Genomic DNA, 56,979 nt, shown 5'->3' with positions numbered 1-56,979 from the left:
CGTGCCCTTGTCGGCCTGCTGGAACCGTCCGATCCGGTCGGTCACGGCGCCGGTGAAGGCACCTTTGCGGTGGCCGAACATTTCGCTTTCCAGCAAGCCTTCGGGGATGGCCGCACAGTTCACCGCAACGAAGGGTTTGTCGGCGCGATTGCCGTGCTTGTGGATCGCCCGGGCGACCATTTCCTTGCCGGTGCCGCTTTCGCCGGTCAGCAGGATCGTCGCGTTGCTTTCGCGCACTGAATCGATCGCCTGCAGCACCCGGCGAAAGCTCGGGCTGTCGCCAATCAGGCTGTCGATCTGCTGGTGTTCATCGAGTTCGGCGCGCATGCGCTGGTTGTCTTTGAGAATGTCGCGAAACTGCAGGGCCTTGCTGACGGTGATGTCCAGTTCATCGATGTCGAAGGGTTTGGCGATGTAGTCGAAGGCCCCGTTGCGCATCGACTGCACGGCGTTTTTCACCGTGCTGTAGGCGGTCATGACGATCACCGGCAGCTGCGGGAAACGGCTTTTGATTTCCGCCAGCAATTGCGGGCCGTCCATGCCGGGCATGCGCCAGTCGCTGATTACCAGGTCGATGTCTTCGACCTCCAGCACCTTGAGCGCGTGCAGGCCGTTGCCGGCGGTGAAGACGCTGATGCCGTTCTGGCTCAACGCCGAGGCGAGCAGGTCGCAGAGCTTGGGCTCGTCATCGACCACCAGTACGTTATGTGTCATCGCTGCCCTCGTCGAAGTCGGCACCGTTGGCCGGGATGTACAGGCTGAAGGTGGCCCCGGCCTGTTTTTCGCTGACGCATTCGATGCGTCCGTCATGACTTTCCATGATCGAGAAGACCTTCGCCAAACCCAGCCCGGTGCCAGAGGCCTTGGTGGTGACGAACGGTGTGAAGATGCGTTCGAGCATGTCCGGTTCGATGCCCTCGCCAGTGTCGCTGATGCTGATCACGGTGTAGGGGCCGTCGCGGCTGATGCCCAGGGTCAGGTGTCCGTCGTCGGGCATGGCGTCGATGGCGTTGACGATCAGGTTCAGGCCGGCCTGTTTCAGTTGCCGTGCGTCGGCGTAAACCGTGGCGCCGGGGGCCTGATCGTCGATGCGCACGTCGATGTGGTGGCTGGCCAGTTCCGGCGCGCAGAACCCGGCCAGTTCATCCACCAGCGGGCGCGCCGATTGGGTCGAACGCATCGGTGCGCTGGGCTTGGCAAAATCGAGGAAGTCGGTGATCAGGTCATTGATCCGGCTGACTTCGCTGACCACGTATTCCAGATGCCGCTTGTCGCTTTCGGGCAGGTCGGCGCGTCGATGCAGCAGTTGCGTGGCGGTTTTGATGATGCCCAGTGGATTGCGGATTTCATGGGCCAGGCCCATCGCGACTTCGCCCAGGGCATGCAGGCGATCGCGGCGACGCAGCTGCGATTCCAGATGCTGCAACTCGCCGAGGCGCTCACTCATGTGGTTGAAGGTACTGCTCAGTTCCGCCAGTTCGTCACCGCCTGTCACCGGCAAGCGTTGGCGGTAGTCCCCGGCGATCACGGCTTGAACGCCGTTGGAGAGCCCGCGCAAGGGTTTGGTCAGGCGCTGCGAGACCAGCCAGCCGACCGTCAGGGACGCCGCCGAGCTGAGCAGGAAAATCAGGATGAACAGGTTGCTTTGATTGACCAGTCCCAACAGGCTGCTGTGGCGTAGCAGACCGCTGAAAATCACGCCTTGCAGCTCACCTTCTTCATTGAAGATCGGGCGGTAGATGCCGCTGTAGCGATTGGTGAACTGCTCGGTCGGTTCCCGGGTGGCGCGCAGGATCTGTTCGATTTTTTCCGGTACGGCCGACGGGTGATCTTCGAAGCGCTGGGAGGAGAACACTTCCGCGAAGTCATTGGCCTTGGCCAGGTACAACCGCAGGTCCAGGGAGTGCACCTCGGCCACGCTGGTGAGGAAATTTCTGTCCAGGTAAGTGGCCACCAGCAGTTTGTACTCGACACCGGCCTGCTCTGTCTCGAAGGTCGAGACCACCGTGCCGGTGGCGATACCGCCGACTTGCAGGGTTTGCAAAACGGCTTTGGGGGCGAGGCTGATCTGCCGGACGATGTCGTCGGAGGCCGTGCTGAACAGCACTTTCTGATCGCTGTTGCGCACCAGCGCCACCACGTCGATGCCGATGGCGTCGGCGATGTCGGCGGTCAGTTGGTCGTTCTGGGCCGACAGTTGATCGATGGGTGGGCGCCTGTAACGCAGGAACAGCTGTGCGGCCCGGGCATTGTCGCGCAGTATTTCGCCGATTTCGTCTTCGACGATCTTGGTCGATTCCTGCAGCCAGATTCGTACGTTGCTGTCGAAAATCTGCGACAGGGTAGTGGCCGCGAGTTCGGCGGCGATCATGGTCGGGATCACGCTGACCAGCCAGAAGGCCAGTACCAGTTTGCGTTGCAGGCTCCAGCCGGAGAGGGCAAAGGGTCGGGCGTTGGAGGGGCGGTGTCTGGTCATCGGGTTTCGCTTGTCGAAAGCCATTTCGGGATAAATCGTGAAGCCTGATGCAATACAGTAGCCGACATTGCCTCGGCAGTGGCAGCCCGGCTGCAGCCGGGCTCGCCCTCTGGGGGTCAGGCCAGTTGCCGATGGTCCTGGCGCAGGGGCTGTGGCAGGGAGATTTGCTGGATGAAGCGCTGCTGGATGAAGTCGACGCTCAGCTCGATCACCCGGTGGTATTGCAGGTCGACGGTGATCATGTGATAGCAGTCGTCCAGCATGACCTTGACCACTGGCCCGCCGAGCTTGCGTTCGACATAGTCGGCGTTCCAGCGGCTGGTGATGTCGTCCTCCAGGGAGTGCAGAACCAACGTGGGTGTGGTGATCGACGGCATGCGCTTTTTCACCACGGCGTTGAGTCGGTGCAGTTCGCGCACGGTCACGCCTTCCATGGTCAGCAAACCGGCCTGGCTGCTTTCGCCTTCTTTCATCTGGCGCTCGACGATCGCTCGCAGGCGTTCATTCTTGATGCCATAGGGCGGTTTTTCTTCGAAGCTGCACAGGTGCACGCCGAACGGGATTCTCATCAGCAAGGGCGTGAGGAACGCCAGTTTGTTGATGCTCCAGCCGTCGTAGCGCAGGGTGGTGGAATACAGCATCAAGCCTTCGATTTGCCCGGGGTGTTCGGCGGCCAGGTACATCGACAGTACCGCGCCCATCGACAAGCCGCCGACGAACACGCGCTCGTGCTTGCGCCGTATACCGACGAAAGTGTTGCGGGCGCTTTCGTACCAGTCACGCCAGCCGGTGGCTTGCAGGTCGGCGTTGCCCCCGCAGTGGCCGGCCAGGGTCGGCACGTAGACCGTGTGCCCGGCTTTCGCCAGGCCCATGGCCACCCGACGCAGTTCCGTCGGGGTGCCGGTGAGGCCGTGGATCAACAACACCGCGACCTCGCCGCTGCCGAGGACAAACCCGGCGCGGCCTTCGCCCATGTCGATCGCATCCGGTGAAACCGTCGCGTTCATCGTTTCATCGCTCGGTGCAGCAGGCGATCGAGCAGGGCGATGCCGAGGTCGATTTCCGGGTAGCTGATTTCCAGCGACGGGGCCAGGGTGATCACGTTTTTGTAGTAACCGCCGACATCGAGGATCAGGCCCAGGCGTTTGCCGTCGATTTCGATGTCGCCCTTCATGCCTTCTTCGACCATGAAATCCAGGGTCGCCTTGTCCGGCGTGAAGCCGTCCGGGCCACAGATTTCGCAGCGCAGGGCCAGGCCCAGGCCATCGACGTCGCCGATGATCGGGTAGCGTTTCTGCAAGTCTTTCAGGCCTTCGAGGAAGTACTTGCCCTTGTTCATGACCATCGCGCCGTAGTCGACTTCGCTGGTCATCTTGAACATTTCCAGACCCACCGCCGTGCCCAGGGGGTTGGAGGCAAAGGTCGAGTGGGTGGAGCCCGGCGGGAAGACTTTAGGGTTGATCAACTCTTCCCTGGCCCAGATGCCGCCCAGCGGATTGAGACCGTTGGTCAAGGCCTTGCCGAAGACGATCACGTCCGGTTTGACGTCGAAGTGCTCGATCGACCACAACTTGCCGGTACGGTAGAAGCCCATCTGGATTTCGTCGACCACCATCAGAATGCCGTGCTGGTCGAGCACATGCTTGAGTTCGCTGTAGAAGTTCATCGGCGGGATCACGTAACCGCCGGTGCCCTGGATCGGCTCGACGTAGAACGCGGCGTACTCGCTCTGGCCGACTTTCGGGTCCCAGACGCCGTTGTATTCGGTCTCGAACAAGCGGGCGAATTGCTGCACGCAGTGGCTGCCGTACTCTTCCTTGGTCATGCCTTTGGGGCCACGGAAGTGGTACGGGAACGGGATGAAATTGGCGCGCTCGCCGAAGTGGCCGTAGCGGCGGCGATAGCGGTAGCTGGAGGTGATCGACGAGGCGCCGAGGGTGCGGCCGTGATAACCGCCTTCGAAGGCGAACATCAGGCTCTTGCCGTTGGTGGCGTTGCGCACGACTTTCAACGAGTCCTCGATGGACTGCGAGCCGCCGACGTTGAAGTGCACACGACCGTCGAGGCCGAACTTCTTCTTCGCGTCCACGGCGATCATTTCCGAGAGCTCGATCTTGCCTTTGTGCAGGTATTGGCTGGCGATCTGCGGCAGGGTATCGATCTGCTGTTTCAGTGTATTGTTCAGGCGCGGGTTGGCGTAACCGAAGTTGACCGCCGAGTACCACATTTGCAGGTCGAGATAAGCCTGGTCACTGGTGTCCCAGACGTAGGAGCCTTCGCAGCGACTGAAAATGCGCGGCGGCTCGATGTAGTGAACGGTGTCGCCGTAGGAGCAGTATCTGGCTTCCTTTTCCAGCAGGATTTGGTCTTCGGCGGTAGCGATTCGAATATCAGACATGGTGGAAAAGTTCCTGTGTTTCTGCATTGAAAGAGGTGGCGTTGGCGGCGTTTGCATTGGGTAGCAGGGCCAACAGGGCCGGTAGTTCCGCGAAGCTGTCGAAGCGCGCAAAGGCGATGCCGTTGCGCTCGCAGTGCTCGGCCAGGCGATCCTTGGCGAACACGAAATCGGCGGTGGAGGCCACGCACATGTCGGACTGGCCGTCACCGATCACCAGCACGCGCCTGGCCTTGGGCGTGGATTTGCATTTGCAGTTGCCGGCAGCGGCGCGGCAGGCATCGTTGGCGTACGGGAAGTCGATGCGCCAGCTGTCGTGATCGACCTGACGCAAGCGGTTGGCAAGGATCGGCAGGAGGCTGACGTAGTGGCGCGCCAGGATGCGCGCGATGCCTTGTTCGATGCCGTCGCTGACCACTTCAAGGGACGCACCGAGGCCGATGACGTGGTCGACGAAATCAGGAAAGTCCGGGTCGATGTCGATGCCGTCGAAGAACCCGAGCAGTTCGGTCGGGGTGGCCTTGACCAGTGCGAGCTGGCGACTGAGGCATTCACGGGAACCGATGTCGCCTGCCAGCCACTCCTCTTCGATCGTTTCCCAGCTTGGGTCGGCGAATCGTTGGAGGATGCTGTCGATCACGTCGGTGCGGGTGATGGTCCCGTCGAAATCACACACGATATGCCAGTCAATCATCTGTTGTACCTATTGAGCGTTTCGCGCTGTTTGCGCTTGCCAAAGGGGTAGAGCAGGGACTGTGCCAATCGCGTCCGGCCCAGCAGGGCCGGGGTTTTGGTCTGTTTAGGCGCTGGCGAAGCTACAATTTTTGTAGGTCGCTACAAACAACATGAGTGCTTGCCTGAAGGGGGCAAATCGGGGATTGATGCGCGCATGTCCCGTACAAGGAATTGCCTCATGTCGAGGATTACCGTTGCGCTCTTTACCGCGCTGACCTGTCTTTCCATCAACGCCCACGCCGACGGCATCAGCGGTGAAGCCGGGCTGGGCCTGGGCTATCAACCCCATGACCCGACCGGCAGTCGATACGAAACCCGGCCCATTCCGTACCTCGATCTGGACTGGGGCGATGTCAGCCTCGGCACTGACGACGGGCTGACCTGGAGTGCCTTCAAGGCCAACGGTTTCAGCGCCGGGCCTTTTGCGAACTACCTGCCGGGCCGCACCGCGAACGGGTCGTTGCGTGGCTTGCGCGATGTGCCGGATATGGCCGAGGTGGGCGGGTTCGTGCAGTACGCGCCGGCCGATTTCTGGCGGGTGTTTGCCTCGGTCGGCCAGGCAGTGGGCGGCGGCAGCGGGCAGGGTGGGGTGCTGGGGCGGGTCGGTGGCGAGGTGGGTTATCCGCTCGGTGGCGGGGTGATCGGCAGCACGAACCTGACGGCGCATTTCGCCGATGCCCGACAGACCCAGACCTACTTCGGCGTCAGCGCCGATGAGTCACAGGCCTCGGGGATTCGTCGCTACAACGCCGGCGGCGGGTTGCAGAACGTGGCGCTGACCCAGAGTTTCGAGTTCCCGTTGGCGCCCCATTGGTCGCTGCTGACCAGTGCCAGCTGGATTCACCTGACGGGGTCGGCGGCGGACAGCAGCATTGTCAAAGCCGTTGGCGATACCAATCAGGGTGAAGCGCAGGTGGCGATTGCCTACAAGTTCAAATGAGAGGGTGTGGCGAGGGAGTGAGCGCCCTCGCCACAAAAGTCGCGGTAGCTTCAGGTTTGCTCACCCTCGGCCAGCAACGCCACCCCGCCCATGATCACCGCCACCCCCACCCAGTGCAGCACGCTGATCTGCTCTCCCAGCCCCAGCCATGACCCCAGCAGTACCCCGACAAACACCAGCGAACTGAGGGGAAACGCCAGGGACAGGCTGCTGCGTCGCAGGATCAGCATCCAGACGAAGAACGCGCCGATGTAGCAGGCGATCGCCACCCACACCCCGGGATTGTCGGCCACGGCCAACAGCCATTGCAGGGTGAAGTCCATCTGCCCGAGTTGATCGCCGCCGACTTTGCTGGCGATCTGGCCGGCGCTTTCGAAGCTGATCAGCAAGGCCCAGAGCACGAGGGTGCCGAGGCGTTCGTGCAGCCAGCCCGTCTTGCTGTCGATCATCGATTGCCCCTCATCCATGAGCGACACACACGAGCATCACGCCCGCCGAGATCACCAGCGTACCCGCCCAGCGACGGCGACTGACGGTTTCACCGAGGATCACTTTGCTCGCCAGCACCACGCCGCAGTAAGCCAGGGCCGCCGCGGGAAACAGCAGGCTCAGCGGCGCCCGGGACAGGGCCTCGAGCCAGACCAGAAACTCGACCACAAAGGCGCCGATCCCGCACCACAGCAGCGGTGCGTTGAACACCTGGCCCCAGAACGCATTCAGGCGAAACCCGCCTTCGAGCTCCGGCAATCGGTCCAGGCCGAGTTTGAAACAGAGCTGGCCAATGACGTCCATCACAATGGAACACGCCACCAGCACGATCACGGTGAAGGTCATGGGCGTGGCGCCTTTCGGTTTGCAATCACGATGTTCACAGTCAGGATTTACCCTTTGGCGGTCGCCCCCGCAGGTTCATCCAGCCTGAAGGCCGGGCGAGAGGGCTTTAGAGGGTAAATGCAAGGGACGCGCCAAACCCGGGACAAACATTGTAGGAGCGAGCCTGCTCGCGATGGACGTTAACGACGACGCAGACTGCCTGGAAAAACCCATCGCCTGCATATTCATCGCGAGCAAGCCCGCGAAGGGGGCGGTACATTCAGCATCGATGTCGCCTGACACACCGCCTTCGCTGGCAAGCCAGCTCCCACAGAATCTGGTGCTTTCACGGACTCGGCGTACATCCACGAACACTGTGGGAGCGGGCTTGCCCGCGAAGGGGGCGGCACATTCAGCATCGATGTCGCCTGATACACCGCCTTCGCTGGCAAGCCAGCTCCCACAGGATTTGGTGCGTTCACGGACTCGGCGTACATCCACGAACACTGTGGGAGCGGGCTTGCCCGCGAAGGGGGCGGTACATTCAGCATCGATGTCGCCTGACACACCGCCTTCGCTGGCAAGCCAGCTCCCACAGGATTTGGTGCGTTCACGGACTCGGCGTACATCCACGAACACTGTAGGAGCGAGCCTGCTCGCGATGGACGTTAACGATGACGCAGGCTGCCTGGAAAAACCCATCGCCTGCATATTCATCGCGAGCAAGGCTCACTCCCACAGGAGGGCAGGTGTGAAGGCGAACCAGCACGGTCGTCGCCATCAGCTTCGTCACCGCCGCGCCAGTGTTGCCTTGAGCCTCAAATCCATCAGTGGCTCAACCCGTACTTCTTCACTTTGTCGAACAGGGTGGTCTTGGCCATGCCCAGTTCCTGGCTGGCCTGGGTCAGGTTGCCGCCGCTGCGTTGCAAGGCATCGCTGAGCAGGTTGCGTTCGAAGGCTTCCACCGCTTCGGCAAAGGCCAGGCCCTGATTGCCGGCGCTGGCGCCGGGTTTCTTGAAGGCAGGCAGACCCAGGGCAAAGCGTTCGGCGACGTTGCGCAGTTCGCGCACGTTGCCCGGCCAGTCGTGGCTCATCAGGTTCGACAGGGTCTGGTTATCCAGTTCCGGCGCGGCACGGTCAAAGCGCAGGGACGACTGCTGAAGGAAATGCTCGAACAATTGCAGGATGTCTTCGCGACGTTCGCGCAAGGGCGGCAGTTCCAGGGTGACCACGTTGAGGCGGTAATACAGGTCGCTGCGAAATTCGCCGGCCTTGCTCGACTCGTCGAGGTCGGACTTGGTCGCGGCGATCACCCGGCAATCGACCGCCACGCTCTGGTTCGAACCGAGTCGTTCGAGGGTGCGCTCCTGCAACACCCGCAGCAGTTTGATCTGCAAGGGCAGGGGCATGCTTTCCACTTCGTCGAGGAACAGCGTGCCGCCGTCGGCGTGCTCGATCTTGCCGATGCGCCGCTTGCCCGCGCCGGTGAAGGCGTTGGCTTCGTGACCGAAGATTTCACTTTCGAACAGGTTTTCCGGCAGGCCGCCGCAGTTCAAGGCGACGAACTGTTTGATGTGTCGGCGGCTGAAATCATGCAGGCAACGGGCAACCAGTTCCTTGCCGGTGCCGGTTTCGCCTTCGATCAGCACGTTGGCCGAGGTGTCGGCGACGTTGGCGATCAATTCGCGCAGATTCTGCATGGCCGGCGAGCGACCGATGATCCGGCCTTCGAGGGAATCGCGTTCGGCCAGTTGCCGACGCAACGACGTCACCTCTCGCGCCAGGCTGCGTTGTTCCAGGGCGCGGCGGGCCACGTCCACCAGGCGCTCCGGGGAAAAGGGTTTTTCCATGAAGTCGTAGGCGCCTTTCTGCATCGCGCCGACAGCCATGGAGATGTCGCCATGACCGGTGATCAGCACCACAGGCAGGCTGCGGTCGCGGGCCTTGAGCCGGTTCAACAGTTCCAGGCCATCGATGCCCGGCAGGCGAATGTCGCTGATGACGATGCCGGCAAAGTTGTCGCCGACCCGCTCCAGGGCTTCTTCGGCGCTGCCTACGCCGATACAGGGAATGTCTTCCAGGGTCAGCGCCTGCTGGCAGCCGAGCAGCACATGGGGGTCGTCTTCGACGATCAGCACACTAAGGTCGTTGTTCATATGGGCTCGGCGGGAGTGGGGCTTACCAACGGTAAACCGAGGACGAAAGCGGTACCACCGCTGGCGGGGTGTTCGACGCCCAGGTGGCCGCCGGTGGCGGCGGCCAGGCTCGCGGAAAGCGTCAGGCCCAGGCCCAGCCCCTGCTCGCCGGGTTTGGTGGTGAAGAAGGGTTCGAACAGGTGCTTGCGCGCTTCGGCGTCGATGCCATGGCCGTTGTCCCTGACGCGCAGTCGATACTTGCCCTCGAACACTTCACCCTCGAGCCACAACTCGGGTTGCGGTTGCGCCTGCATGGCATCGAGGGCGTTGCCGATCAGGTTGACCAGGATCTGCTCCAGGCGGGTCTGGTCGATCTGCAGTTGTACGTCGTCGAAATGCCGGTGCAGTTGCAAATGGGCGTTTTCCACGCGACTGCCGAGCAACTGCAAGGCGGCTTCCACGGCTTTGCCGAGGCACGCCTGGCCCTTGTCGTCACCGCGTCGGGCGAAGGCGCGCAGGCTCGCGGTGATCCGCCCCATGCGGTCGATCAGTTCATTGATGGTCTTGAGGTTGGTGCTGGCCACATCCAGCTGACCACGCTCCAGAAAGCGTACGGTGTTGCCGGACAGGGTGCGCAGCGCCGCCAGCGGCTGGTTCAATTCGTGGGCGATGCTGGTGGACATCTGGCCGATGGCGGCGAGTTTCCCGGCCTGCACCAGTTCATCCTGGGCGCGGCGCAAGGTCTCTTCGGCGTGACGCCGTTCACGGATCTGCCCCTTGAGCCGTTCGTTGCTGGCACGCAGGTCGACGGTGCGTTCGGTAATCCGACGCTCCAGTTGACTGTTGGCTTCCTGCAGGGCCTCGCGGGCGGCCAGGCGTGTGGAAATCACCTTGCGCCGTTCGTTCCAGGCGATCAGCAGGAACGCCACGAGGGCGAAGGCCACCGCCACCAGAATGCCCTGATTGATCGCTTCGCGACGCAGATCCTGCAGTGGCGTCAGCAGGGTGAAATTCCATGGGGTATCGCTTAATGGCCGGGTCTGGGCCAGATAGCTGATGTTTTCTTCGTCGGTGTCCAGTTCGCTGTTGGCGGGAAAGGTCAGTTTTTCCACGCCTTCGGACAGGGTTTCCCGGGCCAGGGGTTGCAGTTCGTTCAATGGGAACCAGTAGTACTGCAGGCTGCGGGCCAGTTTTTCCTTGGTTTCTTCGCTCAGCGGCACCACGGATTTGAGGCGCCGCGCCGGGTCGCTGGACAGAATGATGATGCCGTTCTCGTCGCTGACGAAGGCTTCCAGGCGCGCCCGCTGCCAGCGCTCTTCCATGGCTTCAAGACGAACCTTGACCACCGCGACGCCGATGATCTTGCCGTGCTCTTCCAGGCCATGGGCCAGGTAGTAGCCGGGTTCGCCGTTGGTGCTGCCGATGCCATAGAATCGCCCCGGCTGGCCGCGTACGGCGTTCTGGAAATAGGCCCGGAAGGACAGGTCCTCCCCCAGGTAACTGTCGACATCGCGCCAATTGCTGGTGGCCATGACCCGACCGGTGGTGTCCATCACATAGATGGCCCGACTGCGGCTGCGCCGGTTCAGGCCTTCAAGGTAATCATTGACCGTTTGCCGGTGCTCCGGGGTCGGGTCGGCCAGCAACTGCGAAACACTGGATTCGAGTTCCAGCAGGCTGGGCAGGTAGGTGTATTTGCTGATTTCGCTCTCGACGGCGCGGGCGTGCAACTCCAGCTGACGCTGGCCGTTCTCGCCCAGGCTGCGGATGCCGTAGTGCTCACTGATCCAGAAGCCGACGTAGCCCAATCCGATCATCAGCGCGATGATCAGTGGCGGCAGGAACAAATGACGAATCAGACGGGGTTTCACGGCGAGTGATGGCGGCGGGGCGCGATAGGGGGTGGGGTCGCATTTCATCACAGATGCCTTGGGTCAACCAGCGCTTGCCTGAACACTGTATGAGCGAGCCTGCTCGCGATGGTCGTCAACGATGACGCGTTCATTCTGAATGTACGCGGTGTCTTTGAATTCATCGCGAGCAGGCTCGCCCCTACAGATGGCGGGGCGAGCGTGGGTTTTAGTGCTGCAGAATCTTGTTCAGGAAGTGCTGCGTACGCTCGGCACGGTGGTTGATGTCGCCGAAGAACTCTTCTTTCTTGCAGTCTTCGATGATCTTGCCGGCGTCCATGAAGATCACCCGGTCGGCGACCTTGCGGGCGAAGCCCATTTCGTGGGTCACGCACATCATGGTCATGCCTTCGTGGGCCAGTTGCACCATCACGTCGAGCACTTCGTTGACCATTTCCGGGTCCAGCGCCGAGGTCGGTTCGTCGAACAGCATGACGATCGGGTCCATTGCCAGCGCCCGGGCAATCGCCACGCGCTGCTGCTGACCACCGGACAGTTGGCCAGGGTGCTTGTGGGCGTGGGCCGAGAGACCGACGCGCTCAAGCAATTGCAGGCCTTTCTTGGTGGCTTCTTCCTTGCTGCGACCCAATACCTTGATCTGCGCAATGGTCAGGTTTTCGGTGATGGTCAGGTGCGGGAACAGCTCGAAGTGCTGGAACACCATGCCCACGCGGGAACGCAGTTTCGGCAGGTTGGTCTTCGGGTCGGCGATGGACGTGCCGTCGACCACGATGTCACCTTTCTGGAACGGTTCCAGGGCGTTGACGCATTTGATCAGGGTCGATTTGCCCGAGCCGGACGGCCCGCACACCACGATCACTTCGCCTTTTTTGACCTCGGTGCTGCAGTCAGTCAGTACCTGGAAGTCGCCATACCACTTGTTGACATTCTTGATAGAGATCATACGGCAAACCTTTTTTGCAGACGCTTGACCAGCTGCGAGGCGGCAAAGCTGATGATGAAGTACACGAGACCTGCGAAGATCAGGAACTCATTGGAACGGCCAATGATGTCGCCACTGGCGCGCGAGGCATTGAGGAAGTCCACCAGGCCCACCGCATAAACCAGCGACGTGTCCTGGAACAGGATGATGCTCTGCTGCAGCAACAGCGGGGTCATCTTGCGGAACGCCTGCGGCAGGATGATCAGGCGCATCATCTGGCCATAGGTCATGCCCAGCGCCTGGGCAGCGCCCATCTGGCCCTTGGGAATCGACTGCACGCCGGCCCGGACGATTTCGCAGAAGTACGCCGCTTCGAACATCATGAAGGCCACGATGCACGAGGCGAACGCGCCGATCGGGGTGTCTTCGCCGGTGATCCAGCGCAGCACGAACGGCACCGCCAGGTAGAACCAGGTGATCACCAGCAGCAGCGGGATCGAGCGGAAGTAGTTGACGTAGGCACCGGCCAGGTTCGACAGCAGTTTGCTGTGGGACAGACGGCACAGCGCCAGGAGGGTGCCGAGGATGATCCCGCCGATGACGCCCAGCGCCATCAGTTGCAGGGTCATGATCATGCCGTTCCACAAGCCCGGCAGGGACGGGATGATGCCCGAGAAGTCGAGTTCCATTATTTACCCCCCACGGAGATCAGGCCCGGTACGGCGACTTTCTTCTCGACCAGACGCATCAGCAACATCAGGCTCATGTTCAGGGTGAAGTAAATGAGCGTTGCCAGGGTGAAGGCTTCGAACAGGTTGGCGGAGAACTCGGCGGTCTGTTTGGTCTGCGCCAGCAGCTCCATCAGGCCGATCAACGAGGCCACGGAGGTGTTCTTGAAGACGTTCAGGAATTCCGAGGTGAGCGGCGGAATGATGATCCGGTAAGCCTGCGGCAGCAGCACGTTCCAGTAGATCTGCGGCAGCTTGAAGCCCATGGCGCGAGCCGCGGATTCCTGGCCTTTGGGCAGGGCCTGGATGCCGGTGCGCACTTGTTCGCAGACGCGAGCGGTGGTGAACAGGCCCAGGCAGACGACGACGCTGAGGAAGGCCGAGGTCGTCGGGTTCAGGTCCTGCTTGTACCAGTCTTGCAGGTTCTGCGGCAGCAGGTCCGGCACCAGGAAGTACCAGATGAACAGCTGAACCAGCAGCGGCACGTTACGGAAGAGCTCGACGTAGCAGGTGGCGATGCCCGATACGATGCGGTTCGGCACGGTACGCATGACACCCAGGATCGAGCCCAGTGTCAGGGCGATGATCCAGGCCACGATGGCGATGGCGATGGTCCAGCCCAGACCGGCGATGTACCAGTCGAGATAAGTCTCGCTGCCCACGCCGGTGGACTTGAAGAACACGCTCCAGTCCCAGTTGTAATTCATTAGGGTCTCCCCTCGGATTCGATCGATGTACAAGTACCCGCCTGGGGAAAGCTCCGTTCCCGCCCGATCGGGTGACACACAGGTCAGTTCGATCAGGCACACACGATCGGCTCGACAGCCACCGGTTCGAGTGTTTCCAGAAATGCCAGCAGGGAATGACAACCTCCCGAAAGGGCCGCGGCCCTCTCAGGAGATAAGGTTAGTCAGAAATCAGGATTTCTTGTCGTCAGCCGCTTTGTCGGTCGGATGGGCGATCAGGGCCTTGAGCTCGTCGCTCATCGGGAAGTTCAGGTTCAGGCCTTTAGGCGGGATTGGCTGCATGAACCATTTGTCGTAGATCGTGTTGATCTCGCCCGAAGCGTAGGTGGCCTTGATGGCGTCATCCACGGCTTTCTTGAACGGCTCGTCGCCCTTGCGCACCATGCAGCCGTAGATTTCGTAGGACTGTGGAGTACCGGTCACGGCCCAGTCTTCCGCCTTCTTGGCCTTGGCGGCCTCACCGGCCAGCAGTGCGTCGTCCATCATGAACGCCACGGCACGGCCCGATTCCAGCATCTGGAAGGATTCGCCGTGGTCTTTGGCGGAGATGACGTTCATGCCCATTTGCTTGTCGGCGTTCATCGACTTGAGGATGCGCTCGGACGTGGTACCGGCGGTGGTCACGACGTTCTTGCCTTTGAGGTCATCGAAGTCCTTGTACGCCGAGCCTTTCTTGGTCAGCAGACGAGTACCGATTTCGAAGATGCCAACGGAGAAGTCAACTTGCTGCTGACGCTCGACGTTGTTGGTGGTGGAACCGCACTCCAGGTCCACGGTGCCGTTCTGCACCAGCGGGATACGGGTTTGCGAAGTGACCAGGTTGTATTTGACTTGCAGGTTAGGCAGGTCCAGGTCTTTTTTGATGGCTTCGACGATTTTCAGCTGAATATCGTGGGAGTAGCCGACCGGTTTGCCGGAAGCGTCTGCAATGTAGGAAAACGGAATGGAAGCGTCACGATGCCCGAGGGTGATCACACCGGACTCTTTGATCTTCTTCAGGGTGCCGGTGAGTTCGGCGGCGAAAACTGGCGTGCTGATCAGAGCGGCAGCAATGGCTGCGCCCAGGATATGGGGAACGATGCGCATCAAATTTTCCTCGACATTGTTTTTTTTATGGAGCCAGTTGATCGGCCCTTTTTGTGCTGCGGATGCCTGAGCTCCTGAAGTGTTGGCACCGCAGGCATTCGTCGAAGAAGTGTAGAGCATGACTCATGCCAGGCCAGGCTGAATGAGTTAAGTAATTGATTTATAAGGAGATTAAATTTATTTTCCGCGTTTTTCAGCGTTGAATAATCCGGTTAACCGAACCGACCGGCAGGTCGCGTTCGGAAAACCGAATGGTGAGAGGGCGCAACCCGTCATCAGGTGTATTTGCGCTTGTCCGGCGCTGGCGGGAAGTACTGGTATAACCAGGTTTCACTCAACGTGCGGTCATGGGTGCGGATGAACAGGCGCAGTTCCACGGGATCCACGCTGTCGTTGGTCGGGTACCAGTCGAACGTGATGCGGTAGCCCTTGATCTCATCGAGCACCAGCACGTTGAAGTCCTTGACCTGGCCATTCGAGCAGGTCACCACCGGCTCGATGCCCGTGCCTTCCGGCAAGCGGTCCAGGCCGCCACCGGTGAAGTCCACCGCGAAACGCCGGGCCCAAACTTCCGGGTAATGCTCACCCGGTGCCCAGCCTTCGGTGAAACCACCCATGCCCGAACGTGTTGCGTTGACCCGCGCCAGTGGTGTGCCCACCGGCGGCAGGGCGCTCCAGTAGAGCTTGTAGCCGTAGTTCAGCGAATCACCGGGCGCCACCGGTTTTTTCGGGGTCCAGAACGCGACGATGTTGTCGAGCGTCTCACCGGTCGTAGGAATTTCCAGCAGATCGATGGAGCCTTCACCCCACGCGGTGGTCGGTTCGACCCACAGGCTCGGCCGGCGGCTGTACCAGTCGACGGTGTCCTGATAACTGGCGAACTCGTGATCGGTCTGCACCAGGCCGAAACCCTTCGGATCCTTGTCGGCGAAGGCGTTGAATTGCAGGATGGCCGGGTTGTTCAGCGGGCGGCAGATCCACTCGCCGTTGCCGCGCCACATCGCCAGGCGATCGGAGTCGTGGATCTGCGGGTGAATGGTGTCGCACATGCGGCGTTCGTGGGTGCCGCAGCTGAACATGCTGGTCATCGGTGCAATGCCCAGTTGTTCGATGGCGGTCCGTGCATTGACGTTGGCATCGACCTCCATCACCACGCGCTCGGCCTGGCAGTCGATGTCAAAGCGGTAGGCACCGGTGGCGCTCGGCGAGTCGAGCAGGGCATAGACCACGAAGCGGGTGCTGTCCTTGTCCGGCGTCTCGAACCAGAACTTGGTGAAGTCGGGGAATTCTTCACGCTTTTTGGCGTAGGTATCGATCGCCAGACCGCGGGCCGACAAACCGTACTGACCAGTGGCGTCCACCGCGCGGAAGTAACTGGCGCCCAGGAACGACACCACATCGTGCTTGTCCAGCTCCGGCGCCTTGAACAGCTTGAAGCCGGAGAAACCCAGGTCGCCGGTCAGTTGCTTGGTATCGACCGTGGTGTTCTCGTAGTTGAACAGCGACGGGCGGAAATGCACTTCACGGGCCATGCGGGTTTTCGGATCGACGCTGTACATGCGCACCGGCTGCTTGAAACCCATGCCGACGTGGAAAAACTGCACATCCAGCTGACCGTTCAATTCATTCCACAGGGAATGATTGCCGTCGTAGCGGATCGCGTTGAAATTCTGCGGGGTCATGGTCGCCAGGGTCGGTGGCAACACTTGCTTGGTGTCCTGATAGCGATGGCTGGCCAGTTGCTTGGCCTGCACTTTCAACGACTCGAAATCGAAGGCCTGGGCTTCACCATCGGCAGCCCCGGTGGCGGCCCAGGCGCGGGCGGCAAGCAGGCCAGTGGCGGACAGACCGGTGTAGGCAGCGATGGCCATGGAGGCTTTGAGCAAATTCCTGCGGTGCATAAATACAACCTGTCGTGAACAATCCCGCGCCGTTCCTGGCACGTGCTGGATCAGAAATAAGGGTTCGGACATGCCTTCGGCCAAACGCAACGGACTTTAAACAGATGCCGAATAGCTTAAACCGTTCGATGGCGGAGCAAAATTGATTGATGGCACGACGCTAGCGCGGCAATGAAACAAGACATGTCGGGAAACATTTCCGACAGTGCCGTCTGATTTAGAGGGCATTTCTGCTTTTTTCGACTAATTACTCTAAAAACCGCTTTTCAGCGTCCGGATTATTTCTATTCTGTGGGCATGACCGGTTTATGCCCTTCGGGCCGGTGCGATTCAGTCGGCACGAGAAGGCTGCTGAAAAGGGTAGGGCGATGCGGTTTCTGAAGTTTTCTTTGACGTAGAGAAGGACATCGTCCATGTCGAAAGTACAAGGCATCACCGAACTACTGGGAATCTTTCCGTGCCTGGGCAGCGGGCGACGAAGGCGCCGGCTCAATTCCGAAGAGATGAAACTGGTGGAGCGCTATCGCGAATTGTCGGAGAGCGACCGGATTGCGATGAGGTATCTGGTGGATGCGATGCGTAGTGTTTCGAGGTTTTAGGTAAGAAATTCAAAGGGGCGGACTATGAAGTTCGCCCTTTTGCCAATCGAATCGATTCAGCGGGTTCCGGCTATAGGGAACGGTCGTTGTACTTGCATCAACTCAGGCATGTCCCGCCACTTGATCCAGGCGTGATGTTGGTAGTGCAGCAGAGGCACCGAAACTCCGGCCCAATTCAAGGCGCTCAGGCTTGGCAGGTTTTCCGAAGACGATGCCTGCGCATTGCGCAACAGGGGCACGACTTCGTTGCTCAACCATTGCCTGAGGTAGCGGTTTTCCGGGATGAAATGGTGAACCAGCAATGCATACATGCCCGATTCGCTGACCATCAATGCATCGACGACCTTGCCGTCCTTGAGCAAACAAACGCTGCGACGCTGATCGGGGTCCAGCTTCTGGATGAGGCGTTCGTTCAATGGTTGACCCATCAGGCGGCCAAGGTCCTGAACGCAGAACCAGGCTTGATGGTCCTGGATGAAGGCGTGGAGGAAACGGTTGTGGCGGGTGAAGACGGTAGGAATGAAGCTGGGATAAGTGTCAGACGGATTTGACGCGTGTTTGTGCATTGTTCGACTCCATGTTGAAAAGGAGCCGCCACGAATCCTTCGACAGATTGGGGTGGCGGACCGTGCGGCGTTCGAAGTCGGAACATTCTCGATCAACATGGAAGCCGAGAGGCCCGCGCCACACGGCCCGCCATAACGCGAAACTGAAAGGCAAAAAAATGCCCCAGCTCGTATGGGGGCGCGGATGCGCCATGTTGATATGTTCCGGCTTCGACTCCGGGTCGCTGATTGTGCAGCGACGGGACAAAGCCTATCGGTCAGGCGCTCGCGGCGCCAAGTCTACTCTGGCGACGCGTGATGTAGGAATCGCGGGTTTTTCATGAAGGTCGCATCTGTAAGAGCAGAACCGCCTTCAGGGCTCATGCCGTTCAGTTAAGGACGAACACTTGACCTGTGGCGAGGGAGCAAGCTCCTTCGCCACAGGTTGGTTTTCGATCGAGGGGCAAATACGGTTACCGACCCACCTTCCAGGCATCCCCGGCAGGCGCGGTACCGTGGTCGTACGGCTTGGCGATCCACATGTACAGCAGGCCCAGGCCAATGACGATGGCGGTGCTCAGGACCATGGCGTAGTTGATGTACCACGCCGCATCCGGGGTACGTGGCCAGGCCATGTTGACGATGGCGCCAATGCCATAGGTCAGTGCGCCGATGTTCACCAGCCAGCCCCAGGCACCGAGGGTGAATTTGCCGCTCGGTTTCCAGCCTTTGAGGCGAGCAAACAGTGCCGCGAGCACGATCATCTGGAACGCCAGGTAGATGCCGATGGCGGCGAAGCTGACGATGGTGGCGACGGCGTCCTGCAGGAAGAAGCCGAGGATGATGATCAGGGCCGGCAGGACACCGGACACGAACAGTGCGGCAACCGGAACCTGGGTCGTAGGAGAAATCTTCTTCAGCAGTCGGCTGCCGATCACCATCTCGTCACGGGCATAGGAATACAGCAGACGGCTCGCCGCCGCTTGCAGGCTGATGACGCAGGAGATGAAGGAAATCATGACCACACCCATCACCACTTTCGAACCCACGGGGCCGAAGGCGTTGTTGAGGATGGTGGTGACCGGGTCCTTGTCGGTGCCGTTGATCACTGCTTGCATGTCTGGCACGGCGAGGATCAGCGCCAGGCAGGCGAACATCGCGGCGATGCCACCGATGTAGATGGTCATGCGCATGGCCACCGGGATTTTCTTGCTCGGGTTCGGCGTTTCTTCGGCGACGTCGCCACAGGCCTCGAAGCCGTAGTACAGGAACATCCCCGCCAGCGACGCGGTGAGGAAGGCGGGCAGGTACGAGCCATCGACGCTGATGTCGAAGGTGTTGAACAACACGCTGAGCGGCTGATGGCGTTCGAACACCAACAGGTAGACACCGACGATCACCGCGCCGATCAGTTCGCAGAGGAAGCCGAACATGGCAATGCGCGCCAGCGTTTTGGTGCCGCTGAGGTTGATCAGCGTGGCGAACAGCGTCAGGAACAGGGCAATGACGATGTTGGTGTTGTTGTTCGGTTCAAAGCCCATCATGGCGGCCAGGTAGGGACCTGCACCCACGGCAACGGCAGCGATGGTCACGCACAGGGCGATGGAGTAGATCCAGCCGACCATCCACGCCCAGCGCTTGCCCACCAAACGACGGGCCCAGGGGTACACGCCACCGGAAATCGGGAACTGCGACACCACTTCACCGAAGATCAGACACACCAGCAACTGGCCGCAACCGACCAGCAGGTAGGCCCAGAACATCGGTGGGCCGCCGGCGGCGAGGCACAGGCCGAAGAGGGTATAAACCCCGACGACCGGGGAAAGATAAGTGAAGCCCAGGGCGAAGTTTTCCCACAGGCTCATGCTGCGGTTGAAGTTGGACGTATAACCCAGTTTACGTAGCTGCTCGGCGTCGCTATCGATAACGCCGGCAGAGAGTTCGGGTGATGCACTCATAGTGTTTGCTCCGGAAAATCGGCAGATTTCGGATGTCCGAAGCCGTGGCGGGGCCATGGCGGCTCAGCCCGGATCGGTGGTTATTGTTTTGACTTCTTTGGTGTGGAGCCTGGTGGTGCTTAGTGCCGGTTTCTACCTTGAAGCCGGAGTGACACAATCGCCAGCAGGCTGGCTCCCACAGGGAAACGCATTCCAAACTGTGGGAGCCAGCCTGCTGGCGATGCTTTTAGTGCTTGAACATCACATGGCGCACGACGGTGTAATCCTCAAGGCCATACATGGACATGTCCTTGCCGTAGCCGGACAGTTTCTGGCCGCCGTGAGGCATTTCGCTGACCAGCATGAAGTGGGTGTTGACCCAGGTGCAGCCGTACTGCAGGCGCGCCGACAGGCGATGGGCGCGACCGACGTCGGCGGTCCACACCGACGATGCCAGGCCGTAGTCCGAATCGTTGGCCCAGCCCAATACCTGCGCTTCATCGGTGAACTTGGTCACCGACACCACCGGCCCGAACACTTCGCGACGGACGATTTCGTCGTCCTGCCGGGCATCGGCCAGCACCGTCGGTTCGAAGAAGAAACCATTGCCGTCCACGGCTTTGCCGCCTGTGATCAAGCGGATGTGCGGCTGCGCCACGGCGCGCTCGACGAACCCGGCCACGCGGTCGCGGTGCTGCGCGGTGATCAATGGACCGAGCTCGGTCGATGGATCATCCTGCAAACCGTACTTAATGCTGCTGACGGCCGCGCCGAGCTTCTCGACAAACTTGTCGTAGATGCCTTCCTGCGCATAGATGCGGCAGGCCGCGGTGCAGTCTTGCCCGGCGTTGTAGAAGCCGAAGGTGCGAATGCCTTCCACCGCGGCGTCGATATCGGCGTCGTCGAAAATGATCACCGGGGCCTTGCCGCCCAGTTCCATGTGCATGCGTTTGACGCTGTCGGCGGTGCTGGAAATGATGTTCGAGCCGGTGGCGATCGAGCCGGTCAGCGACACCATGCGCACTTTCGGGTGGGTGACCAGTGGGCTACCGACCGTAGGACCGCGACCGAACACCAGGTTGAGTACGCCGGCCGGGAAAATGTCCGACGCCAGTTGTGCCAGGCGCAATGCGGTCAGCGGCGTTTGTTCCGATGGCTTGAGCACCACGGTGTTGCCGGCGGCGAGGGCCGGGGCGATTTTCCAGGCGACCATCATCAGCGGGTAGTTCCACGGCGCGATGGAGGCGATCACGCCCACCGGGTCGCGGCGGATCATCGAGGTGTGGCCCGGCAGGTATTCGCCCCCGGCCGAACCGCTCATGCAGCGGCTGGCGCCGGCGAAGAAACGGAACACGTCGGCAATCGCCGGAATCTCGTCGTTCAGCGCAGCGCTGTAAGGCTTGCCGCAGTTGTCCGATTCCAGTTTGGCCAGCTCTTCGCCATGGGCTTCGATGGCGTCAGCCAGTTTGAGCAGCAGCAGCGAGCGCTCTTTCGGCGGGGTTTGCGACCAGCTGTCAAACGCGGCATCGGCGGCGCGCACGGCGGCATCGACCTGGGCTTCGCTGGCTTCGTTGATTTCCACCAGCACGCGGCCCAGCGACGGGTTGAACACGGGTTGGGCAGGGCCTTCGCCATTGACGAGCTGGCCGTTGATCAAGAGTTGGGTTTGCATGGTTTGTCCTCTTCAAAGCAGTTCTTGTTTTGAAACCGGCCCCTGTGGGAGCGAGCCTGCTCGCGAAAGCGGTGCGTCAGCCAGCATCAATGCTCAACGTGATGGCGTCTTCGCGAGCAGGCTCGCTCCCACAGGGGGTAGTCGTTGTCGATGAGATATTTACTTACCGCCGCTACCTGCCACGCTTTCACCGCCACGGGTCAGGTAATAGGCACCGAGGATCGGCAGCATGGTCACTATCATCACCAGCATCGCGACGACGTTGGTCACCGGTACGTCCCGAGGGCGGCTGAGCTGGTTGAGCAGCCACAGCGGCAGGGTGCGTTCATGGCCGGCGGTGAAGGTGGTGACGATGATTTCGTCGAACGACAGGGCGAAGGCGAGCATGCCGCCGGCCAGCAACGCCGAGCCGAGGTTCGGCAGGACGATGTAGCGGAAGGTCTGCCAGCCGTCGGCACCGAGGTCCATCGAGGCCTCGATCAAGCTGTGCGAGGTGCGACGCAAGCGGGCGATGACGTTGTTGTAGACGATCACCACACAGAAGGTCGCGTGACCGACGATGATGGTGAACATCCCCGGCTCGATGCCCAGCGTCTTGAAGGTCGCCAGCAGCGCGATACCGGTGATGATCCCGGGCAGGGCGATCGGCAGGATCAGCATCAGCGAGATGCCTTGCTTGCCGAAGAAATCCCGGCGGTACAGTGCCGCCGAGGCCAGCGTGCCGAGGACCATGGCGATCAGCGTGGCAATCGAGGCGATCTGCAGCGACAGCTTGATGGCCTCCAGTACGTCAGGGCGTGAGAACGCCACGCCTATCCACTTCAGGGTGAAACCCTTGGGCGGAAAGCTGAACGCCGCGTCTTCGGTGTTGAAGGCGTACAGGAAGATGATCAGGATCGGGAAGTGCAAGAACACCAACCCGCCCCAGGCCGCGATTTTCAGCCCTATTGAAGCCTTTTCAGAGTGCATCGAAGGCCCCCAGACGTTTGACGATGGACAGGTAAATGGCGATCAGCACGATCGGCACCAGGGTGAAGGCCGCCGCCATCGGCATGTTGCCGATCGCGCCTTGTTGCGCGTACACCATGCTGCCGACGAAGTAACCCGGCGGGCCGACCAGTTGCGGCACGATGAAGTCACCGAGGGTCAGCGAGAAGGTGAAGATGGAGCCGGCGGCGATGCCCGGAATCGACAGCGGCAGAATCACTTGCATGAACGTCTGGCGCGGCTTGGCGCCGAGGTCGGCGGACGCTTGCAGCAGCGACGGCGGCAGGCGTTCCAGCGACGCCTGGATCGGCAGGATCATGAACGGCAGCCAGATATAGACGAACACCATGAAGCGCCCCAGGTGCGAGGTCGACAAGGTGCTGCCGCCCACGCCGGGAATGCCCAGCACGAACTGCAGAACCGGTTCCAGGCCCAGGTGCTGCACGAACCACTGCGCCACGCCGCCCTTGGCCAGCAGCAACGTCCAGGCATAGGCCTTGACGATGTAGCTGGCCCACATCGGCATCATCACCGCGATGTAGAAAAACGCCTTGGTCTTGCCGGTGGTGTAGCGCGCCATGTAGTAGGCGATCGGAAACGCAACGATGGCGCTGGCGATCGACACCACGATGGCCATGCTCAGGGTGCGCAGGATGATGTCGAAGTTCGATGGCTGGAACAGCGCGGCGAAGTTCGCCAGGGTCAGTTCCGGCGTGACCGCCATGGTGAAGTCATCGAAGGTGTAGAAACCCTGCCACAGCAAGGTCAGCAACGAGCCCAGGTAGATCGCGCCGAACCACAGCAGCGGCGGCACCAGCAGCAGCGACAGGTACAGGTTCGGCCGGCGATACAGCAGGTTGGAAAACCTGCGCAACGGCGAGCCGCCCGACGGGTTTTGAGAGAGGGCCAAGGTGTTCATGTCACACCCCGCCTGCAACGGTGTCGAACAGCGGGACCATGGCTTCGCGTGCCCAGCGTGCGCTGATGCGTTGCCCGGTCTGGTGCTGGGCGCTGACGTCCAGCCACTGATTGTTGGCCTGGCTGATGTTCAGGGTCTGGCCGTTTTCCAGCTTCAGTTCATAGCGGGTGGCGCTGCCCTGGTACTGGATGTCGTGCAGCAAGCCGCTGACTTCGATCTCGTGTGCGGCCAGCGGCCCTTCGGCGAAACGCACGTGTTCCGGGCGAATCGAAAACGGCTGGGGATTGCCGCTCAACTGTTTCGCCAGGTCGCCGCGAATCACGTTGGAGGTGCCGACGAATTCGGCGACGAAAGTGGTCGCCGGTTTCATGTAGAGATTGCGCGGGCTGTCGACTTGTTCGATGCGACCCTTGTTGAACACAGCGACGCGATCGGACATGGACAGCGCTTCGGTCTGGTCGTGGGTGACGAAGATGAAGGTGATGCCGAGCTGGCGTTGCAGTTTCTTCAGTTCGCCTTGCATTTGCTCGCGCAGCTTGAGGTCCAGCGCGCCGAGGGGTTCGTCCAGCAGCAGCACGCGCGGACGGTTGACCAGGGCGCGGGCCAGGGCTACGCGCTGGCGCTGGCCACCGGAGAGCTGCACCGGTTTGCGCTCGCCATAGCCGCCGAGGGCGACCATGTCGAGGGCTTCTTCGGCGCGTTTGAGGCGTTCGGCCTTGCCGACGCCTTTGACCTTCAAGCCGTAGGCGACGTTGTCGCGAACGTTCATGTGCGGGAACAGCGCGTAATCCTGGAACACGGTGTTCACGTCACGCTGGTACGGCGGGAGCCCGGCGGCTTCCTCGCCATGAATCCGGATAGAGCCCGCGCTCGGTTGTTCGAAACCGGCGATCAGGCGCAGACAGGTGGTTTTGCCCGAGCCGGAAGGCCCCAGCATGGAGAAAAACTCGCCGTCCTGGATGTCGATGGAAACCCGGTCAACGGCTTTCACTTCGCCGAACTGACGGGAAACGTTGGTGAACTGGACTGCAAGCGTCATGGTGCGGTGCTCCAAAAAGGCGCGGGCCGTCGCAGCGGCCCTGCCTGGACTTCTGAAAAATCTGAATCTTTTATCTGCAAGCCGAATGCGGTAGTGGCAACGGCGATGATCAAGTGTGGGAGCGAGCCTGCTCGCGATGGCGGTGTTTCAGGCAACAGCGATGTTGACTGTACCGGCCTCATCGCGAGCAGGCTCGCTCCCACAGGGTGGTGTGTGTCAGCGGCCGCCCATGATCGCGATGTAGTCCTGGGTCCAGCGGCTGTACGGCACGAATTTGCCGCCTTCAGCCTGCGGGGTTTTCCAGAAGGCGATCTTGTCGAACTGGTCGAAACCGTTGGTTTTGCAGCCTTCGGCGCCGAGCAGTTCGCTCTCCTTGCACGCCGCAGGCACTGCTGGCAGCGAACCGAACCATGCCGCCACGTCACCCTGTACTTTCGGTTGCAGCGACCAGTCCATCCACTTGTAGGCGCAGTTCGGGTGTTTGGCCTCGGTATGCATCATGGTGGTGTCGGCCCAACCGGTGGCGCCTTCTTTAGGGATAGTCGAAGCGATCGGTTGTTTCTCGTTCACCAGACCGTTGACCTGATACGGCCAGGCACCGGACGCGACCACGCCTTCGTTTTTGAAGTCGCTCATTTGTACGGTGGTGTCGTGCCAGTAGCGGTGGATCAGCGGCTGCTGGGCGCGCAACAGATCGAGCACCGCCTTGTATTGCGCTTCGGTCAGTTCGTAGGGGTTCTGGATGCCCAGTTCCGGTTGGGCGCTTTTCAGGTACAGCGCCGCGTCGGCGATGTAGATCGGGCCGTCATAGGCCTGCACGCGGCCCTTGTTCGGTTTGCCGTCCGGCAGATTTTGCGCATTGAACAACACGCCCCAGCTGTCAGGCGCGGTCTTGAACACGTTGGTGTTGTACATCAGTACGTTCGGACCCCACTGATACGGGGTGCCGTAGGTCTGCTTGTTGACCACGTACCACGGCGCATCTTTCAGGCGCGGGTCGATGTTCTTCCAGTTCGGGATCAACGAGGTGTTGATCGGCTGAACACGCTTGCCGACGATCAGACGCAGCGAGGCGTCGCCGGACGCGGTGACCAGGTCGTAACCACCCTTGGCCATCAGGCTGACCATCTCGTCGGAGGTCGCGGCGGTCTTCACGTTGACCTTGCAGCCGGTTTCCTTCTCGAAACCCGTCACCCAGTCGTAGGCTTTGTCGCTTTCGCCACGTTCGATGTAGCCAGGCCAGGCCACGATATCCAATTGGCCTTCGCCGGCCCCGACAGCTTTCAGCGGCTCTGCGGCCTGGACACTGGCACTGGCCAGCAGCGCGGTGGTGATTGCACTGAGCAGTGCGGTCTTGTGCACGAACATGGGAAATCCCTCTTTTTCAAATTATGGTCGGGGCAGTGGGTTCGGTAATGCGTACTGCTAATTGTTGTTGTTAGCGTAGCTGCAAGTTTCAAGCGTCAAGCCGCAAGAAAACGCAGGCCTGCACCTGAGGTGCAGCGTGTGGCTCAAAACTCCCGGCCATGCCGGGCCATGATGTGCCGCACCACGCTGTAGTCCTGGAGCGAATCGCTGGACAGGTCCTTGCCGTAGCCGGAGCGCTTCAGGCCACCATGGGGCATCTCGCTGACCAGCATGAAATGGCTGTTGATCCAGGTGCAGCCGTACTGCAATCGCGCGGCGACCTGCATCGCCTTGTCGAGGTTCTGGGTCCAGACCGACGACGCCAGGCCGTATTCCGAATCGTTGGCCCAATCCACCGCTTGCTCCAGCTCATCGAAGCGGGTCACGGTGACCACCGGCCCGAACACTTCGCGCTGAACGATTTCGTCGCCCTGTTTGCAACCGGACAGCAGGGTCGGCTGGTAATAGAAACCGGCGCCGGAATGCACGGCGGCACCGGTCACCCGTTCGATGTGCGGTTGACTGAGGGCGCGTTCGACGAAACTGGCCACGCGGTCGCGTTGGCGAGTGCTGATCAGCGGGCCGAGTTCGTTGTCGGCATCGCGTTTGCCGGCAAAGCGCAGGCTGCTGACCGCTGCGCCGAGTTCGGCCACCAAGCGATCGTGAATGCCCTTCTGCGCGTAAATCCGGCAGGCGGCGGTGCAGTCCTGGCCAGCGTTGTAGTAGCCGTAGGCGCGCACACCGTCGACCACCGCCTGAATGTCGGCATCGTTGCAGACGATCACCGGCGCCTTGCCACCGAGTTCGAGGTGGGTGCGCTTGAGGGTTTTTGCTGCGGCCTGGAGGATTTTTTGCCCGGTGACGATATCGCCGGTCAGCGACACCATGCGCACTTTCGGGTGGCTGACCAAATGGCTGCCAACGCCTTCACCGCCACCGCAGATGATGTTGATCACGCCGCGCGGCAGAATCTCGGCCAGCGCAGGCGCCAGGGCCAGGATCGACAGCGGCGTGTGTTCGGACGGTTTGAACACCAGCGTGTTGCCGGCGGCCAGGGCCGGGGCGATTTTCCAGGCGGCCATCATGATCGGGTAGTTCCACGGCGCAATGGACGCCACGACCCCGATGGGATCGCGCCGTACCATGCTGGTGTAGCCCGGCAGGTATTCGCCGCTGAGTTGTCCGGTCTGGCAGCGCACGGCACCGGCGAAGAAACGGAACACGTCCACCGTCGCGCTCAAGTCATCCTGGCGGGCCAGGTGCAACGGCTTGCCGCAGTTCAGGGATTCGAGGCGGGCGAGCAGGTCGGCGTTTTTTTCAATGGCGTTGGCGATGTCCAGCAACAGGTTCGAGCGCTGCTGCGGAGTGGTCCGCGACCAACTGGCGAAGGCGCGGTGGGCGGCGAGGATGGCGGCTTCGACTTGTTCGGTGCTGGCTTCGGCGATCTGCGTCAGGACTTCGCCTGTGGCCGGGTTGAGAATCGGCTCGACAACGCCCTGGCCCGCGACCAATTCGCCATCGATCAACAAGGCGGTAAACAACGGGGTCTGCGCGCCAGCCATTTTTCGGATTCTCTTTTCTTGTGTGGCCATGCTGCTCCCTGTGACTGGGGCCGGCCGTCTTATAGATGAAGCAAGACTAGTGCGCGGACCCGAGGTCGACAAATACTAAATACTGAAGGTGGCGTTCGATTAAATAGATGGCTTGCGTCCACCGTGGGGTTGCTCGCGGGCGACGGTCAGGAACGGGTCCACCAGCGCCGGGCGCGCCGTACCCCGTCGCCACGCCAGGCCGACGTCGAGGGTCTGGCTGAGGTCGGCAATCGGCCGCGCTTCGATGATGTCGCCTTCCAGCGACCACGGGCGGTAGGTCATGTCAGGCTGAATGGATACGCCCAGGCCCGCGGCCACCAGGCTTCGCACGGCTTCGGTCGAGGCGCTGCGCAAGGTGATGCGCGGTTGCAGCGAGGCGGCCGACCACATGCGTTGGGCGTTGCGGTCCATTTCATCGACGTTCAGCTGAATCAACGGCTCGCGGGCGACATCGGCCAGGTTAATGCTGTCGTGTTCCAGCAGCGGGTGCTGGGCCGGTAGCCAGAGCCGATGGGGCGAATGGGTCAGCACCTCGGTTTGCAGGGCGTGGCGGTCTTCGAGGTTGGACAGAATCAGTACGCCGACATCGATCTCGCCGCTGACCAGCAAATGTTCGATGTACGGGCGCTCGTCTTCCATCACGCGGATTTCGACGTTGGGGTAGGCGCGCTGGAAGCGGGTGAGCAAGTCCGCCAGGTAATAACCGGCCACCAGGCTGGTCACCCCGATGATCAACTGGCCGGCGACCTGGTCGGTGCTTTGTTGCAGGCTGCGTTTGGCGTTGTCCACAGTGGCCAGGATCAGGTGTGCCTGGCGCAGGAATTGATGGCCCTGGTGGGTCAGGGTCATGCCTTTGGCGTGACGGCTGAACAGGCTGACGCCGATTTCCTCCTCCAACTGCTGGATGGCCAGGGTCAGGGTGGACTGGGAAATGAAGGCGGCTTGTGCGGCGGCGGAGATCGAGCCGGTCTCGGCCACGGCGATGAAATGGCGGATCTGACGCAAGGTCATCATGGGAAACGTACCCGGTGAGCGGTTTTTATCGATTTGTCCGAGTGTATATCTAAAAAACCGAAACTGGCTGCATGCTTCAAGCGGTCAGTGAAAGCAGCAGAGCAACATCTGGAAGCACTCTGCCTGGCAGTCGTCGGGCACTTTCGAACTAGGCTGGGGCCTCAAATCCGGTTACACCTTTTATGGAGGCGGAAAATGAATACCCGTGGATTGCTCGATCAGCTACTCAAATCTGGCCAGGACTTGTTGCAGAACAAGGGGGGCGGCGCGCAGAACAAGGCTTCCGGTGGCTTGGGCGGGCTGCTTTCGGGCGCTGGCGGCGGTGCGCTGGCCGCAGGCGCCATGGGGTTGCTGCTGGGTAGCAAGAAAGCCCGCAAAGTCGGAGGCAAGGTGGCGGTGTACGGTGGTCTCGCGGCGCTGGGGGTACTGGCTTACAAGGCATATGGCAACTGGCAGGCGGGGCAGGGCACGGCACCGAAGCGTGAGCCGCAAACCCTCGACCGTTTACCGACGGCGCAAGTCGAGCAACACAGCCAGGCGATTCTCACGGCCCTGGTGGCGGCGGCCAAGGCCGACGGTCATATCGACGAGCGCGAACGCGAGTTGATCGAAGGTGAGTTCACCCGGCTGGATAACGATCAGGCGCTTGCGCACTGGTTGCACGCCGAACTCAACAAACCCCTGGACCCGGCCGATGTCGCCCGCGCCGCCAGCACCCCGGAAATGGCCGCCGAGATGTACATCGCCAGTGTGATGCTGGTGGATGAGGAGAGCTTCATGGAGAAGTCCTATCTCGATGAACTGGCGCGACAGCTCAAGCTTGAGCCGGGGTTGAAGGTGGAATTGGAGAAACAGGTTCGTCAGGCTTCGATCTAGACCTTCCACAAGTATTCGCTGGCAAGCCAGCGCCTGCAGAATTGACGCGGTTGGGGGCAGTTGAGGTTTTCCCCGGACCTGTAGGCGCGGGCATGCTGGCGAAGCCCATTCGGCAACGACGACTTCACTCATGGCCGAATCACGGCCTCTTTCTTCCGAAACGCCACTGGTCAGTTTCCTGAGCAATGGCGGAAAGTCCCGGTCCAGAGCGAGTCCTGCCTTTTATGGCGAGATGTGAGGTGGTGCACAAGCGTCTTATAAATGAAACACCGCCCTCGGCTATACTCCCCCAGCATTTGAAAATGGCCCCTGAGGACTGATTGTGAAGAACTGGACGTTGCGCCAACGCATTTTGGCGAGTTTTGCGGTAATTATCGCCATCATGCTGTTGATGGTCGTCACCTCTTATTCACGATTGCTGAAAATCGAGGAAAGCGAAGCCAGCGTGCGTGATGACGCTTTGCCCGGGGTCTATTTCAGCTCGATGATTCGCAGCGCCTGGGTCGACACCTACCTTCAGACACAGGAAATGCTCGGACTGAAAGAAGGGCAGGGCGTCAGCGCCGAAGATGCCGCCGATTTCAAGGTTTTCGAGACGCGCCTGCAGGAGCAGCTAGCCAACTATCGCGGCACCGTCACCACGGAGGAAGACAAAATTGAATTTGCGGCCTTTGAGCAAAGGCACGAAGAGTTCAACCGAATCCATGCCGCCGTCCTCGATTTGCACAAGCGCAACCAGGAAGCTGAAGCCATCAAGTTGTTCAACGAGCAACTGACCCCGGCCTGGACGGCAGGCCGCATGAAGCTCAATGACATCATCAGCGAAAACAAGGCGGTGGCGGACAAGGACATGGCGGCCATCGATGACGCGGTGGTCACGGCAAAAATCAGCATGGGCCTCTCTCTGCTGGTCGCCATACTGGCGGCCGGCCTCTGCGGTCTGCTGTTGATGCGCGCGATCATGGCGCCGATGAACCGCATCGTCAGTATCCTTGAAGTGATGCGCACCGGTGACCTCAGCAATCGCCTGAACCTGGAGCGCAAGGACGAATTCGGCGCGGTGGAAACCGGCTTCAACGACATGATGAGCGAACTGACCTCGCTGGTGTCCCAGGCCCAGCGCTCGTCGGTGCAGGTCACCACGTCAGTCACCGAGATCGCCGCCACGTCCAAGCAACAACAGGCCACCGCCACCGAAACCGCTGCCACCACCACCGAAATCGGCGCGACCTCCCGTGAAATCGCCGCCACGTCCCGTGACCTGGTGCGCACCATGACCGAGGTCTCCAGCGCTGCCGATCAGGCCTCGGTGGCCGCCGGTTCCGGGCAGCAGGGGCTGGCGCGCATGGAGGAAACCATGCATTCGGTGATGGGCGCGGCCGATCTGGTCAACGCCAAACTGGCGATCCTCAACGAGAAGGCCGGCAACATCAATCAGGTGGTGGTCACTATCGTCAAGGTCGCCGACCAGACCAACCTGCTGTCGCTCAACGCGGCGATCGAAGCCGAGAAGGCCGGGGAATACGGTCGCGGTTTCGCCGTGGTGGCCACCGAGGTACGGCGTCTGGCGGACCAGACCGCTGTCGCCACCTATGACATCGAGCAGATGGTGCGCGAGATTCAGTCGGCGGTATCGGCCGGAGTGATGGGCATGGACAAATTCTCCGAGGAAGTGCGCCGCGGCATGTCCGAAGTGCAGCAGGTCGGCGAGCAGCTGTCGCAAATCATCCATCAGGTTCAGGCACTGGCGCCGCGCGTGTTGATGGTCAATGAGGGCATGCAGGCCCAGGCCACCGGCGCCGAGCAGATCAACCACGCCCTGGTGCAATTGGGCGATGCCAGCAGTCAGACCGTTGAATCCCTGCGCCAGGCCAGTTTCGCCATCGACGAGCTGAGTCAGGTGGCCGTAGGGCTGCGTAGCGGCGTCTCGCGATTCAAAGTCTGATGAGCGAACTCACGGCCAAACGCACTGCCGTGAAGCAGGCGTTGCATGCGTTGTTTCTGGTATTCCGCATCGGCAGCGAGCGCTATGCCTTGCAAGCCACTGAAGTCGCGGAGGTGCTGGCGCGCCAGCCCTTGAAGCCGATTGCCCATGCGCCGCACTGGGTCGCCGGGGTTTTCGCCTATCGTGGCGCGGTGGTGCCGGTGATCGACCTGTGCGCCCTGACGTTTGGCACGTCTGCCCAGGCTCGAACCAGCACCCGGCTGGTGCTGGTTCATTACCGCGCGGATGAAGGCGCAGAGACGAAATTGCTCGGCTTGATTCTGGAACAGGCCACCGACACCTTGCGATGCAACCCGACGGATTTTCAGCCCTACGGCCTCGACAATCGCCAGGCCCCTTACCTGGGGCCTGTGCGGGAAGATGCGCAAGGTTTGCTGCAATGGGTGCGGGTCGCCGACTTGCTGGACGATCAGGTGCGCGCGCTGCTGTTTCCGTCGCCGCCGCTGGACCTGGCGTTGCCAGAGGAGCGGCCATGAGCGGCGATCAGCGTTTTTTCGATTTCCTCAAGGAACACATCGGCCTTGACGTGACCTCCGTGGGGCCGGCCATCATCGAGCGTGCCGTGCGCCAGCGCAGCACCGCGTCCAATGCGTTGACCGCCGACGAATACTGGCGAATCCTGCAGGGTTCCCGAGATGAACAGCAGGCGCTGATCGAAGCGGTGATCGTTCCTGAAACCTGGTTTTTCCGTTACCCGGAATCCTTTGCCACCCTGGCGAAACTGGCGAGCAAACGTCTGGCCGAGATCAACAATCTGCGGGCCCTGCGGATTCTCAGCCTGCCATGCTCAACCGGCGAAGAGCCGTACTCGATTGCCATGGCGCTGCTGGACGCCGGGTTCCAGCCGCACCAGTTCAAGGTCGAAGGCATGGACGTCAGCCCGCTGTCGGTGGAAAAGGCCCGGTGTGCGCTGTATGGCAAGAATTCGTTTCGCGGTCAGGATATCGCCTTCCGCGACCGGCATTTCACGGCGCAGAACGACGTTTTTCGCCTCAGTGACCGGGTGCTGGACCAGGTGCGCCTGCAGGTCGGCAACGTGCTTGATCCGGCGTTGCTCGCCAACGAGCCTCCTTACGACTTCGTGTTCTGCCGCAACCTGCTGATCTATTTCGATCAGGCAACGCAACAGCAGGTGTTCGAAGTCCTCAAACGTCTGACCCACGTCGACGGTGTGCTGTTTATCGGCCCGGCCGAAGGTAGCCTGCTGGGGCGTTTCGGCATGCGCTCCATCGGCATTCCACAGTCCTTTGCCTTCAGTCGTCACAAGGCTTTGGAACCTGAACCGGCACCGGCCTTTGTTCCGGTATCATTGCCTGCGCCATTGCCCGTGCCGCGACCGGTGCGCAACGTGGTGCCCGCCCCCATGCACAGGCGCCCGTTCGCGCCTGTCGCGCCAGCCACCCCTGTGGCAAAAAAAGCCGGCGTCGATGTGGCCACGCTGTTGGCGAACATCGCCTCGCTGGCCAACGAAGGCAAGAGTGCCGAAGCCCGTGCCGCGTGCGAAAGTTACCTGCGCAACCATGAGCCGGTGGCCCAGGTGTTTTACTGGCTCGGGTTGCTCAGCGATGTGGCGGGCAATGTCCTGGAAGCCCAGGGCTTTTATCGCAAGGCGTTGTACCTCGAACCGCAACATCCCGCCGCGTTGTTGCAGCTGGCAGCCTTGCTGCAATCCCAGGGCGACACCGTGGGGGCCAGACGATTGCAGGAGCGCGCCGCCCGCAGCGAGCGCACCGCTGACCGTGAGCGTAAACGATGATCGCCTCCGACACCTTTAGCGTCACCCATGAAGATGCCCAGGCCATCGATGATTGCTGGAACCGCATCGGTATCCATGGCGACAAGTCCTGCCCGCTGCTGAGCGAACACATTCATTGCCGCAATTGCGCCGTGTATTCGACCGCCGCCACGCGCCTGCTGGATCGTTATGCGCTGCAGCAGGATGACCGCGAACAGGTGTCCAACACCGTGGAGAGTGAGGTGAAAACCCGCTCGCTATTGATGTTCCGCCTCGGCGAAGAGTGGTTGGGCCTGGCCACCCGCAGTTTGGTGGAAGTCGCGCCGTTGCAAGCGATTCACTCGTTGCCGCACCAGCGCTCCGGCGCCTTGCTCGGCGTGGCGAACGTGCGCGGTGCGCTGGTGGCGTGCCTCTCGCTGGTCGAGTTGTTGGGGCTCGATGGCATCAGCAACGTCGCCTCCGGCACACGGGTCATGCCGCGCATGTTGATCATCGCCGCCCATGGCGGGCCGGTGGTGGTGCCGGTGGATGAAGTGGACGGCATTCATGCCATCGACGAGCAGATCCTCGATGCCGCCTCGCGCTCCGGCACTCAGGCCAGTGCCAAATACACTCGAGGCGTGTTGCAATTCAAAGGTCGCAGCTTGCGTTGGCTGGATGAAGAGCAGCTATTGTCCGCCGTGACCCGGAGCCTCACATGACCCCCGAGCAGATGCGCGACACCTCTTTGCTGGAACTGTTCAGCCTGGAAGCCGAGGCCCAGACCCAAGTGCTGAGTGCGGGGCTGCTGGCCCTGGAGCGCAATCCCACCCAGGCCGATCAACTCGAATCGTGCATGCGTGCGGCACACTCGCTCAAGGGGGCGGCACGTATTGTCGGCGTGGATGCAGGCGTCAGCGTTGCCCACGTCATGGAAGATTGCCTGGTCAGCGCCCAGGAAGGCCGCCTGCTGCTGCGACCCGAACACATCGACGCGTTGCTGCAAGGCACCGATTTGCTGATGCGCATCGCGACGCCGAACAATGCTCCGCTGCCGGAAGATATCGAGGCCTATGTTGCCTTGATGGGGGCCCTGCTAGATCCGGCTGCGGCTGCCGTCCCGGTCGCGGCACCCGCCGCACCGTTGATGGCGGAACTCCAGCTCGAACCGCCGCTGGCCTGGCCCGAAGAGCCGGCGCCTGTCGTCGAGCCGCTGCCCGATGCACCGAAAAAGACCCGGCGCACCACCGAGAACGGTGAGCGGGTGCTGCGGGTCACGGCCGAACGCCTGAACGGCCTGCTCGACCTGTCGAGCAAATCCCTGGTGGAAACCCTGCGCCTCAAACCGCACCTGGCCACCATGCAGCGTCTCAAGCGCATGCAGAACAATGGCCTGCGCGCTCTGGAAAACCTCAACGTCCACCTCAAGGAGCACGCCCTGAGCCTCGAGGCCCAGGAAGCTCTCGAAGATGCACGGCGACTGTTGGCGGAGTCCCAGCAATTGCTGGTGGAAAAAAACGCCGAGCTGGATGAGTTTGTCTGGCAGGCCAGTCAACGCGCTCAGGTGTTGTACGACACCGCGCTGGCCTGTCGCATGCGTCCGTTCGCCGATGTATTGAGCGGTCAGGTGCGGATGGTCCGCGACCTCGGTCGCAGTCTCGGAAAACAGGTGCGCCTGGAAATCGAGGGTGAGAAGACCCAGGTTGACCGCGACGTGCTGGAAAAACTCGAAGCGCCGCTGACGCACCTGCTGCGCAATGCGGTCGATCACGGTATCGAAACCCCTGAGCAACGGCTGTTGGCGGGCAAACCGGCAGAGGGCCTGATCCGGTTGCGCGCATCACATCAGGCGGGCTTGCTGGTGCTGGAACTGAGCGATGACGGCAACGGCGTCGACCTTGAGAGGGTCCGCAGCAGCATCATCGAGCGCCAGTTATCCCCGGAGCAAACCGCTGCCCAACTCAGCGAAGAGGAACTGCTGACCTTCCTGTTCCTGCCGGGTTTCAGCCTGCGCGACACGGTCACTGAAGTCTCCGGACGCGGTGTCGGTCTGGACGCGGTGCAGCATATGGTCCGCCAGTTGCGGGGCGCAGTGGTGCTGGAGCAGACGGCGGGCGAGGGCAGTCGCTTCCATCTCGAGGTGCCGCTGACCCTGTCGGTGGTGCGCAGCCTGGTGGTGGAAGTGGGCGGCGAGGCCTATGCCTTTCCCCTGGCCCACATCGAACACATGTGCGATCTGGAGGCGGCGGACATCGTGCAGGTCGAGGGGCGTCAGCATTTTTGGTACGAGGGCCGGCATGTCGGCCTGGTGGCGGCCAGTCAGCTGTTGCAGCGTCCGGTCAATCAAGGCCACCAACCGACCCTGAAGGTGGTGGTGATCCGCGAGCGCGATACGATCTACGGCGTGGCGGTCGAGCGCTTTATCGGCGAGCGGACCCTGGTGGTGTTGCCGCTGGATGAGCGTCTGGGCAAGGTCCAGGACATTTCTGCCGGGGCTTTGCTCGACGACGGATCGGTGGTGCTGATCGTCGACGTCGAGGACATGCTGCGCTCGGTGGATAAACTGCTCAATACCGGGCGCCTGGAGCGCATTGCCCGACACGGCGACCAGGCCGTCGAGGTGGCCCGCAAGCGGATTCTGGTGGTCGACGACTCCCTGACCGTGCGTGAGCTGCAGCGCAAACTGTTGCTTAATCGGGGCTATGACGTGGCCGTGGCGGTCGACGGCATGGACGGCTGGAATGCGCTGCGTTCAGAGGATTTCGATCTGCTGATTACCGACATTGATATGCCGCGCATGGACGGCATCGAGCTGGTGACTTTGTTGCGCCGGGACAATCGATTGCAATCGCTGCCGGTGATGGTGGTGTCCTACAAGGATCGTGAAGAGGATCGTCGCCGTGGACTGGACGCTGGAGCCGACTATTATCTAGCCAAAGCCAGTTTTCATGACGACGCCCTGCTCGATGCAGTGGTTGAGCTCATAGGAGGAGCGCGGGCATGAAAATCGCCATCGTCAACGACATGCCCATGGCCGTGGAAGCGCTGCGCCGGGCGCTGGCCTTCGAGCCGGCGCACCAGGTGATCTGGGTGGCCGGCAACGGCGAGGAGGCTGTGCAAAAGGCTGCCGGGCAGACGCCGGATCTGATTTTGATGGACCTGATCATGCCGGTGATGGACGGGGTGGAAGCCACCCGCCGGATCATGGCCGAGACGCCGTGTGCCATTGTCATCGTGACCGTGGATCGCCAGCAGAACGTGCACCGGGTCTTCGAAGCCATGGGCCATGGGGCTCTGGATGTGGTCGATACTCCGGCCCTCGGTGCCGGCAACGCCCAGGAAGCGGCGGCGCCCTTGTTGCGCAAGATCATGAACATCGGCTGGCTGATCGGCGATAAACGCGCTCGGGAACGTCCGGCGCCAAGTCCGGCGCGCAGTTCTGCCTCGGCCAAGCGCCTGATCGCCATCGGCTCTTCAGCGGGCGGTCCGGCGGCGCTGGAAGTCTTGCTCAAAGGCCTGCCGAAGGATTTTCCCGCCGCCATCGTGCTGGTGCAACACGTCGACCAGGTGTTCGCCGCCGGCATGGCCGAATGGCTCGGCAGCGCCAGTGGGCTCAAGGTGCGCCTGGCCATGGAAGGCGATACGCCGCAAAGCGGCACGGTGCTGCTGGCCGGCACCAATCACCATATTCGTTTGTTGAAAAACGGCACGCTGGCTTACACCGCCGAGCCGGTCAACGAAATCTATCGGCCTTCTATCGATGTGTTTTTCGAGAGTGTGGCCAATTACTGGAACGGCGATGCGGTGGGCGTGTTGCTCACCGGCATGGGGCGTGATGGTGCACAGGGGCTTAAACTCATGCGCCAACAGGGCTACCTGACCATCGCTCAGGACCAACAAAGCAGCGCGGTGTATGGCATGCCGAAGGCGGCCGCGGCCATCGACGCCGCTGTGGAAATCCGTGCGCTGGAAAAGATAGCGCCACGATTGCTGGAGATTTTCCCCAAATGACGACTTTTCGCAGCAATCCTGGCCCAAGCAGTATTCAGGTGAACGCAGATGAATGATTTACAGCTCGACGACTTCAAGACTGACGAAAACGCCGCCATGGTGTTGTTGGTGGATGATCAGGCGATGATCGGCGAGGCGGTGCGGCGCGGGTTGTCGAATGAAGAAAACATCGACTTCCATTTCTGCGCCGACCCGCACCAGGCCGTTGCCCATGCGGTTCGCATCAAGCCGACCGTGATCCTTCAGGACCTGGTCATGCCCGGTCTGGACGGCCTGAGTCTGGTGCGCGAATACCGCAATCATCCGGCGACCAAGGACATCCCGATCATCGTCCTGTCGACCAAGGAAGACCCGTTGATCAAGAGCGCTGCGTTCGCGGCCGGGGCCAACGATTATCTGGTCAAGCTACCGGACAACATCGAGCTGGTCGCGCGCATTCGCTATCACTCGCGTTCCTACATGACCCTGTTGCAACGGGACGCGGCCTATCGTGCCCTGCGCGTCAGTCAGCAGCAGTTGCTCGACACCAACCTGGTGCTGCAACGCCTGATGAACTCCGACGGCCTGACCGGTCTGTCGAACCGTCGGCATTTCGATGAATACATCGAGCTTGAATGGCGCCGCTCCCTGCGCGAGCAGAGCCAATTGTCACTGCTGATGATCGACGTGGATTACTTCAAGACCTTCAATGACACCTTCGGCCACCTGGAAGGCGACGAGGCCTTGCGCAAGGTGGCCACGGCGATCCGCGATGCCAGTGCCCGGCCTTCGGACCTGCCGGCCCGTTACGGCGGCGAAGAATTCGCCCTGGTCCTGCCCAACACCTCCCCGGGCGGTGCACGGCTGGTGGCGGAAAAACTGCGCATGACCGTGCAAGCCCTGAAGATCCCGCACATTTCCCCGAGTGAAGGCTCAAGCCTGACCATCAGCATCGGCCTGTCGACCATCACCCCGATAGCAGGCAGCAATTGCCGCGAATTGATCTCGGCAGCGGACAAGGGGCTGTATCTGGCGAAGAATAATGGGCGCAATCAGGTGGGGATTGGGTGAGCCGCCTATTCTGCTAATCAACGCATTCCTTGCGGGAGCGAGCTTGCCCGCGAAAGCGGCGGGTCAGTCAACCTCGATGTTGAAGGTTATACCGTCATCGTCGGAACGCCGCCCGGAGCAAGCTCGCGGCCACAGGTTTGGTGTTTTGACTGATCAATGTTTCCCCTGAACCCTGCCTTTTCGGCCAAGCGGACTGCCGTTTCCAGCCGTTTGCCGTTATACTCGCCGGCTTTCAAAAGTTCGCCAACGAGTGCTGCCCGCCATGGAAATCAACCCGATCCTGAACACCATCAAGGACCTGTCCGAGCGCTCCGAAACCATTCGGGGGTATCTTTGACTACGATCAAAAGCATGAGCGTCTGACCGAGGTCAATCGCGAGCTTGAAGATCCGAATGTCTGGAACAAACCTGAATACGCCCAGGAGCTGGGCCGCGAGCGCTCTGCGCTGGCTCAGATCGTCGAAACCCTGGACGAACTGAACGCTGGTCTGGCCGATTGCCGCGACCTGCTGGACATGGCCGTCGAAGAAAACGACGAAGGCGCGGTCGGCGATGTTGTCGCCGAGCTGGCCCGTCTCGAGGAAAACCTCGCCAAGCTTGAATTCCGCCGCATGTTCAGCCACGAAATGGACCCGAACAACGCCTACCTGGACATCCAGGCCGGCTCCGGCGGTACCGAAGCCCAGGACTGGGCCAACATTCTGCTGCGCATGTACCTGCGCTGGGCCGACAAACGCGGTTTCGACGCGACCATCATGGAGTTGTCCGCCGGTGAAGTCGCCGGGATCAAGGGCGCTACCGTGCACATCAAGGGCGAATACGCCTTTGGCTGGCTGCGTACCGAGATCGGCGTACACCGTCTGGTGCGCAAGAGCCCGTTCGACTCCGGCAACCGTCGTCACACATCGTTCTCTGCGGTGTTCGTTTCCCCGGAGATCGATGACAAGGTGGAAATCGAGATCAACCCGGCGGACCTGCGGATCGATACCTATCGTTCCTCCGGTGCCGGTGGTCAGCACGTAAACACCACCGACTCGGCCGTACGGATCACCCACGTACCGACCAACACCGTGGTCAGCTGCCAGAACGAACGTTCCCAGCACGCCAACAAGGACACCGCCATGAAAATGCTGCGGGCCAAGTTGTACGAGCAGGAAATGCAGAAACGCAACGCGGCCTCCCAGGCCCTGGAAGACACCAAGTCCGATATCGGCTGGGGTCACCAGATTCGTTCGTATGTGCTGGATGCCTCGCGGATCAAGGATCTGCGCACCAACATCGAACGCAGCGACTGCGACAAGGTGCTCGATGGCGACATCGACGAATACCTGGAAGCCAGCCTGAAATCCGGGCTGTAAAAGACGTAACACAGGATCGGCTGATTCAACGCGATCCCTGTAGGAGCCAGCCTGCTGGCGATCCCCGGCCGCAGGCCGGGGGCAACGAACCCGTGATGGAATATCTAAAGACATGAGCGACCTAGAACTCGACCCGCAAGCCCTGCAACAGGAAGAAAACTCCCTGATCGCCCTGCGCAAGGAAAAGCTGGCTGCCGAGCGCGCCAAGGGCAATGCCTTCCCGAATGACTTCCGCCGCGAAAACTACTGCGATGCCTTGCAGAAAGAGTACGCGGACAAGACCAAGGAAGAGCTGGCAGAGGCTGCGATTCCGGTCAAGGTTGCCGGTCGTATCATGCTCAACCGTGGCTCGTTCATGGTGATCCAGGACATGACCGGGCGCATCCAGGTCTACGTCAACCGCAAGACCCTGTCCGAAGAAACCCTGGCCTCGGTGAAAACCTGGGACATGGGCGACATCATTGCCGCCGAAGGTACCCTGGCCCGTTCCGGCAAGGGCGACCTGTACGTCGAAATGACCAGCGTGCGCCTGCTGACCAAATCCCTGCGCCCGCTGCCGGACAAGCACCACGGCCTGACCGATACCGAGCAACGCTACCGTCAGCGTTACGTTGACCTGATCGTCAACGAAGACGTGCGCCAGACCTTCCGCGTGCGTTCGCAAGTCATCGCCCACATCCGCAGCTTCCTGATGAAGCGTGACTTCCTGGAAGTGGAAACGCCGATGCTGCAAACCATTCCGGGCGGCGCGGCAGCCAAGCCGTTCGAAACCCACCACAACGCCCTGGACATGGAAATGTTCCTGCGTATCGCGCCTGAGCTGTACCTCAAGCGTCTGGTGGTTGGTGGTTTTGAAAAAGTGTTCGAGATCAACCGCAACTTCCGTAACGAAGGCGTTTCGACTCGTCACAACCCTGAATTCACCATGTTGGAGTTCTACCAGGCTTACGCCGACTACGAAGACAACATGGACCTGACCGAAGAACTGTTCCGTGAACTGGCGCAGCTGGTTCTGGGCAGCACCGACGTGCCGTACGGCGACAAGGTGTTCCACTTCGGCGAGCCGTTCGTGCGCCTGTCGGTGTTCGACTCGATCCTCAAGTACAACCCCGAGCTGACCGCTGACGACCTGAACGACATCGACAAGGCCCGTGACATTGCCAAGAAGGCCGGCGCCAAGGTGCTGGGCTTCGAAGGTCTGGGCAAGCTGCAGGTGATGATTTTCGAAGAGCTGGTCGAGCACAAGCTGGAACAGCCACACTTCATCACCCAGTACCCGTTCGAAGTGTCGCCGCTGGCTCGTCGTAACGACGAGAACCCGAACGTCACCGACCGTTTCGAGCTGTTCATCGGTGGCCGTGAAATCGCCAACGCCTACTCCGAGTTGAACGACGCGGAAGACCAGGCCGAACGCTTCATGGCGCAGGTGGCCGACAAGGACGCCGGCGACGACGAAGCCATGCACTTCGACGCCGACTTCGTTCGCGCGCTGGAATACGGCATGCCGCCAACGGCGGGTGAAGGTATCGGCATCGACCGTCTGGTGATGCTGCTGACCAACTCCCCGTCGATCCGCGACGTGATCCTGTTCCCGCACATGCGGCCGCAAGCGTAAGTGTTTTAACTAAAAAACCGCCTCTTCAGGCGGTTTTTTATTGCCTGTCTGGTACAAACGTATCAGTTTGTTGCTTTCATTTGAGAGGAAAGACCTGTCGTGAATCGTGCAATGGCTCAAGAAGGTGCAGCGGGTATCGCCACTGCGGTCGCTGAAAGTGTTCAGTACCAGGGCCGCAAGGCCAGCCGGCAGGGCAGCGAGCAGCGTCGACAGGACATTCTTGATGCGGCGATGCGCATTGTCGTGCGCGATGGCGTGCGGGCCGTGCGCCACCGCGCCGTGGCCGCCGAGGCCAATGTGCCGTTGTCGGCGACCACCTACTACTTCAAGGATATCGATGACCTGCTCACCGATACTTTCGCCCAATACGTGGAGCGCAGCGCGGCCTACATGGCCAAGTTGTGGGTGAATAACGAAGGCCTGCTGCGCGAAATGGTCGACAGCGGCGATGGCAGCCCGCAGGCCCGCTCCAGGCTGGCGGACGATATCGCACGGCTGATGACGGATTATGTGCACCGGCAACTGGTCACCCGTCGCGAACATCTGATGGCCGAGCAGGCGTTCCGCCAGGAAGCGCTGCTGAACCCGCGCCTGGCCGAGTTGGTGCGCTCGCACCAGCAGATTCTCCTGCAGGGCTCCTGCCAGCTGTTTCAGGTATTGGGTTCCCGTGAGCCGCAACAGGATGCCAAAGTGTTGACGGCTATAATCGGACGGATGGAATATCAGGGCCTGCTCAACGACGCCGAACCGGTGGCCGAAGAGGAAATGCTCGGCATCCTGACGCGCTACATGCATTTGGTATTGGCGTCGGTTTAATTCCTGTAGGCGTCCGTTCATAGGGAGTGTTGAATGAAAGCCTGGCGTGTCGTCGTGATCGCCTTGTCGTTCCTGCTGCTCAGTGGCTGCCTGGTGACCTTCAAGGAGCCGCTGCCCACGAACGAGCCCGCGCCCAAAGGATTGCTCGGCAAATGGACCAGCACCAACGCCTGGGGTGAGCCGCTGAATCTGGAGTTGACGCGCGTCGGTGATAATCAGTATCAGGCGGTCAGCTACTTTCGCGCCAAGCCCAAGGAGCGCGAAGCCTATCCTTTCACGGTGTCGCGACATGGCAGTCGCTGGTATCTGTCGGCGAAAGTACCTGCGCAGTTCGGCGGGCATTTCACGATTGCCGGCTTCGAACTGACCGACAAACATGAACTGGTGGTCTACAACCTCGATCTCGAGCAGATCAACCAGGCATTGCAGCAAAAGGTCCTGAGCGGCGATGGCTTTCAAACGGTCGAAGGCGATGGCGTGTTGATCAACAGCAACATGGGCCAGGTGTCCGCCTACCTCGATGACCCGGCCAATTCCGATGTGTTCGTCGAGGTGGTGCGTTATCAGCGCCAGGCCAAGGCCAAATAAACCCACATAACGCTTTCAACAGGAGTTTCGGGTGGACGAATACCAGCAGTCGATACGCATTTTGTCCGATCGCATTGTGCTGGCGCAGACGCCGATCCGCGTCCTCGATGCAGTCAAGTGGGACGACAACATTCGCCAGCGTTTCCTCAAGGCCAAGGGCAAGGAATTGCCAGCGGTGGACCGCGACTATTACCTGAACCGGCCGCTGTCCTTCGACTCCAGCAAAGTGAAGCTGGAGTTCCAGAACATCGAGCGCGACATCACCCGCCAGCTCGGCCAGTTCAACCCGGTCGGCCAGATCATGCGGCGCATGTGCAAGGAATACCGGATGGTGGTGCGCATGCTCGAAGCGCGCGGCACCGAGGATTTCGGCCTGATTTCCCAGGAGTTGTACGGTGCCGCGTCCGACGCGTTCCACGCCGGCGACCCGACGCTGTCCGACCTGGGGCTGATGCTCTCCGATTACCTGAACAACATCGACGGCCGTGGCGACCTCAAGGATGAACCGAAGACGCTGACGGCCAAGGATGCGGTGGAAATGCTGCAGCATCGCTTGAACAAGGTGTTCGGCGAGGCCGAGGAGACCATTCGGGTGTTCGAGTCCGACGGGATCGTCGCCGATGCGGCGGCCGGTGCCGACTACATCAAGATCCGCGCCGACGCGATGTTCAACCAGCGCGATGTGCGCGCCCTGGAAGTTCACGAAGGGCTGGTGCACGTCGGCACCACGCTCAATGGCCTGAACCAGCCGATCTGCACCTTCCTGGCCAAGGGCCCGCCCTCCTCGACGGTGACTCAGGAAGGCCTGGCGATCCTGATGGAAATCATCACCTTCGCCTCCTATCCGAGCCGCCTGCGCAAGCTGACCAACCGTACCCGCGCCATTCACATGGTGGAGGAGGGTGCCGACTTCCTGCAGGTGTTCGAGTTTTTCCGCGAGCAGGGTTTTGAAATGGCGGAAAGCTACAGCAACACCAGTCGCGTTTTCCGAGGCTCGGTGCCGACAGGTCTGCCATTTACCAAAGACTTGTCCTACCTCAAGGGCTTCATCATGATTTACAACTACATTCAGTTGGCCGTGCGCAAAGGCAAACTGGAGCAGATACCGCTGCTGTTTTGCGGCAAGACCACGCTGGAAGACATGCGCACCCTGCGGCAGTTGGTGGATGAAGGGCTGGTGGTACCGCCCAAGTACTTGCCGGAGCAGTTCCGCGACATGAATGCGTTGTCGGCGTGGATGTGCTTCTCCAACTTCCTCAATCACCTGAGCCTGGACCGGATCGAGGCGGATTACTCCAACATCCTGTAGCGGTAAGCCATGGACCATTGTGGGAGCGAGCCTGCTCGCGATAGCGGTTTTACATTCAACATTAATGTTGCCTGATGCACCGCCATCGCGATCAGGCTCGCTCCCACAGGGTTCGGCCTTCTTCTTTTTTTGCGAGGTTTCAACGGATGAGAATCCTCGGCGTTATCTGCTTTCTTCTGGCCTTGAACGGTTGCAGTTCGCTGCTGTTCTACCCCGAACCCGGCCAGTTGTTCACCCCGGAAAAAGCCAGGCTCGAATACCGTGACGTCACCCTGACCACTGCCGACGGCCTGCGCCTGCACGCCTGGTGGTTGCCGGCCAAGCAGGGCGTCGAGGTCAAGGGCACGGTGTTGCACCTGCACGGCAATGGCGGAAACCTGCCCATGCATCTGGGTGGCAGCTATTGGTTGCCGGAAAAGGGTTACCAAGTGTTGCTGGTGGACTATCGCGGTTATGGCCTGTCCGAAGGCGAGCCGAGCCTGCCGGCGATCTATCAGGATATCGACGCGGCATTCGCCTGGCTGGACCAGGCCCCGGAGGTCAAGGGCAAGCCGGTGATCCTCCTCGGTCAGAGCCTCGGCGGTTCGATGGCGGTTCATTACCTCGTGCAACACCCCGAGCGGCAGAAACAACTCAAGGCGATTGTGCTCGACGGCGTGCCCGCCAGTTATCGCAGTGTCGGTCAGTTTGCCCTGAGCCAGTCATGGCTGACCTGGGCGTTTCAGGTGCCGCTGTCCTGGCTGGTGCCGGACGGTGACAGCGCGATCAGCTCCATGGCGCAGCTCAATGGCGTGCCGAAATTGATCTACCACAGCATCGACGATCCGATCGTGCCTCTTTCCAACGGCATCCGTCTGTATCAAGCTGCGCCGCCGCCGCGCGTGCTGCAACTGACCCGCGGCGGTCACGTGCAGACATTCGCCGATCCGGTCTGGCGCAAAGTCATGCTGCGTTTTCTCGACGACCCGCAGCATTTCAATGGTCTGCGCCGCCTGGGTGAGATCCCCAATTACCCGGCACCCGAACATTCTGAAGATGAACCACCAGAGAGCCCGCAATGAGTGAAGAACGTAACGCCATCCCGCTGATCATCACCGGTATTTGCAGCATCCTCGGCACTGTGGGTGCCCTGTGGTGGTACGGCTACCTGCACTTCGCCAAGCCTGAGGATGCGTTGCTGCTCAACGAATTCACCATGCTCAAGACCGTGCCGGGTGAGGACTACAAAGTCTCCCTGGAACCGGCCGCCCAGGTGGCGCAATGCATCGATGGCGTGCTGGTGCTGTTCGACACCGAGCAGAAAGGCCTGACCGGGGTGCTGATCGACAACAAGAAAAAAGCCGTGCGTTGCATGGGCCAGGAAACGCCGCAGAAGCTGCAACCCTGAACAGAAAATAAATGTGGGAGCGAGCCTGCTCGCGATGGCGGCGTGACAGTCAACACCGATGTTGAATGTCCAGGCCTCATCGCGAGCAGGCTCGCTCCCACAGTGGTTTTTACTGGGTGTTGGCACTCACCGCCGAACGTGGAATCACCGGTTGGTTATCGTTGGAAATCGTCACTTCCACCCGACGATTCTGTGCCCGTCCCGATACGCTGGTGTTATCCGCCACCGGGTATTCCTTGCCATAACCCTGGGCGACGATGCGGGTCGGGTCGACGCCCATTTTCACCAGCGCCATGCGCACGGAGCTGGCGCGTCGTTCCGACAGCGACTGGTTGTGCGATGCCGTACCGGTGCTGTCGGTGTAGCCTTCGACGATGACCTTGCGGTCGGGGTTTTCCTGGAGGTACTGCGCCAGTTTGTTGATGTTCATCAGGCCATTGGATTTCAGCTCGGCCTTGTCGGTGGCAAACAGCACGTCACCGAAGGTCACCAGCGTGCCGCGATCGGTTTGCCTGGCGTTGAGGCTGTCCTGCAATTGCTTGATCTGCTGGTCACGCGCATCCAGGCGGGCCTGGGCACGTTGCGCAGAAGCGTTTTTAAGGTTGGCTTCCGCAGTGCGCAGGGCGATGGTCTGTTTCGCCACTTCCACACGCTGGTTGGTCAGATAGGCCAGTTGATCGACTTTGGCCGGGTCTTCCTTGTCCAGATAGGCCTTGTCGGCCATGTCCAGATAATCGCTGGCGTCCTTGGTTTCCAGCGCCGCGACTTTGCTCGCCTGCGGGTTGGCTTGCAGGCCGGAATAGTTGGTGCGGGCCTGTTCGAGGTTGGCGTTGGGCGGTGTGGAGCACGCCGCCAGGGCAACACTGGCGGCCAGCAGGGCAGGGATCATCAATTGTTTGGCATTCATGCATTTGGAAATCATGGTTTCGTCCTTTTAGTCGAGTAAGAAATACGTCGTGCCGCGCTGTTACTGAACGGTGCGCTGGCTTTCCTGACGCAGTTCCTGAACCCCTTGGCGAGAGTCCTTCACCGCTTGTTCGGCTTTCATCGCCTGGGCTTTGCGTTCCGCCACGCGAGCGTCCCATTCGGCTTGCTCGGCCAGGGTTCTCGCCTGCTCGTATTTCTTGTCGTGCATGGCGATTTCGGCTTGTTTGAGCTTGTCTTGCGCCGACTTCATTTCCACCGCCGCGAATTCAGGGCCGCCCGCGCTGACAGCGTTATTGACCGCTGACTCGGTGACGGCGAATTGTTCGGTGGGCGGGTTACCGGCGCAACCGGCCAGTACGAGACTGCCGCCGAGGGCGAGGGCTGCCATTTTCAGGCCATGCAGAGGGGTGGATGAGGATTTGCCAGTAGCGGTTTTCATGATCTTCAACTCCATTGGACTAACTCCTGAACAACTAAAAAATCCATCCTGGGCAAAGGAGCCGCGACTTACGGTTTCGAGGGGATTTGATACGGCCGTCCCAGGCGTGGTTACTGGGTTGACCCGAGGCGTTTTTCAAAAGTTCAGAGAAATTAATCAGGCGTGGGGGCTGGCATTTGTAGGAGCGAGCCTGCTCGCTCCTACAGGGGGATCATTCGTAGGGAAAATCAGTGTTTTTGCTTGTCGTTGCCTGCTGACAAGTCATGCAAATGACGACGGGACAAGGCGAGAAAACGAGGGGTCGGGCCGATGTCCTCGTACAGTGGATCACCTTCTTCGTCAGTGGCCACCACGGTCGAGCCCTTCACATAGGGAAAGCTCTTTTCCAGTTCTTCCAAAGCGGCGCCGATCAGTTCACCGAGCAGCTCCTCGGGCTGCCGTTTGGGGTACATCTCGGTAATGGCCGCCAGGCGTGCGGCGGCTTCCACGTCCAGATGAATCGTGTAGCCCGTCTGGGTCAGGCGACCCTTGGCATTTTCTTCCCAATGCTGGGCCAGTTCGCGGATTTTCATAATGACCTCATTGCGCTCCTGCTCGTGGCAGGCCGGGTGAGTGTCCGGCTTTGGCCGGTGACAGCCGCAGTACGGCTCATCATTCAGACTAGCTTTTACGCTCAAGGTTTAAAGTCCCTTCGTCGTCTTGCTTGTAAGAAGCGCTCTGGAGCGGCACTCTTTAAGCTCATGGCCGCCCGGATTGTTCGCTGGAGAACTGCTGATGACCGATATTGATGCACGCTTGCGCGAGGATGTTCACCTGTTGGGTGAGCTGTTGGGCAACACCATTCGTGACCAATACGGGGACGGCTTCCTCGACAAGGTCGAGCAGATCCGCAAGGGGGCCAAGGCCGATCGCCGCGGTTCCATGGACGCCGAGCTGAGCGCCAGCCTCAACCAGCTGACCGAGGACGAGTTGCTGCCGGTGGCGCGGGCGTTCAATCAGTTCCTCAACCTGGCCAACATCGCCGAGCAATATCAGCTGATTCACCGCCGCGAAGAATCCAGGCCGGCACCGTTCGAAGCGCGTGTGCTGCCGGAACTGCTTGCCCGCCTGCGCGCCGAAGGTCATGGCGCCGAGTCCCTGGCCCGGCAATTGGGCCGGCTGGAAATCGAGCTGGTCCTTACGGCACACCCGACCGAAGTCGCGCGTCGCACATTGATCCAGAAGTACGATGCCATCGCCGCGCAACTGGCGGCCCTGGACCATCGTGACCTGACTGGCGCCGAGCGCGAGCAGATCAAATCGACATTGCAGCGTCTGATCGCCGAGGCGTGGCACACCGAAGAGATCCGCCGTACACGTCCGACACCGGTCGATGAAGCCAAATGGGGCTTCGCGGTGATCGAGCATTCGCTGTGGCAAGCCATCCCCAATTACCTGCGCAAGGCCGATCAGGCCCAGCATGCCGCCACGGGCCTGCGTTTGCCCCTGGAAGCCGCGCCGATTCGCTTTGCCTCGTGGATGGGCGGCGACCGCGACGGCAACCCGAACGTGACGGCCACCGTCACTCGCGAAGTGTTGCTGCTGGCGCGCTGGATGGCAGCGGATTTGTACCTGCGCGACGTTGATCAGCTCGCCGCCGAGCTTTCGATGCAGCAGGCCAGTGATGAGTTGAAAGCCAAGGCCGGCGACAGTGCCGAACCCTATCGCGCGGTACTCAAGCAATTGCGCGATCGCCTGCGTGCGACGCGTAACTGGGCTCACTCCGCGTTGACGACACCCGTGCCGGCACCGGCCGATGTCCTGCAGAACAATCGGGAACTGCTTGATCCGCTGGAGTTGTGCTACCACTCGCTGCATCAATGCGGCATGGGCGTGATCGCCGATGGTCCGTTGCTCGATTGCTTGCGCCGGGCGGTCACCTTCGGCCTGTTCCTGGTGCGTCTCGATGTGCGCCAGGACTCGTCGCGGCACAGTGCGGCCATGACCGAAATCACCGATTACCTGGGTCTGGGTCGCTACGAAGACTGGAGCGAAGAAGAACGCATTGCCTTCCTGATGCGTGAACTGAACAACCGTCGACCCTTGTTGCCGCCTCACTACAAACCGTCCGCCGACACCGCCGAAGTGCTGGCGACCTGTCGGGAGATCGCCGCGGCGCCGGGGGCCTCCCTCGGCTCGTACGTGATCTCGATGGCCGGTGCCGCATCCGATGTGCTCGCTGTGCAACTGCTGCTCAAAGAGTCTGGCGTGTTGCGGCCGATGCGCGTGGTGCCGTTGTTCGAAACCCTCGCTGACCTGGACAACGCCGGGCCGGTGATCGAGAAACTGTTGCTGCTGCCGGGCTATCGCTCGCGCCTGCAAGGGCCGCAGGAAGTGATGATCGGCTATTCCGACTCCGCCAAGGATGCCGGCACCACGGCGGCGGCCTGGGCGCAATATCGGGCGCAGGAACGGTTGGTGGATATCTGCCGCGAGCAGCAAGTGGAGTTGCTGTTGTTCCACGGTCGCGGCGGCACCGTGGGCCGTGGTGGCGGCCCGGCGCACGCGGCGATTCTGTCCCAGCCGCCGGGTTCGGTCGCGGGACGTTTCCGCACCACCGAGCAGGGGGAAATGATTCGATTCAAATTCGGTCTGCCGGACATCGCCGAACAAAACCTCAATCTGTACCTGGCGGCGGTGCTCGAGGCGACCTTGTTGCCGCCACCGCCACCGACGCCCGAGTGGCGGCATTTGATGGACGAATTGGCGGCGGACGGTGTCAGCGCTTATCGCGCCGTGGTGCGGGAAAATCCGCAGTTCGTCGAGTATTTCCGCCAGTCCACTCCGGAACAGGAGCTTGGACGCTTGCCGCTGGGCAGCCGTCCAGCCAAGCGCCGGGCCGGCGGTATCGAGAGCCTGCGGGCGATCCCGTGGATCTTCGGCTGGACCCAGACGCGCCTGATGCTGCCGGCCTGGCTCGGTTGGGAAGCGGCATTGAGCAAGGCCCTGGAGCGCGGTGAAGGTGAACTGCTGGGGCAAATGCGCGAGCAGTGGCCGTTCTTCCGTACGCGCATCGATATGCTGGAAATGGTCCTGGCCAAGGCCGACGCGGACATCGCCCGGTCCTACGATGAGCGCCTGGTGGAACCTCAATTGCTGCCATTGGGTGCGCACTTGCGCGACCTATTGTCGCAGGCATGCGCTATCGTCCTGGGGCTGACGGGACAGTCGCAGCTACTGGCACATAGCCCTGACACCCTTGAATTCATCCGCTTGCGCAATACCTACCTTGACCCGCTTCATCTATTGCAGGCGGAGTTGCTGGCACGCTCGCGACAACAGGATGTGGCGCAGGGCAGCCCGGTAGAACAGGCATTGCTGGTGTCCGTGGCAGGGATTGCCGCCGGTTTGCGTAATACAGGCTAAGGTTTTTTGCCGTGGAGTCGGGCATGCGCGTAAGTGCGGCCAGGCGACAGTTAATGATGGGGTTGCGACTAGGGGAACCGCGCCAAAAGGTCGCAGGAGGCGGCGGTTTCTCCGACTTTTGGCGGCTTGTGTGGGCGCAGCCTGCTGTGTATCTTGATCAGCCTTTGGCCGTTTGGGCGGTCACGACCCTGTTTTTGAGATTGGCCCCATGAGGCGAATCTGACGTTATCCATATAAAAAATTGAGGAGCACATCGATGCGCGTCATTCTGCTGGGAGCTCCCGGGGCCGGTAAAGGTACTCAGGCTAAGTTCATCACCGAGAAATTCGGTATTCCGCAAATCTCCACCGGCGACATGCTGCGCGCTGCGGTCAAGGCCGGCACCGAGCTGGGCATCAAAGCCAAGAGCATCATGGATGCTGGCGGCCTGGTGTCCGATGACCTGATCATCGCACTGGTCAAGGACCGCATTGCCCAGTCCGACTGCGTCAACGGTTTCCTGTTCGACGGTTTCCCGCGCACCATTCCCCAGGCTGAAGCCCTGGTGACGGCTGGCGTCGAGCTGGATGCGGTGGTTGAAATCGCCGTTGAAGACGAAGAAATCGTTCAGCGCATCGCCGGTCGCCGTGTTCACGAGGCCAGCGGTCGCGTGTACCACATCGTCTACAATCCGCCGAAAACTGCCGGCAAAGACGACATCACCGGTGAAGAGCTGGTACAGCGCAAGGACGACACCGAAGAAACCGTGCGTCATCGCCTGTCGGTCTACCATTCGCAGACCAAGCCGTTGGTGGACTTCTACCAGAAGCTCTCGGCTGCCAATGGCAAGCCGAAGTACAGTCATATCGAAGGTGTCGGTTCGGTTGAAGCGATCACCGCCAAGGTGCTGGCTGCCCTGAGCTGAAAAGTCTGATCCGCTGCATCATCCACGGCCCGCTTGCGGGCCGTAGTTGTTTATACTGACGCACTTTTTTCTGACCTCTCTTACGGATACATCGATGAGCACCTTGCTGGCCCTGGACACCGCGACTGAAGCTTGCTCCGTTGCCTTGCTGCACGACGGCAAAGTCACGAGTCATTACGAGGTGATCCCGCGCCTGCATGCGCAGAAGCTGCTGCCCATGATCCAGCAGTTGCTGGCCGATGCCGGGACCACGCTGCAAGCGGTCGACGCCATCGCTTTCGGGCGTGGACCGGGCGCGTTTACCGGCGTGCGCATTGCCATCGGTGTGGTGCAGGGCCTGGCGTTCGCGCTGGATCGCCCGGTGTTGCCGGTGTCGAACCTGGCCGTACTGGCCCAGCGTGCGTATCGCGAGCATGGCGTCAGCCAGGTCGCGGCGGCCATCGATGCGCGGATGGACGAGGTGTATTGGGGCTGCTACCGCGAAACGGCGGGGGAGATGCGACTGGTCGGGGCTGAGGCGGTATTGGCTCCGGAAGTCGCAGCGTTGCCGGCCGACGCCAGTGGCGAATGGTTCGGCGCGGGCACCGGATGGGGCTATGCCGAGCGCATCGGCGTCCACCTGAGCGGTCAGGACGCCGGCATGCTGCCCCACGCCGAAGACTTGCTGACGCTGGCGCGATTTGCCTGGGCGCGTGGCGAGGCGATAGTGGCTGATGAGGCGCAGCCGGTTTATCTGCGAGACAAGGTGGCGACGCCGAAGGCGCGGTAACTGGCTGGATCGAGGTGGTCCCATCGCGAGCAGGCTCGCTCCCACAGGCGTCAGTCTTGCTCATACACTTTGTGAGCAACATCAATCCTTGTAGGAGCGAGCCTGCTCGCGATGGCGATTTCAAGAACACAGCCAATCGTCAGTTTCTAACCCCCGCTTTTAAACCTTTTGCTCTTTATGTGTTCTAGTTATCACTCGGCGGTTTGCGAAGTGGGCGATGCGCCACTAAACTGCCATTACTGATACCGAGCATACAATTATGCGTATAGACGGCCTTTCTTCTCAGTCCTACCCCATCAAGCGCAAGCCTCGCAAAGGCCCTGTGGTGGAAGACGAGTCCGTCGATATCGACGGCGAGCTGGAGTTTCCGTCCGAAGAGCAGCTGGCCGCCCGAGCCGCCAAAGCCTCGGCGCAAAAGTTGAGCAATCTCCCCGCCCGTCAGCAGGACATGATTTACCACCGTGCCATGAGCAAAAGTGTGGCGATGGCCCTGGCCAGCTACCTGAGCACCGCCGGTTTCGTCGATTGGGATGGCGAAGTGCTGGGTCTCGACCTGTACATCTGATGGTGCTGCCTTACTACCTGGGTTGCCCGTCCTGGAGCGAAAACGCCTGGCGCGAATATTTGTACCCGCCAGACGCCAAACCCGCCGAGTTTCTGAGTCTGTATTCCCAAGTGTTCAACGCCGTGGAGGGCAATACGACCTTCTACGCGAGCCCGGCTGCCAGCACCGTGCAGCGCTGGGCCGAAACCCTGCCCGAACATTTTCGTTTCACCGCCAAGTTCCCCGGTGACATCAGTCACGGCGGTGACCTGCGTGAACAACTGACCGCCGCCGAAACCTTCACGCAATTGCTCAGCCCGCTCGGCGCGCGAGTATCGCCGTTGTGGTTGCAGCTATCGAAGAGCTTTACACCGCAACGCTTGCCCGAGTTGGCGGGATTTATCGATGCCCTTGAGCGGCCGTTGGCGGTGGAAGTGCGGCATGACGAATTCTTCGCCAAGGGTGATAGCGAACGCGAGCTCAATCGCCTGTTGCTGGATCGCGGCGTCGAGCGCATTTGTCTCGATCCGCGCGCGCTGTTCAGCTGCACATCGACCGACCCTTCGGTGCTCCACGCCCAATCGAAAAAGCCGCGGGTCCCACCCCGTCCGGCGGCATTTACGCAACGTCCGCAGGTGCGTTTCATTGGCCATCCGCAGCTCGAGGCCAACGATCCATTTCTGCTGCCCTGGGTGGAGAAAATCGCCCTGTGGATCGAGGAGGGGCGAACGCCTTACATCTTCCTGCACACCGCCGACAACGTACTGGCGGCGAAACTGGCGCAGCGCTTCCACGCCAGATTGATGCTGCGCCTGCCTGGCTTGCCGCCGCTGCCTGAGCTATACAGAGAGCCCGCCGCCGAGCAACTAGGCTTGCTCTGAAGCGGATTCGTTCGCCTTTTCAGGAGCCTGCCAATGGACGCGCAAACCCTTCGAGCCCAAGCCTTCAAAGACCTGCATGAGCGCAAAGGCGCCTTTGTGATTCCCAATCCGTGGGACGCCGGTTCGGCGAAAATGCTCGCCAGCCTGGGTTTCGAGGCGTTGGCGACCACCAGCGCCGGTTATGCCTTTTCCAAGGCGCGTCCCGACGGCGGGCTGACCCTCGACGAAACCCTGTCGAACGTTCAGGCAATTGTCGCGGCCAGCGATTTGCCGGTGGCGGTCGATCTGGAAAACGGCTTTGCCGACAGCCCGGCCGAATGCGCGAAGAGCATTGTGCGGGCGGCGCAAGTGGGGGCGGTCGGTGGTTCGATTGAAGACGCCACCGGGCGTGAAGAGGGCCCGATCTACTGCTTCGAACATGCCGTGGCGCGCATTGAAGCGGCCGTCGCCGCCGCCCGCAGTTTGCCTTATCCGTTCACACTGACCGCGCGGGCCGAGAACTTTCTGCACGGCCATCCGGATCTGGCCGATACCATTCGCCGCTTGCAGGCGTTTGCCGAGGCCGGTGCCGACGTGCTCTATGCGCCGGGCCTGCGCAGCGCTGAAGACGTATTGGCGGTGGTCCGCGCCGTGGCGCCGAAACCGGTCAACGTGTTGATGTCCGGTGGGCTGAAGCTATCGGTCGAGCAGTTGAGTGAGATGGGCGTCAAACGCATCAGCGTCGGTTCGGCGCTGGCATTGGCAGCTTATGGCGAGTTCTTCCGTGCCGCCCAGGAGATCCGCGATTCGGGCACGTTCGGCTTCACGTCGCGCTCCATGCCGTTCCAGCAGGCCAATTCATTGTTCAAGGACTGAGCCGCGCAGGGAGCTGAGGGTCAGGCGGCCAGACGCAGGTTCTGCAGGATGATCGGGCGTGCCCAGCCGTTATCGAAGTCGAGTTGCTTCTGCTGTTCGATCAGTTCTTCGGGGGAGAAGGGCGGGAAAGGCTTGTCCAGCAGATCGAGTTCGAACTCGGCGACCGGCAGGTGCAGTGGACGCGGCTGCGGTGCCGGGCCGGCTTCTGGCTCAGGTTGACCGGCGGTCAGCACGATCGGGCGGACCCAGCCGCTTTCGAAGTCCTGTTGTTTCTGCTGGGCGGCGATTTCTTCCGGCGGGAACGGTGGGAACGGCTTGTCGGCCAGGTCCATTTCGAATTCGGCGATCGGCAGGAACAGCGGCTCCGGCGGACGAACTTCGTTGTCCTTCACATCGCATTCGCGCTGGGAAACGATGTGCGCCAGCAAGTCGCTGCCAACGGTGGGCTCAACCGGGCTTTCGAGATCGACCGGTGGAAAGTTGAGAGATTGCGGCAGCACTTCACCCGACTGATCGGCCAGCGCACGGGCAAAGAAATCCTGCCAGATGTGACTGACACCGCTCAGTGCCTGGGTATTTCGCAGGTTGTAATTGCCGTAAGGCGAGATAAAACCTGTGATTGTGGGTTGAATGTCTGACATTTCTCTCGGTCGACGCTCAGCTCTGGCAAAATGCTCGATAGTTTTGTTATCGGCAGTTTTTGCCGATCATTAATTTTTTGAGCGTGTTTTCTGATGAATGATCAACCTGCGGTCTGCCGCATCCATGTCGAGGCCCTGGACGCGGCGTTCGAGCCGCAAGCCGAGCAGTGGGCCGAGCGCCTGGGCCTGCCATTGCAGGTGGCCGATGGCGAGTTTGCCTTGCAGGTGGGCGAGCAGGGTTTGCAGCTGCAACAACTGGGAGCGGATGCGCCGGGGCCTGTGCGGGTTGATTTCGTCGAAGGCGGCGCGGCCCACCGTCGGTTATACGGGGGTGGCAGCGGGCAAATGATCGCCAAGGCCGTTGGCATCGCTCAGGGCGTGCGTCCACGCGTATTGGATGCCACGGCAGGGTTGGGCAAGGATGCGTTCGTACTGGCCAGCCTGGGGTGCGAGATGAGCCTGATCGAGCGTCAACCGCTGATCGGTGCCTTGCTTGAAGATGGCCTGGCCCGCGGTGCGGAGGATTTCGATGTGGCGCCGATCGTGGCGCGCATGCATTTGCTCAAGGGCAACTCCATCGAGGTGATGCGCAACTGGGAAGGCGAGCCGCCGCAGGTGATCTACCTCGACCCGATGTTCCCGCATCGTGAGAAAACGGCGTTGGTGAAGAAGGAAATGCGCCTGTTCCGGCCGCTGGTGGGCGATGACCCGGACGCGCCGGCACTGCTTGAGGCGGCGTTGGCGCTGGCCAGCCATCGGGTGGTGGTCAAGCGACCGCGCAAGGCGCCGTGCATTGAAGGGCCCAAGCCCAGTCATGCGCTGGATGGCAAATCCAGTCGGTATGACATTTATCCGAAGAAGGCGCTCAAGCCTTAAGACCGAGTTGCCCCCATCGCGAGCAGGCTCGCTCCCACAGGTTCTTCACTAACCCTGTGGGAGCGAGCTTGCTCGCGATGGGGGCCGCCAGAACACGACAAATCTTTCAGGCCGGGTCAGGCCGATAAGCCCGCATAAACAACCCCACCACTTCCCGCACATGGCTCTCCGCCGCCTCGCCAACCGGCGGTTCACCGCAGCCATACAGCAAACGAAAATTCCCCGCACCCTTGAGCAGGCAGAAAAAGTGCTCGGCCGCGTTGTGCGGTTTATCGATGCTCAGCACGCCACTGTCGTTGATCCGAATCAACAGGCGCTCCATACCCTGCAGCATGCGCTGTGGCCCGGCCTCGAAGAAAATCTGCGAGAGCTTCGGGTCCTGGCTGCCCAGGGCCATCATCAATCGGTGCAGGTTCACCGACTCGTCACTGTTGATCAGCTGATGAAACCCGCGTGCGATATTCAGCAGCACTGTTTCCACCGCCACGCCTTCCGGCAACTCAAAGAACAGGGGAGGCAGTTGCTCTTCGCACTTGGCCATCACGGCGGCGGAGAACAGTGTTTCCTTGTCGTTGAAGTGGCTGTAGACCGTCAGTTTCGACACGCCGGCCTCCGTTGCCACGGCGTCCATGCTGGTGCTGGCGTAGCCCTTGCTCAAAAACAGCGTTTTCGCGGCATCGAGGATCGCCCGGCGTTTGGCCAGATCCTTGGGGCGGCCTGGGCCGTTGGGTATTGAAAGATTGTTCGGCATATTCGCTTTTATTACTGGACTGGTCAGTTTGCTATTAATAACATACCGGTCAGTATAATTATTCCAAGCACCATTAGCGAAAGGTCCTTCACCATGTTCCGCTATGCCTTGCCCCTCGCGTTGCCAGTCAGTCTGGCGTTTTTATTGTCTGCGTGCGGTCACGAAGAGGCGCCTCAAGTGAGCATTAGGCCGGCCATGGTGGTTCAGCCAGAGCCTTCGGCCCAGGCGATGGAAAGCTATCCCGGTGAAGTCCGCGCCCGCTATGAGCCCGACCTGGCGTTCCGGATTGGCGGCAAAGTCAGCCGACGACTGGTCGAAGAGGGGCAGCGGGTCAAGGCCGATCAACCGCTGGCGGAGCTCGATCCCCAGGACGTTCGCCTGCAACTGGAGGCCACGCGCGCCCAGGTCGCCGCCGCCGAAGCCAACCTCAACCTGGTACGTTCCGAACGCGATCGCTACAAGACCCTGATGGACCGTCAGTTGGTCAGTCGTTCGCAGTACGACAACGCCGAAAACCTCTATCGATCCGGCGAAGCACGCCTCAAGCAGATCAAAGCCGAGTTCAACGTCTCGACCAATCAGGCCAGCTATGCCGTGCTGCGTGCGCCGCAGGACGGGGTGGTGGCCAAGCGTGCCGTCGAAGTCGGGCAGGTGGTGGCCGCCGGGCAAACGGTGTTTACCCTGGCCACCGATGGCGAGCGTGAAGTGTTGATCAGCCTGCCGGAGCAGAGCTTCGGCCGCTTCAAGGTCGGGCAGCCGGTTTCTGTGGAGCTGTGGACGCAACCGGATCAACGCTTCG

The 56,979-nt window shown here is 61.1% G+C and carries 53 protein-coding genes (2 of these 53 only partly in view); 25 read left to right on the top strand and 28 right to left on the bottom strand.

Annotation, left to right across the window (positions count from 1 at the left end; translation table 11 throughout):
* The 5 genes from ACX3YF_RS01350 to ACX3YF_RS01330 all read right to left on the bottom strand — a co-directional run.
* A protein-coding gene (locus tag ACX3YF_RS01350; RefSeq protein ID WP_448645875.1) for a sigma-54-dependent transcriptional regulator crosses the window boundary here: on the bottom strand, positions 1-714 show its 5' portion. The gene continues 678 nt to the left of window position 1, outside the view; the window shows 714 of its 1,392 coding nt (coding positions 1-714); the start codon lies at positions 712-714; the stop codon falls past the left edge of the window.
* The gene (locus ACX3YF_RS01345; protein WP_458973310.1) at positions 704-2,476 is read right to left on the bottom strand and encodes a sensor histidine kinase; all 1,773 of its coding nucleotides are present in this window, start codon (positions 2,474-2,476) and stop codon (positions 704-706) included. The genes ACX3YF_RS01350 and ACX3YF_RS01345 overlap by 11 nt, the downstream gene beginning before the upstream one ends.
* Before the next feature lie 116 nt (positions 2,477-2,592).
* Positions 2,593-3,483, bottom strand: a complete 891-nt coding sequence (locus ACX3YF_RS01340) for an alpha/beta hydrolase (protein WP_130207563.1) — start codon at positions 3,481-3,483, stop codon at positions 2,593-2,595.
* Positions 3,480-4,874, bottom strand: a complete 1,395-nt coding sequence (locus ACX3YF_RS01335; RefSeq protein WP_458973309.1) for an aspartate aminotransferase family protein — start codon at positions 4,872-4,874, stop codon at positions 3,480-3,482. The genes ACX3YF_RS01340 and ACX3YF_RS01335 overlap by 4 nt, the downstream gene beginning before the upstream one ends.
* On the bottom strand, positions 4,867-5,565 hold the full coding sequence (locus tag ACX3YF_RS01330) for an HAD-IB family phosphatase (RefSeq protein ID WP_448645876.1): 699 nt from the start codon (positions 5,563-5,565) through the stop codon (positions 4,867-4,869). Before ACX3YF_RS01330 ends, ACX3YF_RS01335 begins: the two co-directional genes overlap by 8 nt.
* Positions 5,566-5,784: 219 nt before the next feature.
* Here ACX3YF_RS01330 and ACX3YF_RS01325 point away from each other — a divergent pair, with 219 nt between their 5' ends.
* Positions 5,785-6,546, top strand: coding sequence for a MipA/OmpV family protein (locus ACX3YF_RS01325; protein ID WP_458973308.1), 762 nt, complete (start codon positions 5,785-5,787; stop codon positions 6,544-6,546).
* A 50-nt stretch (positions 6,547-6,596) separates the two neighbouring features.
* On the opposite strand, the gene ACX3YF_RS01320 is transcribed toward ACX3YF_RS01325, so the two are convergent.
* From ACX3YF_RS01320 to ACX3YF_RS01280, 9 genes are all read right to left on the bottom strand, one after another.
* Positions 6,597-6,995, bottom strand: a complete 399-nt coding sequence (locus tag ACX3YF_RS01320; protein WP_204149767.1) for a DMT family transporter — start codon at positions 6,993-6,995, stop codon at positions 6,597-6,599.
* A gap of 10 nt (positions 6,996-7,005) precedes the next feature.
* Positions 7,006-7,380, bottom strand: a complete 375-nt coding sequence (locus tag ACX3YF_RS01315) for a DMT family transporter (RefSeq protein WP_047538275.1) — start codon at positions 7,378-7,380, stop codon at positions 7,006-7,008.
* An 806-nt stretch (positions 7,381-8,186) separates the two neighbouring features.
* Positions 8,187-9,515, bottom strand: a complete 1,329-nt coding sequence (gene aauR / locus ACX3YF_RS01310) for a two-component response regulator AauR (protein ID WP_458973307.1) — start codon at positions 9,513-9,515, stop codon at positions 8,187-8,189.
* Positions 9,512-11,413, bottom strand: a complete 1,902-nt coding sequence (gene aauS / locus ACX3YF_RS01305) for a two-component sensor histidine kinase AauS (RefSeq protein ID WP_458973306.1) — start codon at positions 11,411-11,413, stop codon at positions 9,512-9,514. The genes aauR and aauS overlap by 4 nt, the downstream gene beginning before the upstream one ends.
* Before the next feature lie 160 nt (positions 11,414-11,573).
* Positions 11,574-12,308 carry an amino acid ABC transporter ATP-binding protein gene (locus tag ACX3YF_RS01300; protein ID WP_090316758.1) on the bottom strand — a complete coding sequence of 245 codons (735 nt, stop codon included), beginning with the start codon at positions 12,306-12,308 and terminating at the stop codon, positions 11,574-11,576.
* On the bottom strand, positions 12,305-12,976 hold the full coding sequence (locus ACX3YF_RS01295) for an amino acid ABC transporter permease (RefSeq protein ID WP_090316762.1): 672 nt from the start codon (positions 12,974-12,976) through the stop codon (positions 12,305-12,307). The genes ACX3YF_RS01300 and ACX3YF_RS01295 overlap by 4 nt, the downstream gene beginning before the upstream one ends.
* A complete protein-coding gene (locus ACX3YF_RS01290; protein WP_196587119.1) occupies positions 12,976-13,722 on the bottom strand; it encodes an amino acid ABC transporter permease in 747 nt (248 codons plus the stop codon). Before ACX3YF_RS01290 ends, ACX3YF_RS01295 begins: the two co-directional genes overlap by 1 nt.
* Positions 13,723-13,932: 210 nt before the next feature.
* Positions 13,933-14,847 carry a glutamate/aspartate ABC transporter substrate-binding protein gene (locus ACX3YF_RS01285; RefSeq protein WP_130211049.1) on the bottom strand — a complete coding sequence of 305 codons (915 nt, stop codon included), beginning with the start codon at positions 14,845-14,847 and terminating at the stop codon, positions 13,933-13,935.
* 275 nt (positions 14,848-15,122) lie between these two features.
* Entirely contained in the window at positions 15,123-16,748 is a 1,626-nt protein-coding gene (locus ACX3YF_RS01280) for a glucan biosynthesis protein D (RefSeq protein WP_458973305.1), read from the bottom strand.
* Positions 16,749-17,161: 413 nt separating this feature from the next.
* Between ACX3YF_RS01280 and ACX3YF_RS01275 the strand changes: the two genes are divergently transcribed.
* On the top strand, positions 17,162-17,347 hold the full coding sequence (locus ACX3YF_RS01275; RefSeq protein WP_047538299.1) for a hypothetical protein: 186 nt from the start codon (positions 17,162-17,164) through the stop codon (positions 17,345-17,347).
* A 56-nt stretch (positions 17,348-17,403) separates the two neighbouring features.
* Here the strand turns inward: ACX3YF_RS01275 and ACX3YF_RS01270 are convergent, their stop codons facing one another.
* From ACX3YF_RS01270 to ACX3YF_RS01230, 9 genes are all read right to left on the bottom strand, one after another.
* Entirely contained in the window at positions 17,404-17,913 is a 510-nt protein-coding gene (locus tag ACX3YF_RS01270) for a BRO-N domain-containing protein (protein WP_130211051.1), read from the bottom strand.
* A 452-nt stretch (positions 17,914-18,365) separates the two neighbouring features.
* A complete protein-coding gene (locus ACX3YF_RS01265; RefSeq protein ID WP_458973304.1) occupies positions 18,366-19,850 on the bottom strand; it encodes an APC family permease in 1,485 nt (494 codons plus the stop codon).
* 226 nt (positions 19,851-20,076) lie between these two features.
* Positions 20,077-21,501, bottom strand: a complete 1,425-nt coding sequence (locus ACX3YF_RS01260) for a gamma-aminobutyraldehyde dehydrogenase (RefSeq protein ID WP_130211053.1) — start codon at positions 21,499-21,501, stop codon at positions 20,077-20,079.
* A 159-nt stretch (positions 21,502-21,660) separates the two neighbouring features.
* Positions 21,661-22,470 (bottom strand): ABC transporter permease, encoded by an 810-nt coding sequence (locus ACX3YF_RS01255; RefSeq protein WP_090467391.1) that lies wholly within the window; start codon positions 22,468-22,470, stop codon positions 21,661-21,663.
* Positions 22,460-23,407 (bottom strand): ABC transporter permease, encoded by a 948-nt coding sequence (locus tag ACX3YF_RS01250; RefSeq protein WP_090467393.1) that lies wholly within the window; start codon positions 23,405-23,407, stop codon positions 22,460-22,462. The genes ACX3YF_RS01255 and ACX3YF_RS01250 overlap by 11 nt, the downstream gene beginning before the upstream one ends.
* Before the next feature lies 1 nt (position 23,408).
* Positions 23,409-24,446, bottom strand: a complete 1,038-nt coding sequence (locus ACX3YF_RS01245) for an ABC transporter ATP-binding protein (protein WP_130211055.1) — start codon at positions 24,444-24,446, stop codon at positions 23,409-23,411.
* 216 nt (positions 24,447-24,662) lie between these two features.
* Complete coding sequence (ydcS, locus tag ACX3YF_RS01240; protein WP_449104798.1) at positions 24,663-25,814, bottom strand: putative ABC transporter substrate-binding protein YdcS; 1,152 nt, start codon at positions 25,812-25,814, stop codon at positions 24,663-24,665.
* A 143-nt stretch (positions 25,815-25,957) separates the two neighbouring features.
* The gene (locus tag ACX3YF_RS01235; RefSeq protein ID WP_130211057.1) at positions 25,958-27,445 is read right to left on the bottom strand and encodes a gamma-aminobutyraldehyde dehydrogenase; all 1,488 of its coding nucleotides are present in this window, start codon (positions 27,443-27,445) and stop codon (positions 25,958-25,960) included.
* A gap of 99 nt (positions 27,446-27,544) precedes the next feature.
* Positions 27,545-28,459: a LysR family transcriptional regulator gene (locus tag ACX3YF_RS01230; RefSeq protein WP_130211058.1), complete on the bottom strand. Its 915-nt coding sequence runs from the start codon at positions 28,457-28,459 to the stop codon at positions 27,545-27,547.
* Positions 28,460-28,654: 195 nt separating this feature from the next.
* On the opposite strand from ACX3YF_RS01230, the gene ACX3YF_RS01225 reads away from it, so the two are divergent.
* The 15 genes from ACX3YF_RS01225 to ACX3YF_RS01155 all read left to right on the top strand — a co-directional run bounded on the left by ACX3YF_RS01225 (position 28,655) and on the right by ACX3YF_RS01155 (position 45,188).
* Positions 28,655-29,335, top strand: a complete 681-nt coding sequence (locus ACX3YF_RS01225) for a tellurite resistance TerB family protein (RefSeq protein WP_130211059.1) — start codon at positions 28,655-28,657, stop codon at positions 29,333-29,335.
* Positions 29,336-29,717: 382 nt separating this feature from the next.
* Positions 29,718-31,280, top strand: a complete 1,563-nt coding sequence (locus ACX3YF_RS01220; protein ID WP_454838386.1) for a methyl-accepting chemotaxis protein — start codon at positions 29,718-29,720, stop codon at positions 31,278-31,280.
* On the top strand, positions 31,280-31,816 hold the full coding sequence (locus tag ACX3YF_RS01215; RefSeq protein ID WP_458973303.1) for a chemotaxis protein CheW: 537 nt from the start codon (positions 31,280-31,282) through the stop codon (positions 31,814-31,816). Before ACX3YF_RS01220 ends, ACX3YF_RS01215 begins: the two co-directional genes overlap by 1 nt.
* Entirely contained in the window at positions 31,813-33,096 is a 1,284-nt protein-coding gene (locus ACX3YF_RS01210) for a CheR family methyltransferase (RefSeq protein ID WP_458973302.1), read from the top strand. The genes ACX3YF_RS01215 and ACX3YF_RS01210 overlap by 4 nt, the downstream gene beginning before the upstream one ends.
* Complete coding sequence (locus ACX3YF_RS01205; RefSeq protein WP_288099874.1) at positions 33,093-33,776, top strand: chemotaxis protein CheW; 684 nt, start codon at positions 33,093-33,095, stop codon at positions 33,774-33,776. Before ACX3YF_RS01210 ends, ACX3YF_RS01205 begins: the two co-directional genes overlap by 4 nt.
* The gene (locus ACX3YF_RS01200) at positions 33,773-36,058 is read left to right on the top strand and encodes a response regulator (protein ID WP_458946026.1); all 2,286 of its coding nucleotides are present in this window, start codon (positions 33,773-33,775) and stop codon (positions 36,056-36,058) included. Before ACX3YF_RS01205 ends, ACX3YF_RS01200 begins: the two co-directional genes overlap by 4 nt.
* Positions 36,055-37,065, top strand: coding sequence for a chemotaxis response regulator protein-glutamate methylesterase (gene cheB / locus ACX3YF_RS01195; protein WP_448645885.1), 1,011 nt, complete (start codon positions 36,055-36,057; stop codon positions 37,063-37,065). The genes ACX3YF_RS01200 and cheB overlap by 4 nt, the downstream gene beginning before the upstream one ends.
* Before the next feature lie 48 nt (positions 37,066-37,113).
* Positions 37,114-38,115 (top strand): response regulator, encoded by a 1,002-nt coding sequence (locus tag ACX3YF_RS01190; protein ID WP_130211066.1) that lies wholly within the window; start codon positions 37,114-37,116, stop codon positions 38,113-38,115.
* A gap of 262 nt (positions 38,116-38,377) precedes the next feature.
* Positions 38,378-39,473, top strand: a protein-coding gene (gene prfB / locus ACX3YF_RS01185; protein ID WP_103403637.1) for a peptide chain release factor 2 whose coding sequence is annotated in 2 segments (ribosomal slippage) — positions 38,378-38,449 and positions 38,451-39,473 — 1,095 coding nt in all. Because the reading frame shifts where the segments join, the coding sequence is not laid out codon by codon here.
* 112 nt (positions 39,474-39,585) lie between these two features.
* Complete coding sequence (gene lysS / locus ACX3YF_RS01180) at positions 39,586-41,088, top strand: lysine--tRNA ligase (protein WP_130211069.1); 1,503 nt, start codon at positions 39,586-39,588, stop codon at positions 41,086-41,088.
* A gap of 99 nt (positions 41,089-41,187) precedes the next feature.
* On the top strand, positions 41,188-41,904 hold the full coding sequence (locus tag ACX3YF_RS01175; RefSeq protein ID WP_189340450.1) for a TetR/AcrR family transcriptional regulator: 717 nt from the start codon (positions 41,188-41,190) through the stop codon (positions 41,902-41,904).
* A gap of 33 nt (positions 41,905-41,937) precedes the next feature.
* The gene (locus ACX3YF_RS01170) at positions 41,938-42,492 is read left to right on the top strand and encodes a hypothetical protein (protein WP_196585987.1); all 555 of its coding nucleotides are present in this window, start codon (positions 41,938-41,940) and stop codon (positions 42,490-42,492) included.
* A gap of 31 nt (positions 42,493-42,523) precedes the next feature.
* Positions 42,524-43,801 carry a flavohemoglobin expression-modulating QEGLA motif protein gene (locus ACX3YF_RS01165; RefSeq protein ID WP_130209616.1) on the top strand — a complete coding sequence of 426 codons (1,278 nt, stop codon included), beginning with the start codon at positions 42,524-42,526 and terminating at the stop codon, positions 43,799-43,801.
* Between the two features lie 146 nt (positions 43,802-43,947).
* Positions 43,948-44,862 (top strand): alpha/beta hydrolase, encoded by a 915-nt coding sequence (locus ACX3YF_RS01160; RefSeq protein WP_458973301.1) that lies wholly within the window; start codon positions 43,948-43,950, stop codon positions 44,860-44,862.
* Positions 44,859-45,188 (top strand): hypothetical protein, encoded by a 330-nt coding sequence (locus ACX3YF_RS01155; protein WP_196585989.1) that lies wholly within the window; start codon positions 44,859-44,861, stop codon positions 45,186-45,188. Before ACX3YF_RS01160 ends, ACX3YF_RS01155 begins: the two co-directional genes overlap by 4 nt.
* Positions 45,189-45,297: 109 nt before the next feature.
* On the opposite strand, the gene ACX3YF_RS01150 is transcribed toward ACX3YF_RS01155, so the two are convergent.
* The 3 genes from ACX3YF_RS01150 to ACX3YF_RS01140 form a co-directional block, all read right to left on the bottom strand.
* On the bottom strand, positions 45,298-46,095 hold the full coding sequence (locus tag ACX3YF_RS01150; RefSeq protein ID WP_130209720.1) for an OmpA family protein: 798 nt from the start codon (positions 46,093-46,095) through the stop codon (positions 45,298-45,300).
* A gap of 60 nt (positions 46,096-46,155) precedes the next feature.
* The gene (locus ACX3YF_RS01145; protein WP_448645891.1) at positions 46,156-46,569 is read right to left on the bottom strand and encodes a DUF4398 domain-containing protein; all 414 of its coding nucleotides are present in this window, start codon (positions 46,567-46,569) and stop codon (positions 46,156-46,158) included.
* A 212-nt stretch (positions 46,570-46,781) separates the two neighbouring features.
* Entirely contained in the window at positions 46,782-47,126 is a 345-nt protein-coding gene (locus ACX3YF_RS01140) for a pilin assembly protein (protein WP_130209622.1), read from the bottom strand.
* Between the two features lie 202 nt (positions 47,127-47,328).
* On the opposite strand from ACX3YF_RS01140, the gene ppc reads away from it, so the two are divergent.
* From ppc to ACX3YF_RS01110, 6 genes are all read left to right on the top strand, one after another.
* Positions 47,329-49,959, top strand: coding sequence for a phosphoenolpyruvate carboxylase (ppc, locus tag ACX3YF_RS01135; protein WP_458973300.1), 2,631 nt, complete (start codon positions 47,329-47,331; stop codon positions 49,957-49,959).
* A 256-nt stretch (positions 49,960-50,215) separates the two neighbouring features.
* Positions 50,216-50,863: an adenylate kinase gene (adk, locus tag ACX3YF_RS01130; protein ID WP_130209626.1), complete on the top strand. Its 648-nt coding sequence runs from the start codon at positions 50,216-50,218 to the stop codon at positions 50,861-50,863.
* Between the two features lie 94 nt (positions 50,864-50,957).
* Positions 50,958-51,632: a tRNA (adenosine(37)-N6)-threonylcarbamoyltransferase complex dimerization subunit type 1 TsaB gene (gene tsaB / locus ACX3YF_RS01125; RefSeq protein ID WP_103403629.1), complete on the top strand. Its 675-nt coding sequence runs from the start codon at positions 50,958-50,960 to the stop codon at positions 51,630-51,632.
* 259 nt (positions 51,633-51,891) lie between these two features.
* Positions 51,892-52,197 carry a hypothetical protein gene (locus ACX3YF_RS01120; protein ID WP_130209628.1) on the top strand — a complete coding sequence of 102 codons (306 nt, stop codon included), beginning with the start codon at positions 51,892-51,894 and terminating at the stop codon, positions 52,195-52,197.
* Entirely contained in the window at positions 52,197-53,057 is an 861-nt protein-coding gene (locus ACX3YF_RS01115; RefSeq protein WP_196585991.1) for a DUF72 domain-containing protein, read from the top strand. The genes ACX3YF_RS01120 and ACX3YF_RS01115 overlap by 1 nt, the downstream gene beginning before the upstream one ends.
* 33 nt (positions 53,058-53,090) lie before the next feature.
* Positions 53,091-53,912, top strand: a complete 822-nt coding sequence (locus ACX3YF_RS01110; RefSeq protein WP_458973299.1) for an isocitrate lyase/PEP mutase family protein — start codon at positions 53,091-53,093, stop codon at positions 53,910-53,912.
* Between the two features lie 20 nt (positions 53,913-53,932).
* On the opposite strand, the gene ACX3YF_RS01105 is transcribed toward ACX3YF_RS01110, so the two are convergent.
* On the bottom strand, positions 53,933-54,553 hold the full coding sequence (locus tag ACX3YF_RS01105) for an energy transducer TonB (protein ID WP_458973298.1): 621 nt from the start codon (positions 54,551-54,553) through the stop codon (positions 53,933-53,935).
* 93 nt (positions 54,554-54,646) lie between these two features.
* On the opposite strand from ACX3YF_RS01105, the gene ACX3YF_RS01100 reads away from it, so the two are divergent.
* Positions 54,647-55,429 carry a class I SAM-dependent methyltransferase gene (locus ACX3YF_RS01100; protein ID WP_458973297.1) on the top strand — a complete coding sequence of 261 codons (783 nt, stop codon included), beginning with the start codon at positions 54,647-54,649 and terminating at the stop codon, positions 55,427-55,429.
* A 106-nt stretch (positions 55,430-55,535) separates the two neighbouring features.
* Here ACX3YF_RS01100 and ACX3YF_RS01095 read toward each other — a convergent pair whose 3' ends face one another.
* Entirely contained in the window at positions 55,536-56,180 is a 645-nt protein-coding gene (locus ACX3YF_RS01095) for a TetR/AcrR family transcriptional regulator (protein WP_130209638.1), read from the bottom strand.
* Positions 56,181-56,273: 93 nt separating this feature from the next.
* Between ACX3YF_RS01095 and ACX3YF_RS01090 the strand changes: the two genes are divergently transcribed.
* On the top strand, positions 56,274-56,979 hold the 5' portion of the coding sequence (locus ACX3YF_RS01090) for an efflux RND transporter periplasmic adaptor subunit (RefSeq protein ID WP_288097250.1). The gene runs 395 nt beyond the window's last position; only the first 706 of its 1,101 coding nucleotides appear in the window; its start codon is at positions 56,274-56,276; its stop codon lies beyond the right edge, outside the window.

The sequence above is a fragment of the Pseudomonas fluorescens group sp. PF-69 genome (assembly GCF_054481235.1).
This window is presented reverse-complemented; position numbering and strand designations above follow the sequence as displayed.

Coding starts and splice junctions, on each gene's coding strand:
- ACX3YF_RS01345 (WP_458973310.1), bottom strand. CDS start 2,476: ATGACCAGACACCGCCCCTCCAACGCCCGACCCTTTGCCCTCTCCGGC.
- ACX3YF_RS01340 (WP_130207563.1), bottom strand. CDS start 3,483: ATGAACGCGACGGTTTCACCGGATGCGATCGACATGGGCGAAGGCCGC.
- ACX3YF_RS01335 (WP_458973309.1), bottom strand. CDS start 4,874: ATGTCTGATATTCGAATCGCTACCGCCGAAGACCAAATCCTGCTGGAA.
- ACX3YF_RS01330 (WP_448645876.1), bottom strand. CDS start 5,565: ATGATTGACTGGCATATCGTGTGTGATTTCGACGGGACCATCACCCGC.
- ACX3YF_RS01325 (WP_458973308.1), top strand. CDS start 5,785: ATGTCGAGGATTACCGTTGCGCTCTTTACCGCGCTGACCTGTCTTTCC.
- ACX3YF_RS01320 (WP_204149767.1), bottom strand. CDS start 6,995: ATGATCGACAGCAAGACGGGCTGGCTGCACGAACGCCTCGGCACCCTC.
- ACX3YF_RS01315 (WP_047538275.1), bottom strand. CDS start 7,380: ATGACCTTCACCGTGATCGTGCTGGTGGCGTGTTCCATTGTGATGGAC.
- aauR (WP_458973307.1), bottom strand. CDS start 9,515: ATGAACAACGACCTTAGTGTGCTGATCGTCGAAGACGACCCCCATGTG.
- aauS (WP_458973306.1), bottom strand. CDS start 11,413: ATGAAATGCGACCCCACCCCCTATCGCGCCCCGCCGCCATCACTCGCC.
- ACX3YF_RS01300 (WP_090316758.1), bottom strand. CDS start 12,308: ATGATCTCTATCAAGAATGTCAACAAGTGGTATGGCGACTTCCAGGTA.
- ACX3YF_RS01295 (WP_090316762.1), bottom strand. CDS start 12,976: ATGGAACTCGACTTCTCGGGCATCATCCCGTCCCTGCCGGGCTTGTGG.
- ACX3YF_RS01290 (WP_196587119.1), bottom strand. CDS start 13,722: ATGAATTACAACTGGGACTGGAGCGTGTTCTTCAAGTCCACCGGCGTG.
- ACX3YF_RS01285 (WP_130211049.1), bottom strand. CDS start 14,847: ATGCGCATCGTTCCCCATATCCTGGGCGCAGCCATTGCTGCCGCTCTG.
- ACX3YF_RS01280 (WP_458973305.1), bottom strand. CDS start 16,748: ATGCACCGCAGGAATTTGCTCAAAGCCTCCATGGCCATCGCTGCCTAC.
- ACX3YF_RS01275 (WP_047538299.1), top strand. CDS start 17,162: ATGTCGAAAGTACAAGGCATCACCGAACTACTGGGAATCTTTCCGTGC.
- ACX3YF_RS01270 (WP_130211051.1), bottom strand. CDS start 17,913: ATGCACAAACACGCGTCAAATCCGTCTGACACTTATCCCAGCTTCATT.
- ACX3YF_RS01265 (WP_458973304.1), bottom strand. CDS start 19,850: ATGAGTGCATCACCCGAACTCTCTGCCGGCGTTATCGATAGCGACGCC.
- ACX3YF_RS01260 (WP_130211053.1), bottom strand. CDS start 21,501: ATGCAAACCCAACTCTTGATCAACGGCCAGCTCGTCAATGGCGAAGGC.
- ACX3YF_RS01255 (WP_090467391.1), bottom strand. CDS start 22,470: ATGCACTCTGAAAAGGCTTCAATAGGGCTGAAAATCGCGGCCTGGGGC.
- ACX3YF_RS01250 (WP_090467393.1), bottom strand. CDS start 23,407: ATGAACACCTTGGCCCTCTCTCAAAACCCGTCGGGCGGCTCGCCGTTG.
- ACX3YF_RS01245 (WP_130211055.1), bottom strand. CDS start 24,446: ATGACGCTTGCAGTCCAGTTCACCAACGTTTCCCGTCAGTTCGGCGAA.
- ydcS (WP_449104798.1), bottom strand. CDS start 25,814: ATGTTCGTGCACAAGACCGCACTGCTCAGTGCAATCACCACCGCGCTG.
- ACX3YF_RS01235 (WP_130211057.1), bottom strand. CDS start 27,445: ATGGCCACACAAGAAAAGAGAATCCGAAAAATGGCTGGCGCGCAGACC.
- ACX3YF_RS01230 (WP_130211058.1), bottom strand. CDS start 28,459: ATGATGACCTTGCGTCAGATCCGCCATTTCATCGCCGTGGCCGAGACC.
- ACX3YF_RS01225 (WP_130211059.1), top strand. CDS start 28,655: ATGAATACCCGTGGATTGCTCGATCAGCTACTCAAATCTGGCCAGGAC.
- ACX3YF_RS01220 (WP_454838386.1), top strand. CDS start 29,718: ATGCTGTTGATGGTCGTCACCTCTTATTCACGATTGCTGAAAATCGAG.
- ACX3YF_RS01215 (WP_458973303.1), top strand. CDS start 31,280: ATGAGCGAACTCACGGCCAAACGCACTGCCGTGAAGCAGGCGTTGCAT.
- ACX3YF_RS01210 (WP_458973302.1), top strand. CDS start 31,813: ATGAGCGGCGATCAGCGTTTTTTCGATTTCCTCAAGGAACACATCGGC.
- ACX3YF_RS01205 (WP_288099874.1), top strand. CDS start 33,093: ATGATCGCCTCCGACACCTTTAGCGTCACCCATGAAGATGCCCAGGCC.
- ACX3YF_RS01200 (WP_458946026.1), top strand. CDS start 33,773: ATGACCCCCGAGCAGATGCGCGACACCTCTTTGCTGGAACTGTTCAGC.
- cheB (WP_448645885.1), top strand. CDS start 36,055: ATGAAAATCGCCATCGTCAACGACATGCCCATGGCCGTGGAAGCGCTG.
- ACX3YF_RS01190 (WP_130211066.1), top strand. CDS start 37,114: ATGAATGATTTACAGCTCGACGACTTCAAGACTGACGAAAACGCCGCC.
- lysS (WP_130211069.1), top strand. CDS start 39,586: ATGAGCGACCTAGAACTCGACCCGCAAGCCCTGCAACAGGAAGAAAAC.
- ACX3YF_RS01170 (WP_196585987.1), top strand. CDS start 41,938: ATGAAAGCCTGGCGTGTCGTCGTGATCGCCTTGTCGTTCCTGCTGCTC.
- ACX3YF_RS01160 (WP_458973301.1), top strand. CDS start 43,948: ATGAGAATCCTCGGCGTTATCTGCTTTCTTCTGGCCTTGAACGGTTGC.
- ACX3YF_RS01155 (WP_196585989.1), top strand. CDS start 44,859: ATGAGTGAAGAACGTAACGCCATCCCGCTGATCATCACCGGTATTTGC.
- ACX3YF_RS01150 (WP_130209720.1), bottom strand. CDS start 46,095: ATGAATGCCAAACAATTGATGATCCCTGCCCTGCTGGCCGCCAGTGTT.
- ACX3YF_RS01145 (WP_448645891.1), bottom strand. CDS start 46,569: ATGGAGTTGAAGATCATGAAAACCGCTACTGGCAAATCCTCATCCACC.
- ACX3YF_RS01140 (WP_130209622.1), bottom strand. CDS start 47,126: ATGAAAATCCGCGAACTGGCCCAGCATTGGGAAGAAAATGCCAAGGGT.
- ppc (WP_458973300.1), top strand. CDS start 47,329: ATGACCGATATTGATGCACGCTTGCGCGAGGATGTTCACCTGTTGGGT.
- adk (WP_130209626.1), top strand. CDS start 50,216: ATGCGCGTCATTCTGCTGGGAGCTCCCGGGGCCGGTAAAGGTACTCAG.
- tsaB (WP_103403629.1), top strand. CDS start 50,958: ATGAGCACCTTGCTGGCCCTGGACACCGCGACTGAAGCTTGCTCCGTT.
- ACX3YF_RS01120 (WP_130209628.1), top strand. CDS start 51,892: ATGCGTATAGACGGCCTTTCTTCTCAGTCCTACCCCATCAAGCGCAAG.
- ACX3YF_RS01115 (WP_196585991.1), top strand. CDS start 52,197: ATGGTGCTGCCTTACTACCTGGGTTGCCCGTCCTGGAGCGAAAACGCC.
- ACX3YF_RS01110 (WP_458973299.1), top strand. CDS start 53,091: ATGGACGCGCAAACCCTTCGAGCCCAAGCCTTCAAAGACCTGCATGAG.
- ACX3YF_RS01105 (WP_458973298.1), bottom strand. CDS start 54,553: ATGTCAGACATTCAACCCACAATCACAGGTTTTATCTCGCCTTACGGC.
- ACX3YF_RS01100 (WP_458973297.1), top strand. CDS start 54,647: ATGAATGATCAACCTGCGGTCTGCCGCATCCATGTCGAGGCCCTGGAC.
- ACX3YF_RS01095 (WP_130209638.1), bottom strand. CDS start 56,180: ATGCCGAACAATCTTTCAATACCCAACGGCCCAGGCCGCCCCAAGGAT.